Genomic DNA, 57,671 nt, shown 5'->3' with positions numbered 1-57,671 from the left:
TGAGCACGCTGAACAGCGCGGCCCTGGAACTCACCACCAACGTGCTCACGCGCGGCAGCGTGTGGCAGGGTCTGGTGAAAGGGATGATGCCGCTCAATGTGCGAGAGGCCAGCGTGGGCGGCATGTTCAAGGGCTGGATCGACACCAACACCGACCTGATCGAGTCGGCGTGCATCGAATACCTGAACCCGACGCAGACCACCTTCATCGACTGGGCCTTCATCGAGAACTTCGGCGAGAACCGCTGGATCATGCAGATCCCCAACGACACCATGCGCTATCGCAAGCCCCTGCCCTACGACTTCAAGGCCAAGGCGATGAGCACCACGACGGGCATCGGCGACCCGACGCCGCCCGACGCCGAGCTGCGCGGCAACGTGTCGAACAAGACGCTGGGCGAATCCAGCGTGCTGCACCTTCGCGTGCACTACGGCTACCGCCTCGGGATTCCGGTGGCCAACAAGATCATCCTCACCGCGCTCAAGGGCTACCAGTTCGTGGGCGAGGCGTGGTTCAAGCTCATGTCCACCGACGGCGCCACCGCGCCGGGCACCGATTTCCGCCTCAACCAGCTCGATGCGTACTACATCGCCAACGGCAAGATCCCGTTGTCGGCCGAAGGCGTGGCGGGCATGGAGTCGCCGATGTTCTGGCACCCGTTCTATTCGTTCGGCCCCAAAAGCGACCGCAGCATCGACCTGCAGTGGGACCCGGCGTGGAGCAACAATGCGGGCATCAATGTGCTCGAGAAGCCGCAGGACGCCATGACCAACATCTTCGCTTTCGTGCGCAACAACAGCACCGAGTGGGCTTCGCAACTCCTGGCCCGCGGCGTCGACGCGCTGGCCGACAAGGTGGGCGACGGCAACTCCTTCTGCCCGGCCATCTGGGACGCCTCGGTCAAGGGCCAGCTCGACAAGGTGCCGAACCCGGGCAAAGCGCCCTGATGCGCGAGGCCGTGCACGCCGGGCATGGCGCGAGCGCCGCACAGGGCGCGCACGCTGCGCGTGGCGCTGGCGCGCTGGCGCTCTCTGCATCGACGATCTTCGTCTCGGCCTTCCTGCTGTTCCTGGTGCAGCCGCTGATCGCGCGGCAGATCCTGCCGTGGTTCGGCGGCTCGGCCGCGGTGTGGACGCTGTGCCTGGTGTTCTTCCAGGTGGTGCTGCTCGTCGGCTACTTCTATGCCGACTGGCTCTCGCGCCGGCCGCTGCGTACGCAGGCCATCGTGCATGCGCTCCTCCTGCTCGCGGCCTGCGCGATGCTGCCGGTGATTCCCGATGCGGCGTGGAAGCCGACCGGGCAGGGCGACCCGTCGGCGGGCGTGCTCGCGGTGCTGGCCGTCACCATCGGGCTGCCGTACCTCGCGGTGTGCACCACCGGGCCGCTGGTGCAGAGCTGGGTCGCGCGGCTGCATGCGGGCGATGCGCCGCGGCAGGCGAAGGTCTACCGGCTGTTCGCGCTGTCGAACCTCGCGGCGCTGGCGGCCCTCGTGGTGTATCCCTTCGTGCTGGAGCCGGTGTTCGCGCTGCGTGCGCAGGCCGTCGCATGGTCGGTGGGCTTCGGGCTGTTCGCGGTGCTGGCGATCGTGTCGGTGGTGGCCGTGGGGAAGGCGCGACCGGCGCGTACTGGCGACGAAACGGCTGCAACCACTGCGCCGGCAACGCCGCTGTCGTGGTCCGACCAGCTGCTGTGGCTGGTGCTGGCCGCGCTCGGCACGGTCGCGCTGCTGGCGGTGTCGGCCTTCATCACGCAGGACATCGCCTCGGTGCCGATGCTGTGGATCGTGCCGCTCGCGCTGTACCTGCTGAGCTTCGTGCTGTGCTTCGACAGCGACTTCTGGTACCGGCGCTGGCTCTTCTGGCCCGCGGTGCTGGTGCTCACGCCGGTGATGGGCTGGTACCTGAACACGCCGCAGCGTTCGCTGCCGATCGCCGCGGCCATCGGGCTCTACTGCGCCGGGCTCTTCGCGATCTGCATGTTCGCCAACGGCGAGCTCGCACGCGCGCGGCCCGGGCCCGAGCGCCTCACGCGCTTCTACCTGCTGCTGGCATTGGGCGGTGCGGTGGGTGGCATCTTCGCGGGCGTGGTCGCGCCGCATTTCTTCAACGGCTACTGGGAACTGCCGGCGAGCCTGGCGGTGCCGGGGCTGATCGTGCTGTGGCTCACGCGTGCACGGCAGAAATGGGTGTGGGCGGTGTTCGCGTTCGCCATCGTGGTGGGATTCGCGGCATTTCTGCGGATGGACGCGGTGGCCGTGTCGCTCAATGTGCTGTATGCGGCGGTGAGCGCGCTGGCGCTCTTCGCGGTGGGCTACACCGCGTGGCGGGCGCGCTCATGGGCAGCGGCCGCGGGGCTCGCCGGCGCGCTGGCCTCGGTGGCAGTGGCCTGGCTCTCGGTGTACAGCGTGCTCGAAGCCGACAACCGCACGATGCTGCGCGTGCGCAACTTCTACGGTGCGCTGCGCGTGGAGCAGTTCGGCATTCCGGGCGCGCTGACCGCATCGCGCCGCTTGATGCACGGCGTGATCTCGCACGGCGAGCAACTGCAGGGCGCGGTGCAGCGCCGCCTGCCCAGCACCTACTACGGGCCGAAGTCGGGCGCCGGCCTGGCGCTGCTCACGAACCGCGGCGAGACGCAGCGCGTGGGCGTGATCGGCCTGGGCGTGGGCACGCTGGCGGCCTACGGACGCGCGGGCGACACGGTGCGCTTCTACGAGATCAACCCGCGCGTGACGGCGGCGGCGCGCTCGCATTTCACCTACCTTGCCGATTCGCCCGCGACGGTCGAAGTCGCGCAAGGCGATGCGCGCCTCCTGATGCAGCAGGAGCTTGATGCACAGGGTTCGCAGCGCTTCGACGTGATCGTGGTCGACGCCTTCTCGGGTGATGCCATTCCGATGCACCTGATGACGCGCGAGGCGCTGGCGCTCTACGACAAGCACCTGCTGCCCACAGGCGTGATCGCCTTCCACATCAGCAACCGGCACCTGCTGCTCGCGCCGGTGGTCAAGCGCCTGGCCGAGGATGCGGGCATGCAGGCGCTGCGTGTGCATTTCGAGCCCGTGCCCAACAACCTCACGCTCGAACATTCGTCGGAATACGTGCTGCTCACGCGCGACCCGCGCTTCCTGCAGGACCCGGTGATCCGCGAGCGTGGCGAGGCCATCGATGCCGCGGGCGTGACGACGTGGACCGATGACCACAGCAACCTGCTGGCCGCGCTGCGGTGGACGGTCAAGCCCTGAGCTGAGGAAAAGGGGTCAGACGCCCGCGTCGTGCCAGCGCCCGAGCAGCCGCGCCACCGCACGCACGCGCTGCGTGTCGCGCCCCCAGCGGCGGCTGGCGGGCAGCTTGCGCGCCCACCTCATGCGCCGCGCCGCATTCGCGATGCGCTCGCGCACCTCTTCGTTCACCGTGGCGAGCGCCGCATGCCAGTGCTGGCCGGCCGCCTGCGGCGCGGCGGCCTCGAGCATCATGGCCGTCGAATGCAGGTAGCTGAGCCAGTCGCGCGCCTGGCACTCGGTCAGCGTCATGACCTCGGCGGGGTCGTCCTCGAAATCGATGTAGCCGATCACGCCGTCGGGGCACTGTACGAGGTTGCGGTCGAAGGCCTGGCTCAGGTGCTGGCCGCGCACATGCACGGCCGCGATGGCGGCAAGGCCTTCGCGCCACACGGCGAGCAGCGCGGCGGGGCCGGCGGCTGCGGCCTGGTCCAGGCGCTCCTGCAGCACGACGGTGGCGCGGCCGCTTTCGCCGAGGTCGGAAATCAGCAGGCCATCGGATTGCTGCGCGAGCACCGTGGGCACGCGCAGGCCCGCGGCCGCGAGTTGCTTCAGGCGCCGCGCCTCGGTGGCGATGGCGGCTTCGCCGCCCGGATTGGGCACCGGCTTGATGATGTCCAGCCGCGCCATCCGCGCGACCGCCGCCATCACGCGGTAGCCCCACTTGCCGTGGCGCGGTCCGGCCTTCTTGAGCCACACACGTTCGCTGCCCAAGCGATGGCTGGCCACGTTCTTTTCCTGCTTCGGGAGCGTGATGCGAAGGAACTCGGCGTAGTCGCCGGGCGATGGGGGCTCGGGCAGCGCGTCGAGCGGCGCCGGCGCCGGCGCCGAAGCCGCGCCTTTCGCGCTGTGCAGGCGCGTCGAAGCGCCTCGTCTCAGTAGATTCATGCGGCCATTGCGAAGCCCGGCACCAAGCCCTGGGGGCCCTGCGTCACGGGCTGGAAACTCTCTGCACTGGCCAGCGGCCAGTAGGTACGGAAGACATTGTGCTGCGCGTCGAGCGGCCCGAGCAGCGCGCCCGGCTGCACCTGCATCACCAGGTTGCTCAACAGGCGCACTTCGGTGTCGGAGATGCGGCGCACGATGTGGTGCGCGGTGATCTGCTGCGGATGATCGAGGCCCGCGGCCTGCACCAGCTCCTGCAGCGCATGCAGCGTGCTGCGGTGGAAGTTGCGCACCCGGTCGGCCTTGGTCGGCACCACCAGCGCCTGCTGGCGCAGCGGGTCCTGCGTGGTCACGCCGGTGGGGCAGTGGCCGGTGTGGCAGCTCTGCGCCTGGATGCAGCCCAGCGCCATCATGAAACCGCGCGCCGCGTTGCACCAGTCGGCGCCCAGCGCCATCATGCGCGCCACGTCGAAGGCGGTGATCACCTTGGCTGCGCAGCCGATCTTGATGCGATGGCGCAGGTTCACGCCGATCAACGTGTTGTGCACCAGCAGCAGGCCCTCCTGCAGCGGCGCGCCCACGTGGTCGCTGAACTCGACCGGCGCCGCGCCCGTGCCGCCCTCGGCGCCGTCGACCACGATGAAGTCGGGCGTGATGCCCGTCGCCTGCATCGCCTTGACGATGCCGAACCATTCCCACGGATGGCCCAGGCAGAACTTGAAGCCGGTGGGCTTGCCGCCCGAAAGCTCGCGCAGCTTCGCGACGAAATGCATCATCTCGGTCGGCGTGGAGAACGCGCTGTGCGACGAGGGCGAGATGCAGTCCACGCCCACCGGCACGCCGCGCGCGGCCGCGATCTCGGGCGTGACCTTGGGGGCGGGAAGCACGCCGCCGTGCCCGGGCTTGGCGCCCTGGCTCAGCTTGATCTCGATCATCTTCACCTGCGGGTCGCGCGCGTTGGCGGCGAAGCGCTCGGCGTTGAAGGTGCCGTCGTCGTTGCGGCAACCGAAGTAGCCCGAGCCGATTTCCCAGATCAGGTCGCCGCCATGCACCCGGTGGTGCTGCGAGATCGAGCCCTCGCCGGTGTCGTGCGCGAAGCCGCCCATCTTGGCGCCCTGGTTGAGCGCGAGGATGGCGTTGGCGGACAGTGCGCCGAAGCTCATCGCGGAGATGTTGAACACGCTCGCGCTATATGGCTGTGTGCAGACCTGCGCGGAGTTCGCGTCAGCGGGCTGCGCCGTGCCGCCGATCACGATGCGGAAATCGTGGTTCGCGAGCTTGGTCGGTTGCATCGAATGGTTGATCCACTCGTAGCCCGCGATGGTCACGTTGAGCTGCGTGCCGAACGGCCGGTTGTCCGGCTCGCCCTTGGCGCGCTGGTAGACCAGCGAGCGCTGCGCACGCGAGAAGGGCGCCGCTTCGGAATCGCTCTCGATGAAGTACTGCCGCATCTCGGGCCGGATGAACTCCAGCAGAAAGCGCAGGTGGCCGATGACCGGGTAGTTGCGCAGGATCGCGTGCCGCGGCTGCCGCAGATCGTGGATGCCGGTACCTGAAAGTACCGCGAACACCGCCACGCCGATCCACGCGAGCCACAGATGCGGCGACACCAGCACGAAGGCCAGGCAGGCGACCAGCCCGACCACGCACAAGGCAAAGGCGCTGTAGCGCGCCGGAAACGGAATAATCGTGGGCATAGAAATAGATGACTCCGGGAGCCTGCTGCATCATAGAGGGCTGCCCCGAACCTGCCATGACGACTTCCCCCGACACCCCACAGACCCCCACCACGCCCGCCCAGGAACCCTTGGGCCCCGACGATTTCGACGCCCTGGACACCGCGCTGGACGCCATGCGCGAGCACGACGAGGAAATCCCCCAGTGGGAGTTCTGCGAGGGCTTCATGGCCGCGCTGATCTGCACCCGCCGGCCCATCGAGCCCACCGAATACTGGCCCGTGCTGCTGGGCGACAGCTTCGTTCCGGCCCAGCACATGGAGTTCGTCTGGAACTGGAAGCGCCGCTGGCGCGAGATCGAAGAGGGCCTGGACGCCCCCGTCGAAACGCTCGACGACGAACGCAGCTGGCAGCCCGAGGTGCTCGACACCCGCGGCGCCATCGCCTCGCTCCCCGAGGAAGAGCGCGCCGAAGTGGCCGGCGAGGCGATCCCTTCGTTCGCGCAGGTCTGGGCGCTCGGTTTCATGTACGCGGTCGAGAACTGGCCCGAGGACTGGGCCACCCCGCGCGACAAGGACGCCGCGCAGATGCTCGACGACGCGCTCGACAACATCGTCGCGTTGACCGAAGACGACACCGCCAAGCCCACGCTCTCGATGTACAGCGACGATGCGCCGCCCAGCGTGAGCCAGCAGCGGCTGGACGACTTCGGCGCCGCCATCTGGGCGGTGTACGACCTGCGCCAGCTCTGGAAGAGCCTGGGGCCGAAGGTCGAGACGATTCGCAAGGAAGCCACGCCGGGGCGCAACGATCCGTGCCCTTGCGGCAGCGGAAAAAAGTACAAGAAGTGCCACGGTGCCGCCTAGCACCGGTCCGGAGAGCGTCGTCGCACCCCTGACGCCGCGCGCGGCCTGGGTGATGGTCCTCGCGCTCTGCGCCGGGGTCGCACTCAGCCAGGCCTTCCGCACGGTCGGCGCCATCATGGCGAGCCCGCTGCAGACGGATTTCAAGCTCTCCGCCCAGGCCCTCGGAATTTTCTCGGGGGCTTTTCATTTCGCCTTCGGTGCGATGCAGCTCTTCATGGGCATCGGCATCGATCTGCACGGCGTGCGCCGCACGGTGCTCGTGGCCTTTCCCATCGCGATCGCGGGCGCATTGCTCTCGGCGGTGGCGTCCAGCTATCTCGTGCTGGTCGCGGGACAGGCGCTGATCGGCGTGGGCTGCGCGCCGGCCTTTCTGGTGTGCACCGTCTTCATCGCGCGGCACTTTCCGGCGGCGCGCTTCGCCACCGTGTCGGGCATGGTGCTCGCCATCGGCGGCATCGGCATGCTGGCCACCGGCACGCCGCTCGCCTGGCTGGTGCAGGCGTATTCGTGGCGCGCGGGTTTCCTCGTGCTGGCGGTTGCCGCAGCGCTGGCGTGGCTCGCGATCTGGTACTGGGTGCATGAGCCCGCATCGGCCGTGCCGCAGGTGAAAGAGTCGATTCCCGAGGCGATCCGCCAGTTCGGCGCGCTGTTCGCGATGCCGCACACGCTGGGCATCATGGTGCTCGGCGCGGTCACGTATGCCGCCTTCATCTCGCTGCGCGGCCTCTGGCTCGGGCCGCTGATGATGGAGCGCCACGGCTACTCGCTGGTGCAGAGCGGCAACGTCGCGCTCGCCGTGTCGGTGATCTCGCTCGTCGGCGCGCCGCTGTTCGGACGGCTGGACCGCGACGGCGCCGCGCGCCGCCGCTGGATCGTGATCTGCGGACTGGTCTACGCCGCGCTCTTCGCGCTCATCGCGGTGCTGCACTCGGCATGGCTCGACATCTTCGGCATGGTGCTGATCGGCATGCTCTCGGGCTTCATCGTGTGGCAGTACGCGGACGTGCGGGTGGCCTATCCGCTCACGCTCACCGGGCGCGCGATGGCCGTCTTCACGATGGCGATGTTCCTCGGCGTTGCGCTGATGCAGTGGGGCACGGGTGTCGCGGCCTCTATTGCCGCGGCGCATGGCGGCGATCCGCTCACGGCCGTGCTGGCCACCATTGCCATATTGCTGGTGCTGGGCATCGCGGCCTTCGCGTGGCTGCCCGCGCCGAAGGCCGTGTCCGTCAGATCTTGAAGGCGCGTTGAATGTCCGGCCGCACGAGGTCGGCGTACTCACGGTGCTTGCGGATGTAGCCCGCAATGAACTGGCACACCGGAATCACATGCAGCCCCTTCGTGCGCGCCTCGCCGAGCACGTGCTTCGCAATGCCCGAGCCCACACCCTTGCCTTCGAAGGCCGGCAGCACCTCGGTGTGCGTAAACATGATCGCGTCGGTCAAGAGGTTGTATTCGGCGTAGCCCGCGAGCTGGCCGTCGATGGAAGCTTCGTAACGGTGGGCTGCTTCGTTGGAGGTGAAAACGATGTCGTTGCTCATGAGGGTTGGCTCGAAAGAAATTTGGAAAGATTGCCGGCAGCAGTGGCGCGCACCTTGTTGCGCAGCATCGGCGTCCAGCCCAGCAGCAGGCCCGGCGTGCCGAGCGCCTGGCGCGACCAGGTCCAGAACGGGAAGGTGTCGCGGTGCGTGGCGATCAGGCCCTCGGGCGTGAAGGTGAAGCGTGCGTCGATGCTGTTGTCCACCAGCCGGCCCGTGGCGCTGAAGCGGTAGTGCGCGTCCCAGTGGGCGCTGCCCGTGGTGTCGTCGGCCTGCACGTCGCGAAAGGTCAGGCGCCACACGTCCGCGCCCTTGGCCTTCGTGGCGGTGGCCAGCATGCGCCACATGCCGCCCACCTCGCGCCGCCCGCGCAGGGAAAAGGCCTCGTCGTCGAACACCGCATCGGGCGCATAGCAGGCCTCCATGGTGGCGGCGTCGAGCTTTGCGAACGCGCTGTAGAAGCGCTCGATGGTCTGGGCATTGGTGGCTGCTGTCATGAGGCCTCTTGGAGTTTTGGGGACTTAGATCGACGCCGGGATGTTGCGCGCGAGGAAATCATAGACGGCGCGTATGCGCCGGTCGGTGCGGATCTCGCGGTGCACCGCGAGCCACACCGGCAGCGACGGGATCTTGAGTTGCGGCAGCACGCGCTGCACCTGGCTGTCGGTGCGCGCGAGCGATTCGCTCACGAAACCGATGCCCATGCCCTGGCGCAGCGCTTCCCAGTAGGCGCCCATGTCGTCGGTGCGAAAGCAGAAGTCATTGCGCTGCAGCGGCGTGCCCAACTGCGCGGACATGCGGATGATGGTGTCGATGCGGTCGTAGCCCAGCACATCGTGCCGCAGCAGTTCGGCCGTCTGGCGCGGCGTGCCGCGGCGGCGCAGGTAGTCGACGTGCGCGAAGGCGCCGAGCGCGAACCGCCCGATGCGCCGCGCCACCACCGTGGCCGTGGTGGGCTGCGTCATGCGGATCGCGATGTCGGCCTCGCGCCGCAGGAGGTTGCTGATCTCGTTGGTCGAGACCAGCTCGACCTGGATCTCCGGCAGCTCCTGCCGCATGCGCACCAGGAGCGCAGGCAGCATCTGGCGCGCCGTGGCCTGGCTGGCCGAGATGCGCACCGTGCCCGCGGTGGTGGCATTGGCGCCCGACACGCTGCGCGACAGCGAGACCGCGCCGCTCTCCATGGCCCGCGCCGATTCGGCCAGCCGCGCGGCCATGGCCGTCGGGCGCAGGCCCCGGCCGGTGCGCTCGAACAACACCACGCCCAGTTGGGTTTCGAGCTCGGCGATGTGCCGGCCCAGCGTTGGCTGGCTCGAACCCAGCGCGCGCGAGGCGGCCAGCAGGCTGCCGTGGTCGAGCGCGGCGAGGAAGGCACGCACCAGTCGCCAGTCGAAATCGAGGTTGCTGTCGAGGCCCATGTATTCAGATTTGCATATCTGTTAACAAAACATGGCGCATTGTGAATTGGAAGGCGGCTTTCGATAATGCCCGCAATGGATGAACGAAGAAATTTTGTTCGGCTGCTGGGAGGCGGTGTGGTGGTGGCGGCAGGCGCGGTGGCTCTGGCGACCTGGTGGCTGCACTCCGACATTCCGGCGGCCGCACTCGAGATATGGAACGGACCGGGCAATGAGCCCGATGCGCGCAAGCGCGCCGTGGCCTATGCGGTCACCGCGCCCACCGCCTACAACTGCCAGCCGTGGCTGGTGGACCTGCGCGAGCCCGACGCCATCGTTCTCTACTGCGACCGCGAGCGCCTGCTGCCCGAGACCGATCCGTACGGCCGCCAGGCCCTCATCGGCCATGGCGCCTTCATCGAACTGCTGGTGATGGCGCTCGCGCAGCAGGGCATCCTGGCCAGCGTGCAGCTGTGGCCGGAGGGCGAGCTGCCCAGCGAGCCGCGGCACTGGCCGCACATTCCGGTGGCGCGGCTGCGGCTGTCGAGTGGTGGCGCGCCCGATCCGCTGTTCGCGCAGGTGCTGCGGCGCCGCACGCCGAAACAGCGTTTCGACACCGGCCGGCCGGTGTCGGCCGACATGCTGCAGGGGCTCACCGCCATCGCGCCCGCGGGCGGCACGGTGCAGGCCGACGGCACGGTCGACATGCCCCGCGTGCGGGTGCTGCGCAAGCTTTGCGCGGCGGCCGCGCGCGTGGAAATCGCCACGCCCGGCACCGCGCTGGAGAACCTGCGGATGCTGCGCGTCGGGCCGCAGGAGATCCTCGCGCACCGCGACGGCTTCTCGCGCAACGACCCGGCGCTGCGCCTGGCCATCGCGCTGGGGCAGTTCGACCGCAACGTGCCCGCGCCGGAAGACAGCGAGTCGTTCAAGGAGACCCTCCAGGTGTTCGAGGACCAGGCTCACACGGCGATGGGCTTTGTCTGGCTCAGCACGCGCGGCAACAGCCGCACCGACCAGATCGCCGCGGGCCGCGCCTATGTGCGCCAGCAACTGCGCGCGACCGACCTCGGCGTGGGCCTGCACCCGATGAGCCAGCCGCTGGAAGAATTCGCGGAAATGGCGCCGCATCACGCGGCGGCGCACGACCTGCTGCTCGGCGCCGAACCCCCGCGCAATGCACGCAGCCCGACGGTGCAGATGATGTGCCGGCTCGGCTACCCGATGGCGCCGGTGCAGGCCGCACCGCGCCGTGCGCTCGGCGATTTCATGATGGCTTGAAGAAGCGGAGGCGCGGGGCTTAATCGCCCAGCAGCGTCACCAGCGTCTGCAGCGCGTAGTGCACCGTGGCCGCGCGCACCGTGGCGCGGTCGCCGTCGAAGCGGCGGCGCTCGGTGCGCAACTGCCCATCGACTGACCAGCCGAACCACACCGTGCCGACCGGCTTCTCGGGCGTGCCGCCCGTGGGGCCGGCGATGCCGGTGACCGCGATGGCCGCGCGGGAGGGGGCCGAGTGCGCGATCGCACCGACGGCCATGGCGCGCGCCACCGGCTCGCTGACCGCGCCGTGGGCATCGATCAACACCGCGTCGACGCCCAGCAGCTCGGTCTTCGCCGCGTTGGAATAGGTGATGAAGCCGCGCTCGAACCATGCGCTGGAGCCGGCCAGCTCGGTGCAGGCCGCGGCGATCAGGCCGCCGGTGCAGCTCTCGGCGGTAGAGAGCAGCCAGCCTTTTTTCAGCAGTCGTTCGGCCACGGCCGTGACGAGCGCCGGCGTGTCCTGGTCGGGGAGCGGCGACGACAAGGTCGAAGAGAAAGAGGAATCCATGGTGTTCACCAAGCGCGCCAGAGTGCAATGACCAGCAGCGTGCAGAAGGCCGCCACCAGGTCGTCGAGGATGATGCCGAAGCCCGCGCGCCACCAGCGCACCTGGGTGGTCTGGGCGGTGGTGTCGCGCTGCTTGAACAGCGCATCGGCCCAGGCGACGGGGCCGGGCTTGGCGGCATCGAAGAAGCGGAACAGGCCGAAGGCGATGGCCTGCGCGAAGAGCCCGGCCGGCGTGACCAGCCAGAGCACGATCCAGAAGGCGACGACCTCGTCCCACACGATGGCGCCGGGGTCGGCAATGTTCATGTCGCGCGCCGTCACGGTGCAGGCCCACCAGCCGATGGGAAGCGACGCCAGGATGATCCATCCGATCGTGGCCGGCGTGAACCACAGCTGCATCACCACGAAGGCGACCCAGGCCCAGAGCGTGCCCACGGTGCCGGGCGCAAAGCGCGGCAGGCCCGAGCCGAAGCCCAGCGCGATGGCGTGCGCCGGGTGCCCGAACAGGAAGCGCAGGGTGGGGCGGCGGATCGAGGGTTGCGGCATGGCGCCGGACAGGGGGACGTCGGAGGAAGAAGAAGGGGAAGCGGCTTGCATCAGGCCCGAAGTGTCGCGCATCCGGGCGCTGGGCGATCCGGGCCCTGGGTTTTATTTATCAAAGCATTAGCTTGTTTAATTGAGTGTCGGCGCCTAGTATCCGGGCTCCTTTCCAGCCTTTCGGGTTCGCCATGCCGCCTGCCGCTTCCTCCTCCTCCGCCGATCCCTCCTCGATCTCGCCGCCGGCCACGGCCGGATGGGGCGAGCTCTTCACTGGCCGCAACGGATGGCGCGCGCTGGCGCTCACCGGGGGCGTCGCGCTGCACGCGGTCAACGTCCACATCGTGACCACGGTGCTGCCCTCGGTGGTGCGCGAGATCGGTGGGCTCGACTGGTACGCATGGAGCACCACGCTGTTCGTGGTGGGCTCCATCCTCGGGGCCACGCTGTCGGTGCGGTTGCTCGCGGTGCTGGGACCGCGCGGCGCCTGCCTTGCGGCGCTGGCCGTGTTCACCGCCGGTTCGATGGGCTGCGCGCTCGCGCCGGCGATGCACTGGATGCTCGCCGGCCGCACGGTGCAGGGGCTGGGCGGCGGCATGCTCGCGGCGCTGAGCTATGCGCTGATCCAGCTGGTGTTCGCGCAGCGGCTGTGGCCGCGCGCGGTGGCGCTGGTGTCGGGCATGTGGGGCGTCGCCACGCTGTGCGGGCCGGCGGTGGGCGGGCTGTTCGCGCAATCGGGGCACTGGCGCTGGGCTTTCTGGTTCCTGCTGCCGGTGGCCGCGGCGCAGGCGCTGCTGGTGATGGTGCAGTTGCGGCCCGGTGCCGGTGTGCGCCATTCGAGGCCGGCGAACCTGCCGCGCATTCCGGCGCTGCAGATCGGCTTGCTGGCCGTCTCGGTGCTGGTGATTGCGGCGAGCGGGTTCCTGTCCGACCTGGCTTGGCAGGCGGTGGGCGTGGTGCTGGGCCTGGGCATCGGCGTCGTCGCCACGCGTGTCGACCGCCAGGCCACGGTGCGGCTCCTGCCGACCGGCGCGTACGTGCTGAGTGCGCCGCTGGGCGCCATCTACGCAAGCATCGCGCTGCTGCTGATCGGCACCACCACCGAGATCTTCGTGCCGTACTTCCTGCAGCTGCTGCACGGCCATTCGCCGCTCGCGGCGGGCTACCTCACGGCCGCGATGGCCGGCGGATGGAGCGCGGGCTCGCTGCTGTCGTCGGGGCGCAACGGTGCGGGCGCCGATCGCATGCTGCGCGTTGGCCCGGCGGCCTGCATGCTGGGGCTCGTGGCGCTCGCGCTGCTGCTGCCGTTCCCCGGCTATCTGGGCGCGGGCTTCGAGACCGTGCTGGTCGCCGTGGCGCTCGCCGTTGTGGGCCTGGGCGTGGGCATCGGCTGGCCGCACCTGGTGACGCGCGTGCTGTCGCTGGCACCGAAGGGAGAAGAAGGCCGCGCCTCCGCCTCGATCACCACGATCCAGCTCTATGGCATGGCCGTGGGCGCCGCGGTGGCGGGGCTGGTGGCCAATGCGGCGGGGCTCACGCTGCCGGGTGGCGTCGAGGGTGCGCAGTCAGCGGCTGTGTGGCTTTTCGCGAGCTTCGCGCTCGCCCCCGCGCTGGTTGTGTGGCTGGCGTACCGCGTGGTCGCGGCGCGGCCCTAGGCAACGCCCTCAGGCGGCGGCGACGACGCCTTCCCAAGCCAGCGCCCGCCTGCGCTCGCGCACCCGCTTGGCATCGCCGCGCAGGATGGCGACGAAGTCGTACACGTCGAACGGCAGGTGCGCCCCGCGCCAGGCGACATGCTGGTCCGCGCGGCACAGCACCAGTCGGTGGGCGTAGGCCTTGGGCACTTCGGCGGTCTCGATGTCGAGCACGGTGAGCGGCATGTTGAAGGTCTGCGCGGCGCGCTCCAGCGGCCGCACATCCACGCTGCGGTCGAAGCGCAGCAGCGTGTAGCCGGGGCCGAACGCGTCGTACAGCGAGCGGCCGTCGGCCAGCCAGAAGTGCGGCGCGCGGCAGCCGGGCACGGTGGAGGGCGTGAAGTCGCCCATCGAGTAGGGCGGCGCGGTGTGCTCGCCGTCCGCAATGATGATCGGCGAGCCCGTGTAGAAGTAGCCGAAGTTCAGCCCGCCGCAGCAGAACTGCTGCACGTTGAGCGCATAGGCCTCACGGCCGATGTCGGCGCGCAGCGCATCGCCATCGGGGCCGGGCGCCTCGATGTTCTGCGGCACGGCGCGGCGCGCGCGGATCATCTTCTGCGCATGGTCCATCGCGAAGTTCGACACCTGCTCGGTGATCGGCTGGCGCTCGGCCTCGTAGGCGTCCAGCATCGCCTCGTCGCCCCAGCCCTGCACGCAGGCGCCGAGCAGCCACGAGAGGTTGAGCGCATCGGCGATGCCCGCGTTCATGCCGTAGCCCGCGTACGGCACCCACAGGTGCGCCGCGTCGCCCGCGAGGAACACGCGGCCTTCGCGGAAGCGGTTGGCCACGAGGCGGCGGCCGATCCAGTCTTCCTTGCTGATGACTTCGTATTGGAAGTCGGGGCCCACGCCCAGGATGTCGCGCAGTGCCTGGTCGCGGTCAACCGAATCGAATTCGGGCTCCTCGGCGTTCAGGTGGTTGTGCACCAGCCAGGTCTCGTGCCCGTCGATGGCGAACATCGTGCCGCAGCGGCGCGGGTTCATCGCGTAGTACGACCACGCCGGCTTGCCAGGAATCATGGCGCGCAGTTGCGGCGCGCGGATGAAGGTCGACTGCACGCGCTGGATGACGGCCGTGCCTTCGAGCTTGGCGCCGATTTGCTTGCGCACCGCCGAGCTGCCGCCGTCGCAGCCGACCATGTAGCGGCAGCGGATGCTGCGGGTGACGCCGCCATCCATTTCGGTGGCGATGGCGGTCACGCCTTCCCTGTCCTGCGTGAAGCCCGCGAACTGCGTGCGGTTGAGCAACTGCACGCCCGGTAGCGCCGCCGTGTGCTTCAGCAGGATGGGTTCGAGGTAGATCTGGTTGATGCGGTGCGGCGGCTCGGCCGTGGGCCACCAGGCGTCGGGGCCTTCGGTCTCGGTGTAGCGGTCGCGCCGACACGGGATCGGAATGCGCGTGAGCTCGGCGCCCGTCACCGTGGTGCGGAACACCACGTCGTTCGGGTAGTCGGCGGGCAGGCCCGCGTCGCGCAGCTTCTGCGCCACGCCCAGGCGCCGGAATTGCTCCATGGTGCGCGAGGCCACGTGGTTGCACTTCACGTTCGGCGGCTCGGCGAAGCGGCGCGTTTCGCAGATGATCACCGAGACGCCGCGCGACGCGAGGTCCATGGCCAGCGTGAGGCCCACGGGGCCCGCGCCGATGATGAGCACGTCGGCTCTCAGTGTGGTGTCGTTCATTTGTCAGTGCATCCCTGTATCTCTGGCCCGTCAGTCGAGCTTGATGTTGGCGACCTGGATCACCTTGGCCCACTTCTTCGTTTCGCTGCGGATGTAGGCCTCGAAGGCCTCGGTCGATGTCGGTGCGGGCTCCGCGCCGAGGTTGCGCATCGAGGCCTTGATCTGCTCGTCGCCGAGCGCGGCGTTGATCTCCGCATTGAGCCGCGCCACGATGGGCGCGGGCGTGCCGGCCGGCGCCACCACGCCGAACCAGCCGGTCGAGTCGTAGCCCGGCAGGCCCGCTTCGGCCACGGTGGGCACGTCGGGCAGCATCGGCACGCGCTGCGCGCTCGTCACCCCGAAGGCGATCAGCTTGCCGGCCCGGATCTGCTGCAGCGAGGCGGGGAGGTCGACCAGCGCGAGCTGCACCTGGCCCGCCATGGCATCGAGCGCCGCCGGGCCCGAGCCGCGGTAGGGCACCTCGATCAGCTTCACATCGGCCATTTGCGCGAAGAGCGCGGTCGACAGGTGCATCGCGGTGCCGTTGCCGCCGTGGCCCATCGAGATCGTGCCCGGCTTCGCCTTGGCCAGCGCGATCAGTTCGCGCAGCGTGCGCGCACCCACCGAGGGATGCCCGACGATCACGAACGGCGTGGCGGCGACCATGCCGACCGGCTTGAAGTCCTTCACCGGGTCGAAGGGCATCTGCGGATAAAGGTTCACATTGGCGGTGAGCGCCCCGGCCGCGCCCAGCCCGAGCGTGTAGCCGTCGGCGGGCGCCTTCGCCACCAGCGAAAGGCCCACGTTGCCGCCGGCACCGGGCCGGTTGTCCACCACCATCTGCTGGCCCAGTTTCTCGTTGAGCCGCGGCACCAGCATGCGCACCACCGCGTCGGCGCTCCCGCCGGGCGGAAAAGTCACCACCATGCGGATCGGATGGGAGGGGTAATCGGGGGTGGGCGCCTGCGCCAGGGCCGTGGCGCTGCAGAGGGTGCAGGCCGTGGCCAGCAGCAAGCGCCTGCGAAGCCGTTGCGCCTTGCTGGCGATCGGTGCTGTCATTGGGAACTCTCCTTGATTGTGTTTTTACTTGGTTTGGAGCGATTGAACGATGCGGAAATTCATTCGTAAATCCAGAAATTTCGTATCAAATATCAATTCACCTTATGAATGAAAACTTCGGTCCTACGTTCAGCCCGACGATTCGCCAGCTGCGTGCGTTTCTCGCGGTGCACCACCTGCGCAAGCTCAGTGCGGCCGCGCAGAAGCTCTTCGTCACCCAGTCCGCGGTGAGCATGCTGATCCGCCAGCTCGAGGAAGGGTTGGGCACGCGCCTGTTCGACCGCACCACGCGTTCGCTCAAGCCGACTGCGGCGGCCAACGAAATGCTGCCCATGGCCGAGCGCATCCTGCGCGACATCGATTCGCTCTCGACCGGGTTTCGCGAGCTCAGCACGCTCGAGCGGGGGCGTGTCTCCCTGGCCATCACGCCCACGCTCGCCACCTTCCTCCTGCCCGCGGCGATCCGCTGCTTCAGCGAAGAGCATCCGAAAGTTCGCGTGATGGTCAATGACTGCGCGCCTGACCAGTTCATCTCGCGCATCCTCGGCGAGCACGTGGACTTCGGCATCGGCACGCCCGAGCGGCCCGGCGCCGAGGTCGAGGTGCAGCGGCTCATGCGCGACCACCTCGCGCTGGTGTGCAGGAACGACCATCCCCTGGCCAAGGCGCGCGTGGTGCGATGGATCGACCTGGCCGGCCACCCCGTCATCACCGTGCGCCCTGGCTACGGCGTGCGCCCGCTGATCGACGGCACCGCGGCGGACGCCGGCGTGGCGCTGGACGTCGTGAACGAGGTGTCCTTTCTGTCTACAGCGCTCTGGATGACGGCCAGCGGCATGGGCGCATCGATCATGCCCTCGGCCTTTGCGCGCGATGCGAACGAGCCGTCCCTTGTGATCAAGGTGCTCAGCGCGCCGCGTGTCTCGCGCGACATCTCGGTGGTCACCAAGCGCGGCCACTCGCTGTCGGTCGCGGCGCGCGCGCTGATCGATGCCATCAAGCGCTCCCTATAATTTTTCGATCCACACAAATCGGGGAGGGCCCGTCCCATGAAAGCTTTCATTCAACGCATGGGCGCCCTGTCGCTCGTCCTGGCCTTCGGCCTCGTGCTCGCGGCCTGCGGCAACAAGGAGGCCGAGCAGCGCACCGCCTTCATCGAATTCCTCCAGACCCGCGTGCTCGACAAGCCGGGCCTGCGCGTGCCGTCTCCGAGCGAAGAGCAGAAGAAGTCCTTCGGCGACTACGCCCAGCACTACGCGGTGATCACCGACTTCACCGAGGGCATGAACAAGTCCGTGAGCCAGCCGATGGGCGAGGTCATGGCCAAGGGCGCGCTGCGCTCCATCGGCGACCTGGCGACGCGCCGCGACGACCTCAAGGCCGCGAAGGAAGGCCTCGCGGGCCTGCGCACCGCACTCGACCAGCAACTGGCCAAGGCCGATGCCGCGCGCGCGCAGCTCAAGCAGCCCGACGACCTGAAGCAGGTCTACGACAAGGCCTACGAGAAGACCGTCTCGACGCCGGCCGCCACATTCAAGGAAGTGTTCCCCGCGCTCGACACCACCTTCGACGGCGCGTTGGCCGTGGGCGAGTTCCTGCAGCAGAACAAGTCGAAGATCCAGATCTCCGGCGCGTCGGTGACCGTGACCGATCCGGCCTTGCAGGCGGAGCTCAACAAGATGCTGCAGAACCTCAATGGCCAGTCCGCTGCCATCAATGCCGCGCAACGCAAGATGCAGGCGGTGGTGCGCGGAAGCTGATCAGACGAAGTGGTCGAACGAGCCGAAGCGCTGCGCCACCGGCGCACCACTTGCGTCCACGATGCGCAGGCCGGCTTCGGCATCGATGCGGCCGATGCGCGTCACGCGCGTGGCGCTGTCCTTGCCGGCCTGTTCGACGGCTGCGCGTGCCGAGGGCGGTGCGGTGAAGACCAACTCGTAGTCGTCGCCGCCTGATAGCGCGCAGGTGCGCAGCATCTCGACGCTCAGATCGGGCGTGCCTGCCGCAGCCACGGTGCCCACGGCCGCATCCACATCGAGCGTGGCGCCCACGTTGCTCGATCCGAGGATGTGGCCCAGGTCGCCGACCAAGCCATCGCTCACATCCACCGCCGACGAGGCGATGCCGCGCAAGGCCTGCCCCAGCGCCACGCGCGGCGCGGGTTGTTCCATCCGCATGCGGGCTTGCGCGAACACCTCGGCAGGCAGCGCGATCGTGCCGCGGAACACTTCGAGCGCCAGCCGCGCATCGCCGAGCGTGCCGCTGACCCAGATGTCGTCGCCAGCCCGTGCGCCCGAGCGCAGCAGCGCCGCGCCGGCGGGCACTTCGCCGAACACCGTGATGCAGATATTGAGCGGGCCGCGCGTGGTGTCGCCGCCCACAAGTTCGCAGCCGTGTTCGTCCGCGAGCGCGAAGAGACCGCGCGAGAAGCCTTCGAGCCAGTGCTCGTCCACGCCCGGCAAGGCGAGCGCGAGCGTGAAGGCCAGCGGTTTCGCGCCGCAGGCCGCGAGGTCGCTGAGGTTTACCGCCAGCGCCTTGTGGCCGAGCCTTACAGGCTCGACGGTCGAGAGAAAGTGCCGCCCCTCGACCAGCATGTCGGAGGACACGGCGAGCTGCATGCCCGGCGCGGGCGCGAGCAATGCGCAGTCGTCGCCCACGCCCAGCGGGGAGCGCTTGGCGGGGCGCTTGAAATAGCGTGTGATCAGGTCGAATTCACCCATAGGGGGTGGAGCATAAGCGCTGCGTGGGGCGGGTTTTTCTCCCTCCCCTTCCGGGGGAGGGCTGGGGTGGGGGCACGCGGCGTATCCATTGGGCGCTCTGCCTGCCCCCATCCCAACCTTCCCCCCAGAGGGGGAAGGAGCAAAACGGATTCAGGCCGCGCCGCGGAACCTGAGCGCCGCCTGCCGCACCACCTCCGCCAGCAACCGCTCCTTCCCCTGCTTCTCCCGCAACCATCGCGCGTCATTGCGGTTGGTTTCCACGCTGGTGCGCAGTTCGCCCAGCGCCTGCGTGGCGTTGAGCGCCTCGCTGTGCCATTCGAGCTGCGTCATCGTCATCAGGATGTGGTCGCGCAGCGGCATGTGCTGGCCGCTGGCCGGGTCGACATACACCGCATCGAGCCCGAAGCGGCAGGCCTGGAAGCGGTTGTAGGTGTAGACGAGGTAGTCGTCTTCCGTCGGCTCGAAGGGCTGCTCCTGCAGGAACCATGCGGCGAGCGACTGCACATAGCCCGCGAGCGCGGCGGCGCGTTCCACTGTGAGCGGCGTGTCGAACACGCGGATCTCGATGGTGCCGAACTCGGGCTTGGGGCGGATGTCCCAATAGAAGTCCTTCATGCTGCGCACGACGCCGGTGCGGGTCATGCGCTCGAAGTACGCCTCGAACTCCTTCCAGCTCAGCGTGAACGGCGCGCGGCCCGAAAGCGGGAACGCGAACACCGAGTTCAGGCGCGCCGAGTCGAACTGCGTGTCCTGCCCCTGCACGAAGGGCGACGAGGCCGACAGCGCAATGAAGTGCGGGATGTAGCGCGACATGCGGTGCAGCATCAGCAAGGCCGCATCGGCATCGGGACAGCCGATGTGCACGTGCTGGCCGAAGATGGTGAACTGCTTGCTCAGGTAGCCGTACAGCTCCGAGAGTTCGCGAAAGCGCGGCTTGTCGTAGATGCGCCGCTCGTGCCATTGCTGGAACGCATGCGTGCCGCCACCGACCACCGCGATGTTGAGCTTGTCGGCGTTCTTGATGAGCGCCTCGCGGATCGGCGAGAGCTGCTTGATCACGTCCGCCGCCGAATGGCAGATGTCGGTGGAGATCTCGATCATGCTCGAGGTCATCTCGGGCACCACGCTGCCGGGCAGCGGGGTCTGCGCCATCAGGCGCAGCATGTCCTCGGCGTAGGGCGCGAGGTCGTAGTCGTGCGTGTTGACCAACTGCAGCTCGAGCTCCACGCCGAGCGACAGCGCCTCCGACTTGTTGAAGGGCTCCAGCTTGACCGCGCGGCTCTCGGGATCGGCCGCCAGTGGCGCCGAGCGCACGTCGTCGCTGTCCGGGTCGATGGTGGTGGATGTAGTGGGAAGAGCGGTACTCATCGCTGCGTGTCCTCGGTGGTGCTGAAGGCCTGGGGCGCCCAGGGCACCGAACTCTCGCCGACCGCATGGATGGCCACGGTGGCGAGCACGGCGCCCACCAGCTCCATCAGCAGGATCGACGGCAGGGCGACCTGCGTGATCATGGTGCCGAGCAGCGGCGACGCGGTGGCGAAATTCGATGCGATCAGAAGCGCGATCGACGACAGCGGCGACATCGCGCAGCCGACCCAGAAGGCCTGCTTCCAGCTCGCGCCGCTGCCGGGGTTGGCAATGGCCACGCCGGCGATCTTGGCGACCATGCGCACGCCGATCACGGCCAGCACCACGCTGGCCACCGGCAGCGTCCAGTCGGCTTGCGCCGCCACGATGGACACCAGCACGAACATCAGCATGGTGAGCAGCGAGGCCGCGGTGCCGAGTTGCCGTTGCCAGGCCCAGGGCTTGGGGTTGAGCGTTTTCAGCAGCACGCCGCCGATCAGTGCCGCGAGCGGCGCCGAGCCGCCGACGTGCGCGGTGAGCGCCGCGCCGGCCGCGATGAGCGCGAGCAGCAGGATCGAGGTGTTCTCGCTCGTCGGGCTCATCACGCGCAGCGCGGTGCGCAGGGCCAGCGCCATGATCGCGCCGACCACGAACGAGAGGCCGAGCACCACCGCCACCGGGTAGAGCTTCTGCAGCAAGGTCTGCGGCGCGCGCTCGATGAGGCCGGCCTGCGCATAGCCGAGCGCGAGCGCATAGAAGGTGTTGAGCGTGGCCAGCGTCATCGCGCGTTCGGTGACGGGGCCCGCGGCACGGGTGTCGATGATCACGCGGCTCAGCACCGCCGGCGAGGCGACGATGGCCATCAACGCGATCGGATTGGCCACCGGCTCGGGCAGGCCCAGCAGCGTGAGCACCCAGTACACGCCGAAGTAGGTCAGCGTGGCTTCGAGCAGGCTCTGCACCAGCACCATCGGGTTGTGGCGGAACCAGCGCAGCGGCAGCCGGCCACCGGCCTCGAACAGCACCACGGCCACGCCCAGCTCCAGAAGGAACAGGCTGATGCCGCGCAGCGGCCAGATCGCGCCCTCGAAGCCGGCAAAGCCGACGACCGCGCCGACCAGCGAATAGCCGATCACCTTGGGCAGCCCCAGGTAGCGTCGCACCAGGTGGCCGGAGGCGGCGGCGGCCGCCAGCAGCAGCGACCACAGCACGGTGGGCAGGCCGGCCGAGGGGCGCACCCATTCGGACCAGAAACCCAGCAGATCGTTGATGAAGCTCGTCAAATTCATGCAGGTAGAAAGAAGCTCACAGGCCGGCTGCGCCAGCGCGCCCAGATGGCGCTGCGGATGCGGGCGCGGTCACCGAGGCTCACGCTGTGCGCGCGCAGCGCGAGGCGGAAAGCGAAATAGAAACTCACGCTCACATTGAGCGCGCCGATCACCGGGATCGCCGCCACCGCCCACCAGAGGGCGGGCTGCTGCAGCACCGACAGGCCCGTGGACGCCGCGGCCGCGGCAATTTGCCCGGCCGAGAGTGTCACGTGACGCACATCCAGCCCGAGCCCGAAGAAACCCGCGAACGCGGGCAGGAGGCCCAGCATGAGTCCCAGCGAGATGTTGGAGGCGAAGCCTGAGATGTGTGTGCGCATGAAGGTGGCCCAGCGGCGGGCCCGGGCGGCACCCAGAAAGGCGCCGATGCGTGGGTTGTAACGCATGGCGGAGTCCAGGCGATGCAGGACAAAGGCGTTTTCTGTCCATCCGGCGACGATGCTGGCCGAAAACAGCAGGATGCCGGTGATTGCCGCGAAAAGCGCGGTCGGACCGGCGAGCGAGAGCGAATGCAGCGTGGCCGCGGCATGCGCCGCGTCGAGCAGCGGCCGACCGAGTGCGTACTGCACCAGAAGCGCGAGACCGACCATCGCCGGCACCACCACCAGCACATTGCCCAGCACCGCGGCCACCTGCGAGCGCACGAGGTTGGCCACCTCGTCGACGAAATCGTCCACCGCTCCGTCCGCCTTGATGTCGCGCAGCCGCGCCGCGAGCGCCGGCGCCGTCATCGCGGGCTGCTTGGTGGCGAGCGTGAGGTGCAGCAGCTGGATCGCGACGAAGCTCGCCGCATACATCAGGCCCGAGGCGAGGCCCGCCCAGAAGGCCGACAGCGCCAGCGCATAGATGCCGAACTTGAGCAGCACCGTCACGGCGGTGAGCGCGCCACCGCCCGCGGCCTTCTTCACCATCTGCAGGTAGCTTGCGCGGTCGCGGGTGATGTAGTGCTCGCCGGTCTCGGCGCTGCGCTCGGTCACCTTGGCCGCGAGCATCGAGGAGTTCGTGGCGATGAGCGCGCGGATGCTGTTGCGCTCGCCGCCCGCCAGCACCAGCTTGCCGATCAGCCGCGCCACGCTGGGCGCGGGCGAGGGCGACATCAGGCAGTCGAGCAGTTCGCGGATGCGCAGCACACGCTCGCGCAACTGGCGCAGCCGGAACACCAGGCCCACCGAGATGCCGTTGTCCTCCAGGTGCGTGTAGACCGACGAGGCGCTGGCGCGGCAGGCGTCGAGCCGGTCGCGGAAGGCCACGAAGGCGGCCTGCAGGGCTTCTTCGCTTTCTGCGCCGGCGGGCTGCTCGAACATCTGCTCGCGCAGTTCGTCCAGGTCGGCCATCAGCGCGTGGAAGGGGCGTGCTTCGTGGTGATCCGCGCTGATGCGCAGGCGCAGCTCGGGCGAGAAACCCGCCGCCACCACCTGGCTGCCGCAGTAGGTGACCGCGTCCATGAGCGTGTGGCGCCAGCGCGGTGAGCCGTCGGCATCCACGTTGGCATCGCCCAGCAGCGCACCGATGCGGGCGAGCTGGGTTTCGTCGAGCAGCGCGATCCAGCCCGCGTCGAATACGCCGGGCAGCACCATGCGGAACAGGTCCGATGCATCGGTGGTCTCGGGCGTGCCCGGCAGGATCTTGCGGCGCAGCCGTTCGCTCAGTTCGCTCACGAAGGCGGTGCGCGGCGCGAAGCCGTAGTCGGCCAGCAGCGTGGTCAGGTCCACCGATTGCGTGAACACGCGCCACCAGGCGCGCAGGCGCTCGCGCAGTTCGGGACGCGCCTCGACGGCATCGAGCAGCAGAGACACGCGGCCCATGGCCGCCTGCGGCGATGCGCGGTCACCGCGCAGCCAGTCGAAGAGGTTGATGAGCCAGATGTGGCGCTGCGCCACATCGGCCGTGGGGTCGAGGCCGGCAAGCAGCCCCTGCAAGTCGCGCGATGCAGCAGCCATGGGGGAGCGGGGGAAAGAGGGGCGTGCCTAGTGCAACACGCGGGAAACCGGGGCGCCGCCGATGTCGGCCTCAAGCACGAACATGGGAACCGGAACGTCGAAGCGCTCGCCTTCCTCGCTCACCACGAAGAAGCTGCCATGCATCGTGCCGCTCGCGGCCTGCAGCCGGCAGCCGCTGGTGTAGCGGAACGATTCGCCGGGCGCCAGCAGCGGCTGCTGGCCGATCACGCCGAGGCCCTTGACTTCCTGCGGATGGCCCGAAGCGTCGTTGATGAGCCAGTGGCGCGCGATCAGTTGCGCGCCCACCGTGCCCACGTTGGTGATGGTGATCGTGTAGGAGAAGGTGTAGATGTTGTCCTTCGGGGAGGACTGGTCGGCCAGGTAGCGCGGCTCGACCTGGACGCTGAAGGGGCTGTGTGACATGGGGCGGATGGTAACGGAGGCCTTTCCTCGGATTTCCGCTCGCTGCGAGAATCCGGGGTTATGAGCACCCCGTTCCGCATCGCCCCCTCCATCCTTTCCGCCGACTTCGCCCACCTCGGCCAGGAACTGACCGACGTGATCGCCGCCGGCGCCGACTGGATCCACTTCGACGTGATGGACAACCACTACGTGCCGAACCTGACCTTCGGCCCGATGATCTGCCAGGCGCTCAAGCCCTACGCCAAGAAGGCGGACGGCACCCCGGTGCCGGTCGACGTGCACCTGATGATCCAGCCGGTCGACGCCCTGGCGGCCTCTTTCGCGCAAGCGGGCGCCGACTACATCAGCTTCCACCCCGACGCATCGCCCCATGTGCACCGCAGCATCCAGGCCATCAAGGCCGCGGGCTGCAAGGCGGGGCTGGTGTTCAACCCGGGGCTGGGCCTGGAGGCGCTGGACTGGGCCATCGACGACATCGACCTCATCCTCATCATGAGCGTGAACCCCGGCTTCGGCGGCCAGAGCTTCATCGACTCGGCCCTGCGCAAGATCGAACTCGCGCGCAAGCGCATCGAGCAGAGCGGGCGGGACATTCGCCTCGAAGTGGACGGCGGCATCAAGGCCGACAACATCGCGCGCGTGGCCTCGGCCGGTGCCGACACCTTCGTGGCCGGCAGCGCGATCTTCAACGCCAAGGACTATGGCGCGGTGATCGCCGAGATGCGCAAGCAACTGGCCGGCGTCAGCGCCTGACCTTGTCGTTGTAGACGCGGTCGGCCTCCGGCCCGCGGTCGGTGTCGACCACGCCGCGTTCCACGTCGTCGTGCGCCTGGCGGCCTACCTTGGGCGGCTGGCCGTCCTGGGTCTGCTGGCTGTCCGAGGACTGGTCGTGCTCGTGCGGCAGGCGGGGCGCCGATTCGCCGCCCTGCTCGACCTTGGTCTTGCCGCCGCCCGCGTCCTTCGATGGGGCTTTCGGGTCGGTGGGCGGGGTCTTGCTTTGGGTTTTGGTCATGCGATGGCTCCTTCGTGGCATTGCAGGCAAGCCTGCCCCGGCGAGGGCGCGCAGGCGGTAGGACATGCAAGGCAGGCCCTGTAGGTGGCCGCTCGGGTGCTATGAAACGGATAGCGGCTTTGCGCCCGATGAGAGGCCTCCGCAATAATCCCCCGCATGTCTTCCGATCCTTTTGCCGGCGCGGCGACCGACAGCCTGCGCATCCACACCTTCGCCTCGCTCCACCCCGGCCCCCGTTTCCTCGTGATCGGCGGCGTGCATGGCGACGAGACCTGCGGCACTGCGGGCGTCGAGCGCATCCTGGCCGAGTTCGATGCCGGCACGCTGCAACTGCAGCGCGGCGAACTGACGCTGGTGCCCGTGGCCAACCCGCTCGCGCGCCGGCGCCTGCAGCGTGAAGGCGAGCGCAACCTCAATCGCCTGTTCCGCCCGACCGACGAACCCGCCGACTACGAAGCCCGCATCACCAACCGCCTGGCGCCCGTCATCGCGCGCCACGAGGTGCTGCTCGACCTGCACTCCTTCCAGAGCGAGGGCGAGGCCTTCGCGATGATCGGCCCGCGCGACAACACCGGCACGCTGGAGCCCTTTGCCCGCTCGCACGAAGAGGGCCAGCTCGCGCTGCACATCGGCACGCCGATCGTGGTGGAAGGCTGGCTCGACATCTATGCCGCGGGCCTTGCGCAGCGCGCGGGCGGCGCGCCGGCCGACGAAGCCGCGCTCGACTTCGGCCGCGGCACCAACGAATACATCCGCAGCTGCGGCGGCTACGGCGTCACGCTCGAATGCGGCCAGCACCAGGACCCCGAGGCGCCCGAGGTGGCGTGGCGCGCCATCCGCCGCACGCTCGCGCTGCTCGGCATGGCGCCGCTGCCGGCCGGCCTGCCCGCCGCATCGGCGCAGCCCCAGCTGCTGCGCCTAGCCAGCGTGACCGATCGCCTGCATGAAGAAGACAGCTTCGTGCGCGACTGGGCCACCTTCGACGAGGTGCAGCGCGGCGAGCCGATCGGCATGCGGCACGACGGCACGCTGCTGAGCGCACCCGACGACGGCTTCATCGTGTTCCCCAACGCATTGGCACAGCCGGGCGCCGAGTGGTTCTACTTCGCGCACCCGAGCGAACGCGTGCTCGGGCCGGTGGCCGTCACGGCCTGACGCCGCGTTCCTACACCGCGCGGCCAGGGGCGCGGCACACATTCCGAATCTGAAGGAGTGTGCCCATGCCCGTCTCGAAAAAAGCCCCCGCGCCGCGCGTCCTGTGGAAGGGCGCGATCAGCTTCGGCCTCGTCCACATCCCGGTGGCGCTCTATTCGGCCACCACCGACCACGGCATCGACTTCGACTGGCTCGACAAGCGCAGCATGGACCCGGTCGGCTACAAGCGCATCAACAAGAAGACCGGCCGCGAAATCGCGCGCGAGAACATCGTCAAGGGCGTGGAGTACGAAGACGGCGAGTACGTGGTGCTCAGCGACAAGGAAATCGCGGCCGCCTACCCCAAGACCACGCAGACCATCGAGATCGAGACATTCGTGCCGGCCAACGGCATTCCGTTCGTGTACCTGGAGCGGCCGTACTACGTGGCGCCGATCAACAAGGGCGCCAAGGTCTACGCACTGCTGCGCGAGACGCTGCAGCGCAGCGAGCGCGTGGGCGTCGCCCGCGTCGTGATCCAGACCAAGCAGCATCTCGCGGTGCTGGTGCCCGTCGGCCCTGGCCTCGTGCTGAACCTGCTGCGCTGGGGCGCCGACATCCGGCCGTGGAAAGACCTGCCGCTGCCGTCCGAAGACGCGAAGAAAGCGGGCCTCACCGAGCGCGAACTCAAGATGGCCAAGCAGCTCGTCGAGGACATGAGCGGCGACTGGGAGCCGATGGAATTCAAGGACGAGTTCAAGGACGAAATCCTGCGGCTGGTCGACCGCAAGGTGAAGGCCGGCCAGACGGAAACCGTGACGCAGCCCGAGCCAGAAGAGGGCCAGTCCACCGAGGGCAAGGGCGCCAAGATCATCGATCTCACCGAACTGCTGCAGCGCAGCCTGCGCAACAAGGGCGGGAAGACGAAGGCCGCGGCCAACGACGAAGACGAGGAAGAAGATGAGCCCGCGCCCCGCGCCAAGCCGGCGGCGAAGAAGCGAAAGCCTGCCGCAAAGGCCGCCTCGAAAACGGCATCGAAGACCACCACTCGCCACCGCCGCGCGGCCTGAGGCGCCTTCGTCATCTGTGCCATGGGGACCCGCACCGCATCGACCGCGCACAAGGCGCTTTCCCGTTACCACGGCAAGCGCGATTTCTCGCGCACGCCGGAGCCCAAGGCGGGCGGCCGCGCGGGCAAGGGCGTGCTCTCCTTTGTCATCCAGAAGCACCACGCGAGCCACCTGCACTACGACTTCCGGCTCGAACTCGACGGCACGCTCAAGAGCTGGGCCGTGCCGAAGGGCCCGTGCCTCGATCCGATGGTCAAGCGCATGGCGGTGCATGTCGAGGACCATCCGATTTCGTATGCGGATTTCGAAGGCACCATTCCGCCGAAGCAATACGGCGCGGGCACTGTCATCGTGTGGGACCGAGGCGATTGGCTGCCGGATGGCGATGCACGCAAGGCGCTGGCGGCCGGCAAGCTCAAGTTCGAGCTGCGCGGCGAAAAACTCAAGGGCCAATGGACGCTGGTGCGCATGCACGGCAAGGGCGACGAAAAGCACGAACCGTGGCTGCTCATCAAGGAGCGCGACGATGCGGCGCGCGATCTCGCCGACTACGACGTGCTCGAAGAGCAGCCCGCGAGCGTGCTGACCGGCCGCGGCGTGGACGAGGTGGACAGTCCGCCGAAAAAAGCAGCGCCCGCCAAAAAGGCCGCGGCGAAGAATCCCACGAAGAAGGCGGTCAGGAAAAAGACCGCGTTGCCCGCCACCTTTCAACCGCAGCTCGCGACCCTCGCAGCGTCCCCTCCGTCATCGCCCGACGACTGGCTCTACGAGCTCAAGTTCGACGGCTACCGCCTGCTCGCCCGCATCGACAAGGGCAAGGTGCGCTGCTTCACCCGCAACGGCCACGACTGGACCGACAAGCTGCCCGCGCTCGCCAGGGCCCTCGCGAAGCTGCCGACCGATTCGGCCTGGCTCGACGGCGAGATCACCGTCGAGGGCGACAACGGCGCGCCCGACTTCCAGGCGCTGCAGAACGCCTTCGATCGCGGCACCACGTCGTCCATCGTCTACTGGCTGTTCGACGCGCCCTTTCTCGACGGGCAAGACCTGCGCGACGAGCCGGTCGAGGAACGGCGCGCGCACCTGGCCCGCCTGCTGGGCAAGCGGCCGCCGGCACCGCTGCGCCTGAGCGATGCGTTCGAGGCGTCGCCGCGCGACCTGCTGGCGTCGTCCGCGCGCATCGGCTTCGAGGGCATCGTCGGAAAGTTGAAGGGCTCGCCGTATGTATCGCGCCGCTCGGCCGACTGGATCAAGCTCAAGAACCAGCAGCGCCAGGAGTTCGTGATCGGCGGCTACACCGCGCCCAAGGGCGCGCGCGCGGGGTTCGGCGCGCTGCTGCTCGGCGTGCACGACGACAAGGGACGGCTGCGCTATTGCGGCAATGTAGGCACCGGCTTCAACGCGGATCGGCTTGCCGACATCAAGGTGCGGCTGGACAAGTTGGCCACCGACGATTGCCCCTTCAAGCCCGCGCCGGACGGTGTGAACGCGAAGGCCCAATGGGTCAAACCCATGCTCGTGGCCGAGGTCTCCTTCGGCGAATGGACGCGCGAAGACCGTGTGCGCCAGGCGGTGTTCCAGGGGCTGCGCGCCGACAAGCCCGCGCGCAGCATCGTGCGCGAACGCGCGTCGCAACCCGAGGCCTCGGCTGCGACGCCCGCGAAGAAGCAAGGAGCGAAGGCACCCATGGCATTGAAGATCTCCCACGCCGACCGCGTGATCGATGCGAAGAGCGGCATCACCAAGGGCGAACTCGCCGCCTACTACGACGCGGTGGGCACGCTCATGCTGCCGCACCTGCGCGGGCGGCCGGTGTCGCTGGTGCGCGCGCCCGACGGCGTGGGCGGCGAGCTGTTCTTCCAGAAGCACATCCAGAACCGCGAGATACCCGGCGTCAACCTGCTGGACCCCGCACTCGATCCGGGCCACGAGCCGCTGCTGCAGATCGACAGCAAGACCGGGCTCATCGGCGCCGCGCAGATGAACGTCATCGAGCTGCACACCTGGAACGCCACCTCGCGCGCCATCGACCGGCCCGACCGCATGACCTTCGACCTCGACCCCGGCGAGGGCGTGGGCTGGCCGCAGATCCAGGAGGCGACGATGCTGGTGCGCACGCTGCTCGACGAACTGGGCCTGCCTTCGTTCCTCAAGACCAGTGGCGGCAAGGGCCTGCACGTGGTGGTGCCGATCCGCCGGCAGTACGGTTGGGACGAGGTCAAGGGGTTTTCGCAGGCGGTGGTGGTGCACCTGGCGCAGACGATTCCGGACCGCTTCGTCGCCAAGAGCGGGCCGCGCAACCGCGTGGGCAAGGTGTTTGTCGACTACCTGCGCAACGGCTTCGGTGCGACGACGGTCAGCGCGTGGTCGGCGCGATCGCGCCCGGGGCTGGGCGTGTCGGTGCCGGTGGCATGGGACGAGTTGCCCGCACTCACCGGCGCCGCGCAATGGACCATCGCCAACGCGGCCGAGCGCTTCGCCACGGGCAACAAGCCGTGGGCGGCGCTGGAGCGCAGCCGCAAGGGCATAGCAGCGGCGATGAAGATGCTCGATTACAAGCCGCAGTAGTGCCCGGTTTTTCTCCCTCCCCCTCTGGGGGAGGGTTGGGGTGGGGGCACGACGGCCTTAAGAAAACGCAGCGCCTCATCGAAGGCCTGCCCCCATCCCAACCTTCCCCCAAAGGGGGAAGGAGCAAACCCGTCGCTACTGCAGCACTTCCTCCGTCGTCACATCGAAGCGCTCCAGCGTGTTCGCGCCGAACACCATCGTGATCGGCACGTCCGCCGCATCGCGCCCGCGCGCCATCACCACGCGGCCGATGCGCGGCGTGTTGTGGCGCGCATCGAAGGTGTGCCAGCGGTCGCCCAGGTACACCTCGAACCACGCGCTGAAGTCCATCGGAAAGCGCACCGGCGGAATGCCGATGTCGCCCAGGTAGCCGGTCACGTAGCGCGCCGGAATGTTCATGCAGCGGCACAGCGTGATCGCCAGGTGCGCGAAGTCGCGGCACACGCCCGTGCCCTCGCGATAGCCTTCGAGCGCGGTGCGCGTGGCGCGGGCGTTCTGGTAGTCGAAGCGCAGGTGGTTGTGCACGAAGTCGCAGATCGCCTGCACGCGGCCCCAGCCCGGCGCCACGTTCGTGAAGTTGGCCCAGGCGAACTGCAGCAGTTCGCTGTCGACTTCGCAATAGCGGCTGGGCAGCACGAAAGGCAGCGCGGCCACCGGCAGGTCGGCCGCCGCATGCTCGATGGCGCCCAGGTCGACCGGGTCGGGCGCGCCGGTGTCGTACACGGTCGCCTGGTTGCGCAACCGCACGCTGCTCACCCCCAGCGGCACATGCACGCGCGCGCACTGGTTGCCGAAGCTGTCGCTGTAATGGTCGGTGATGAGCGGCGGGCTGATGGTGATGTTCTCGCTGCCCTGGATGTCGGCGGCGCGCGAAGGGTGCACCTGCAACATGTAGATCAGCGCGGTGGGGGCGGTGACGCCCAGCTGGATGTCGTATCCGATCCTGATCTGCATTGGATTTCTTCCCTGGATGAACCAACCGGTGAGGCGACCGGTGCGCGTGAGACGCCGAGAACACGACAAGCACGATCGGTGCCGTCTTCGGCCCATGCTATGCGACAGAGGTGTCCGAAGCCGCGCGCCACATCCCGCAAACCCTCGTAGTCGCGCTCCTACCGCCGGGGCGCGCGCCCTCCCACATGCGAGGGCGGGGCGCCACTACGGGTAACAGACGGTGCAAAACATAACCTCAGGTTCTGTTCAGACTGATTCCTTGGAGGGAAATCATGGAGTTCGCAACCCTGTTCGATTCGCTCACCGGTGCGTGGGGCGACGAGATCCTCGTCTGGGCCGTCGCCGCCGTTGCGGGATGCATCTGCCTGGTCGCCGTGGCCAACGTGCTCGACATGTTCCTCGACAACAACAACGAAATGGGCTGAGTGGGGCTGACTGCCTTCTCCCATCTCTCCCTCACGACATGAAAGATTCCAGGTCCCCGATGACGCCACAGAACAAAGCCGCCGCAGGTCGCCGCGCCAATGCCACCAAGACCACCAAGTCCGGTGACGGCCGCAACGCCAAGCAGCTGCAGCTCGATGGCTTCACCACCGAGCATCCCGCGCACCTGACCACCAACCAGGGGCTGCAGATCCCGGACAACCACAACTCGCTCAAGGCGGGCGTGCGGGGACCCACGCTGCTCGAAGACTTCATCCTGCGCGAGAAGATCACGCACTTCGACCACGAGCGCATTCCCGAGCGCGCGGTGCATGCGCGCGGTTCGGCGGCGCATGGCTATTTCCAGGTCTACAAGTCGATGTCGCAGTTCACCTCGGCCGACTTTCTGCAGGACCCGGACGTGAAGACGCCCGTTTTCGTGCGCTTCTCGACCGTCGCGGGCTCGCGCGGATCCGCCGATACGGTGCGCGACGTGCGCGGCTTCGCCGTCAAGTTCTACACCCGCGAGGGCAACTACGACCTGGTGGGCAACAACATCCCGGTGTTCTTCATCCAGGACGCGATGAAGTTTCCCGACCTCATCCACGCCGTGAAGCCCGAGCCGCACCACGAGATGCCGCAGGCCGCGAGCGCGCACGACACCTTCTGGGACTTCGCCTCGCTCATGCCCGAGACCACCCACATGCTGATGTGGGCGATGAGCGACCGCGCCATTCCGCGCAGCCTTCGCATGATGGAAGGCTTCGGCGTCCATACCTTCCGCTTCGTCAACAACCGCGGCGAGAGCCACTTCGTGAAATTCCACTGGAAGCCCAAGCTCGGCATCCACGGCCTGGTGTGGGACGAGGCACAGAAGATCGCCGGCAAGGACGCCGACTTTCATCGCCGCGACCTCTGGGAAGCCATCGAGAACGGCGACTTCCCCGAATGGGAGCTCGGCGTGCAGATCGTTCCGGCCGACAAGGAGCATTCGCTCGGCTTCGACCTGCTCGACCCCACCAAGCTGATTCCCGAAGAAATGGTGCCCGTGCAGAAGATCGGCAAGCTGGTGCTCGACCGCAACCCCGACAACTTCTTCGCCGAGACCGAGCAGGTGGCCTTCCACCCCGGCCACGTGGTGCCCGGCATCGACTTCAGCAACGACCCGCTTTTGCAGGGGCGCCTGTTCTCGTACACCGACACGCAGATCTCGCGCCTGGGCGGCGCGAACTTCCACGAGCTGCCGATCAACAAGGGCGTGTGCCCGTTCCACAACTTCCAGCGCGACGGCATGCACCGCCAGACCATCGCGCGCGGCCAGGTGGCCTACGAGCCCAACACGCTGGGCAGCGGCACCGAGTTCCGCGTCGATGGCGGCAGCAACGGCTTCCAGTCGTTCCCCGAAGAGATCGATACGCCCAAGGTGCGCCGCCGCAGCCCTTCGTTCGACGACCACTTCACGCAGGCGCGCCTGTTCTTCAACAGCCAGAGCGCGCCCGAGAAGGAACACATCATCGCGGCCTTCCGCTTCGAGCTTTCCAAGCTCGAGGTGCCGGCCATCCGCCAGCGCATGGTCGACAACCTCGCACATGTGGACGAGAAGCTCGCGCGCCGCGTGGCCGAGCCGCTGGGCATCGGCGAGCCCGATGCCAAGGCGGCGGCGGGCCGCTCGGGCTTTCGCGACCATCGCATCGCGTTGCCGATCGACGAATCGCCCGCGCTCAGCATGGCCGACACGGGCGACGGTTCGATCCGCACCCGCAAGATCGCGATCCTCGTGGCCGACGGCGTCGATTCGGCGTCGCTCAAGCCGATCCGCGATGCGCTGGAACAGGCCGGCGCGCAGTGCAAGGTCGTCGGCCCGCGCCTGGGCACCGTGGCCAGTGCGTCCAAGCGGCAGATCGATGTCGACATGACGTTCGCCAACACGCCCTCGGTGATGTTCGATGCGGTGCTGGTGCCGGCCGGCACCGACAGCGCGGCCGCGATGGCGGCAACGGGCGATGCCGTGCACTTCGTGCTGGAAGCCTACAAGCACTGCAAGGCGATCTGCACGGTGGGCGAGGGCGTGCAACTGCTCTCGACGTTGGGCATCGGAGCGGACAGCGACGCGCCCGCGGGCGTCATTGTGGCGGCCACACCGGTCACCAATCTGGGCGACAGCACGGCGGCCACGCAGATCGCGCACGACTTCATCGCGGCGATCGCCAAGCATCGTCACTGGGACCGGGCGAACATCGACGCCGTGCCGGCCTAGCAGGCGGTCGAACGCCGAATCCGGCTCATCCGCCGGGCACTCTCTCATCCGATCCTCGCTTGCACTTCACGCCGTCACGCGCTGACGGGGAAGCGCCGCGCCTTGTGCGAGCTGCCTGTCCTGCCTATCGCAAGGGCGGCTGCGGCAGCCCGCGCAATTACCCATGCCAAGCCCGCGTTTCTTGGAGGTGACACACAAGAGCCATAGAAACAGCCGCTGTTCGACCGCTGTTTCTTACTTCACTCAAAAAATTCCACATGACGCATCCAGCATCGAGGCCACTCTGGCAGTTCAAGACGTTGGCACTGACCCTGGCTCTCGTGCTGACCGCCTGCGGTGGCGGCGGCAATGGGGGCGCTTCGTTCCCGCTGATCCCCCCGCCTTCGGGCAATGCGCCGCCGGTCACGACACCGCCGGAAACCCCACCGGTCACGCCGCCCACCTGCTCCGCCGCCGTGCCGGCCAATGCGCCGCTCACGGCCATATCGGCCATCCAGGGCACGGGCGATCTGAGCCCGATGGCGGCGCAGGCCGTGACCGTGCGCGGCGTGGTCGTCGGCGATTTCCAGAACACCGGCACCACCAGCGTCAAGCTCAATGGCTTCTTCGTACAGCAGCTCGTGCCCGACGCCGATCCGGCGACCTCCGAAGGCATCTTCGTGTACGCGCCGGGCGCCGCCACGCGCGTGGCCGTGGGCGACTATGTCCAGGTCTCGGGCGCCGTGACCGAGTTCGGCCAGACCGCGGGCGCCAGCGCCAAGCCCGATGCCATCACGCAGATCGCGGGCACCAGCGGCGACCCGCTGGCCATCAGCGTCTGCGGCAGCGGTGTCGTCATCGCGCCCACGCAGATCACGCTGCCGGTGGCCGATGAATCCACGCTGGAGCGCTACGAAGGCATGCTGGTCGAGATCGCGCAGCCGCTCGCCGTGACGGAACTCTTCGAGCTCGGCCGCTATGGCCAGATGGTGCTGTCGCTCAACGGGCGGCAGTTCAACTTCACCAACGGCAACGCGGCCGCCACGCATGCACAGAACCTGCTCTCGCGCATCGTGCTGGACGACGGCGCCTCGCCGCAGAACCCGAACCCCATTCCCTACCTGAGCGCGCCCGGGACCGACGGCACCCGGCGCATGGGCGACACGACGCAGAAGGTCACCGGCATCCTGAGCCACAACTTCGGCGCCTACCGCATCCAGCCGACGGTGGCACCGGTGTTCGCAGAGACCAATGCGCGCCAGCCCACCGCACCGGTGGTCAACGGCGCGCTGAAGGTCGCGAGCTTCAACGTGCTGAACTACTTCACCACGTTCCTGAACGGAGAAACCGCCTCGGGCCAGACCGGCCAGGGCTGCTCGTTCGGCACGGGTCCGGCTGCCGCCGCGAACTGCCGTGGCGCCAACAACCTCAATGAGTTCCAGCGGCAGCAGGCCAAGATCGTGGCCGCCATCGCGGGGCTCGATGCCGACGTGCTCGGGCTGATGGAAATCCAGAACACCGACGTGGCCACGGACGACCTGCTCGCAGCCCTGAACGCCAAGGTTGGCGCGGGCACCTACGCCGCCGTTCACAGCGGCGTGTTCGGCACCGATGCCATCAAGGTGGACATCCTCTATAAGCCCGCGAAGGTCCAGCGCGTGGGCAACGCCGTGCTGCCGACCGGCACGGACCTGACCGACTACACGGCAGCCAGCGGACGGCCGCCGCTGGCCCAGCGCTTCAGCGCGGTGGGCAACAACGGCGGCTTCTGGTTCGTGGTCAACCACTTCAAGAGCAAGGGCAGTTGCCCGAGCACGGGCGACATCGACCAGGGGCAGGGTTGCTTCAACCTCGCGCGCATCCAGCAGGCGAAGGCGCTCAACAGCTTCGTCGCCAAGCTCAAGCTCATGGGCGCGCCCCAGACCGAGGCCGACGTGCTGATGATGGGCGACTTCAACAGCTACCTGCTGGAAGACCCGACCAAGGAACTGGAAGCGGTCGGCAACGAGAGCCTGCTCAAGCGCATGCCCGCCAACGACCGCTATACCTACGTCTTCGGCGGCGAGACCGGTGCGCTGGACCACTCCTACGCCTCGGATTCGCTGAAGACACAGGTCAGCGGCGTGAGCGTCTGGCACATCAATTCCGACGAGCCGACCGCGCTGGACTACAACACCGACTTCACCACCGACGACCGCTATGCGCCCACGCCCTTCCGCGCGTCGGACCACGACCCCGTGCTGGTCGGCCTGACGCTCGCGGCCGATGCGGCCGTGACGCAACCCATCGTCACCGCGTCGATCCCGTCCGCCGTGAAAGTGGGCGAGACCTACAGCGTGAACATCTCGGAAGCCACGCCCGGAGGCACGGCCACGGTGACTTCCCTGTCGGTCGATTGGGGCGACGGCACCGCCGCCACGACGGCACCGGGCACGGGCGTGGTCACGCACACCTACGCGGCCGCGGGCACCTTCAACATCGTGGTCACGCTCACCAACTCGGCCGGCCAGACGGCCACGCAGTCGGGCGGCGTGACTGTCAGCACGGTGGTGGTGGTGACGCCACCCGGCGCGCCGGACCTGTTCATCAGCGAATACGTGGAAGGCTCGGCGACCAACAAGGCGCTGGAGATCTACAACCCGACCGCGTCGGCCGTGGACCTCAGCCTGTACACCCTCAACCTGTATTCCAACGGTGCGGCCGCGCCGAGCAACTCTGCGCCGTTGACCGGCTCCCTGCCGGCCGGTGGCGTGCTGGTGCTGGCGAACAACGGCGCCACCGCGGCCTTCAAACCGCCGGGCACGGTCATCAACAGCACCGTCATCAACTTCAATGGCGACGATGCGCTGACGCTGGAAAAATCCGGCGTGGTCATCGACCGTTTCGGCCAGGTCGGCACCGACCCCGGCACCGAATGGACTGGCGTCGGCGGCATCAGCACGCTGAACCAGACCCTGCGCCGCAAGCCCACCATCAAGGCCGGCGACCGCAACCCGGGCCTCGCCTTCGATCCGTCGGTGCAATGGGACAGCTTCCCCATCGACACCTCCGCGGGCCTGGGCGCACACACGGTGAATTGAGCAAGCGGCGAAACCGGCCCCCGCGCCGGTTTCGCCTTCATGACTTAGTCCTTTTGCGCTAGACCGTATTGCGAATAGGCGCGGAGGGTACCCCCTCCTAGACTTTCCCCACGAGGCCTGAACGGCGCGCACTTCCGCGGCGTCGAGCATCTGTTGCAACACCAGCAGCAGGTGCACCGGCCGCGTGCGGGGGTCCAATGGCTTGGTTTTCAAGATGGGGATGGGAGCGCCCTGCACGTCGTCGTGCGGGAATCGCAGGCGCGCTCGGTCTGGCCGGCATTCTTCTGCTGGGCTTCGGCCCCCCGGTCTCGGCGCAGCCGAACGCCGAAGCCGCGGCCGGCAAGGCCGAGCAGGCGCGGCTGGCCGACACCGACACCTTGCTGGCATTGACCAGCGAAGGCGCAGTGCTTTACGGGCAGGACGCGGTCAAGCTCTCGGGCTATCAATACTGCAGCCAGGCCGTCGCGCTGGCGGAGGCCGGCGAATTCCGCCAGAGCATCCGCGCCGCGAGCAAGGCGCTGCACCTGGCCAACGCCACGCGCGATCCGAACCTCATGGCCATGGCCAATCGCGACCTGGCCATCGTCTACAGCTATTCGGGCCAGCTCGAAAAAGCAGAAGAGTTCGCCCGCGAAGCGCTCAAGCACCCGGCGCGCGACCCCAAGCTGGTGGTCGGCCCCGCGCAGAAGGTGATCGGCGACGTGCGCACGCGCCGCGGCGATTTCGCCGGCGCCGTGCTCAGCTACGACGAGGCGCTGGCCAACAGCTCGCCGCGCTATGCGCCGCTGGTGCAGGCCTCGCTGGTCAACGCGCTCATCGAATCGGGTGACCCCGCACGGGCACGCGAAGTGCTCGGCACCATGGCACCGCCCAAGGACGCACCGCTCACCGCGCAGCTCGACCGCACCCGCGCCCGCCTGCTGCTGGCCGAGAACAAGCCGGCCGAGGCGCGCGACATGTACCGCGCGCTCACCGCGCGACAGGTCGGCGCCGACACCGAGTACTACCGCCTCTGGGCCTGGGACGGCGTGGCGCGCAGCGAAATGGCGCTGGGCCAGAAGCAGGCCGCGGCCGAGGCCGTGGGCCAGGCGCTCGGCGGCGTGGACAAGGTGCGCGCCAGGTTCCGCAGCGAAGAATTCAAGATGGGCCTGTTCTCGGACCTGCAATCGGTGTTCGAGCGCGGCGTGTCGGTCTACAGCGACGCGGGCGATGCGCGCGCCGCCTTCGAGGTCAGCGAGCACAGCCGCTCGCGCGCGCTGCTCGATGCGGTGCGCGGGCGCGCGAAGGTCAGCGAGCAAGCCACCAGCACCGTCGACCTCGCCACGCTGCAGCGCACGCTGGCCGCCGACGAGCGCGTGGTGCAGTTCCACTCGCTGCCCGACCGGCTGGTGGTGTGGGTGGTGAGCCCAAGCGCGATCCAGGAGAAGACGGTGGCCGTGAAGCGCGACGAGCTCAACGAGCTGGTCGAGACTTTCCGCAACTCCATCGTGCGCGGACGCCGCACCGCCATCACCAACGCCGACAAGCTCGGCGCCGCACTGCTCGGGCCGCTCGGCCTCGCGCCGGGGCAGCGCCTGATCATCGTGCCGCACGGTCCGCTGCATTACCTGCCGTTCCAGGCGCTGCGGCTGGATGGCCGCTATGTGATCGAGACGCACCCGGTGTCGGTCGCGCCGTCGATGAGCATCGCGGTGCAGCTGGCGCAGCGCACGCCGCGCGTGAACGCCTCGCTGGTCGCCTTCGGCAATCCACGCATCGAGGACAAGTACGACCTGCCGGGCGCCGAGACCGAGGTGAAGCAGCTCGCACAACTCTTCCCGCGCAACACCGTGTTCATGGGCGCGGCCGCCACCAAGACGCAGTTCCGCGACGTGGCCGCGCGCTCGCCGCTGATGCACGTGGCGGCGCACGCCGAGGCCGATGCGGTCGATCCGCTGTACTCGCGCATCCTGCTGGCCAACGAAGGCGGAAAGCAGAATTTTCTCGAAGCGCACGAGATCCTCGGGCTGCCGATGGAAGGCACTGCATTGGTCACGCTCTCGGCCTGCGAATCGGGGCTCGGGCGCATCGCGCAGGGCGACGAGGTGCTGGGCTTCACGCGTTCGTTCCTCTCGGCGGGAAGCTCCAGCCTGATCGCCTCGCTGTGGCCCGTGTCGGACGACGCGACCGCGGTGCTCATGAGCACGCTCTACGGCGAACTCTCCAAGGGCCGCGACCTGCAGAAAGCGATGCAGGCCGGGCAACTGGCCGTGTTGAAGGACCCCAAGATGTCTCATCCCTTCTTCTGGGCGCCGTTCAACCTGATCGGCAACTGGCGCCTGACGGTGGGGAGCTGAACCATGCGCAATGCCATGAACAGCAACCGCTCCATCGCCCTCGCTCCACGCAGTGCGCTGCGTCCCATCGCCTGGGCCACCGGCGCTTTGGTGTCGGCCGTCCTCTTCATGGCTGCGGATCGCGCGCATGCCGAAGAGCAGGCACAGGCTGAACAGCAAGCCGCCACGGTCAACGACGCCGGCGACACCGAACTGCTCCCGACCAAGGACCCGTGCGGCACCTGCGACCGCCCGCTCGCGCAGGCGACAGGCACCGTTGCGCCGCAAAGCCTGCCCGCACCGCCGCGCCCCGCCGGCACGACGTTCAAGCTCAACGACCTGCGCCTGAACGGCGTCAAGGCACTGACCAACGAAGAGCTGCAATCGATCACCACGCCCTACATCGGCCGCGACGTCACGCTGGGCGATCTCGAAGGGCTCGCGCAGGCGATCACCGCGCGCTACAAGGAACGCGGCTACTTCCTCGCGCAGGCCATCGTGCCCGTGCAGACGGTGCGCGACGGCATCGTCGAGATCAGCGTGATCGAAGGGCGCATGGGCAAGGTCGACGTGGTCGTCGCGCCCGATGCGGCGCTCAGTGAAGCGCGCGTGCGCGGTTTTCTCGCGCCGCTGCAACCGGGCGAAGCGGTCAGCGCGCAGCGCTATGAGCGCGCGATGCTGCTGCTGTCGGACCAGCCCGGCGTCAAGGTGTCGTCGGGCCTGCAGGAAGGCACGCAGCCGGGCACCACCGACCTCTCGGTCGAAGTGGCGGCCGCGCCGCGCTGGGCTTTCACGGCCGAGGCCGACAACCACGGCACCAAGGAATCGGGGCGCTATCGCGTCGGCGGCACCGCGCGCTGGTTGAGCCCCTTCGGCATCGGCGACAACCTCGACATGCGCCTGATGGTGTCCGACAGCAACGACCTGCAGTTCGGCCGCATCGCGTACGAGGCACCCATCGGCACCAGCGGCCTGCGCGCCGGGGTGGGCCTGGCGCGCGTGAACTACGAGCTCGGCGGCCAGTTCGCCGACTACGAGGCGCGCGGCCGCGCCAACGTGCTCGACTTCTCGCTCAACTACCCGCTGATCCGCCAGCGCCAGCAGAACCTGTTCCTGCGCCTGGGCGCCGACATCAAGGACCTGACCGACGAGGTCGGCATCGTGAACAGCAATTCGCGCAAGCGCATCCATGGCCTGAGCGCGGGCTGGACCTGGGAGCGCCGCGACGAGGTGTTCGGCGGCGGCTACTGGGCCAGCTCGGGCACGCTCTACCACGGCAACCTCTCGATCCGCGATCCGGAGAGCCGCCTGGCCGACCAGAGCATCGGCGGCCACCGCACCGAAGGCGGCTTCACCAAGCTGAGCTTCCAGCTCTCGCGGCTGCAGACCATCGTGCCGCGCCACTCGCTGTACCTCTCTGTCGGCGGGCAGTGGGCCAGCAAGAACCTCGACGGCTCCGAAAAACTCGCGCTCGGCGGCGCGCGCGCGGTGCGTGCGTACCCCTCGGGCGAGCTGCTGGTGGACCAGGGCGTGATCGGCACGGCCGAGTGGCGCTGGTCGCTCAACGAAGAGTTCACGCCCTTCCTGTTCTACGACGCCGCCCACGGAAAGATCGTGCGCAACCCCACGTTCGCCGATGGCGCCAACAGCCACAGCCTGCGCGGCTACGGCGTGGGCGTGAGCTGGTCGCGGCCGGGCAATTTCTCGATCAACGCCACGCTCGCCTGGCGCGCCGGCACGCCGCCGGCGCAGACCGACGGCGGTGGGCGCAATCCGCGCCTCTACGTGCAGCTCATCAAGGCGTTCTGACCATGAAGCAACGCAATCTCTCCCGCCAACGGCCCCGCCACCATCGCGGCCTGCAGCTGCGGCCCCTGGCGATCTCGCTCTTGTGCGCGGGCCTCTCGCCGGCCATCGCGCAGGTGCTGCCCATGGGCTTTTTGCCCATTGCCGGCGGCGTCACCATGACGCAGAGCGGCGCCGTGATGAGCATCAACCAGCCGCTCGCGCGCGGCATCGCGAACTGGCAGTCCTTCTCGATCGGCCCGGGCGGCGTCGTCAACATCGTGCAGCCGGGCGCGACGAGCGTGCTGCTCAACCGCGTCACCGGCAACGAACTCTCGACCATCGCGGGCACGCTCACGGCGAACGGCCGCGTCATCCTGATCAATCCCAACGGCGTGATGTTCAGCCAGGGCGCGACGGTGAACGTGGGCGGGCTGATCGCCTCCACGCTGGCGTTGACGACCTCCAACCAGAGCTTCATGGACGGCGCCACCAAACTCACCTTCGAGCGCCCCGATGCCAACTCGGCCTCGGTGCACAACCTCGGCAACATCACCGCCACCGGCGGTGGGCCCGTGGTGCTCATGGGCGCAGTGGTCGGCAACGGCAGCACCGGCAGCATCACGGCCGACAACGGCACGGTTGCGCTGGCCTCGGGCCGCAAGATCACGCTGGACCTCGTGGGCGACGGGCTCACCAACATCGTCATTGCGCCCGACGCCATGGCCACCCACGCGGCCGTGGACAACAGCGGCACGATCCAGGCCGACGGCGGGCGCGTGGCGCTCATCGGCAGCTCCGTCACCGTGGGCGAGTTGGTGGTCAACCAGACCGGCACGGTGCGCGCGCGCTCCATCGGCACGCGCAACGGCGAGATCGTCCTCGGCGGCGGGCAGGACAACCAGGTCGCGATGACCGGCGGCACGCTCGACGCCACCGGCGCCGCGGCCGGCGAGCGCGGCGGCAACATCCGCATCGCGGCGGGACAGGTGCAGTTGCAGGCCACGAGCGGAGGCAAGCAGGCGCTGGTCGATGCCAGCGGGCAGGCCGGCGGCGGCACGGTCGCGGTGAGCGGTTACGACGTGGCGCTGTCGTCGGGTTCGGTGCTGCGCGCCAGCGCGACCGGGCAGGGCGCGGGCGGCACCATCGACGTGGGCACGGCAACGGGCCAGGTCCTGGTGGACGGCCTCACCGCACCGGCGCGCGAATCGCATGCGCAGGTGTTCGGCGAACTGAGTGCGCGCGGCGCCGGCAGCGGCAAGGGCGGCACCATCACCACGAAGGCCGACGGCCTGCGCATCGGCGCTGCACGTGTCGATGCCGGCGGCGGCGCGAACGGCGGCCTCAACGGCAGCTGGCGCATCGACACGCCGACCGGCAACATCGATGTGGTCAACAGCGCCGACGTTCCGGCGTACCAGGCCGACTATCCGGGCATTGCATCGGGCGCGACCGTCGATGCGGGCAGCATCGGCAACGCATTGGGCCGCGGCACCGACGTCACGCTCGCGAGCGGCGCAATCGGCGACCAGCGCGGCGTGCGTTTCGGCGAGAACGTGCAGGTGGTCAAGCAGGAAGGCGGCACCGCCACGCTGCGGGTGGATTCCGCCGGCAGCATCTTCATGGACAGCGGCTCCGCGATCGTGTCCAAGCAGGGCGCGCTCAACGTGGACTTCAATGCCGATTCGACCGGCGCCATCGCGGCCCGCGCGGCGGACCCCGCGCAGATCTCCGTGAGCGGGGGCGATCCCAATTTCGAAACCGACTACGCGGGCGCGATCCGCCTTGTGGGCGCGAACATCGATGCGAACGGCGGCAACATCCGCTTCTTCGGCCAGGGCGATGCGCAGAACGGCCGCGCAGTGGGCGGCTCGTCATCGGACAGCGACGGCCAGTGGCTCGAAGGCATCTACCTGAGCGAAAGCACGCTGGCCACCAACGCCGGCGGCATCGTCAGCCTGCGCGGCCAGGGGCGGTCGTGGGTCGCGACGGACGACGGCGGCAACCCGCGCTTCGTGTCCAGCGAGGGCATCGCGCTCTGGTACAGCACGCTGAAAGCCGGCGGCACAGGCACGGTGAGCCTGGACGGCACCGGCGGTGTCGGCGGGAGCGGCGTCAACGTGGCGTACGGTTCCACCATCACCGCGACCGGCGGCGACGTGACGCTGACGGGCCGCGGCACCGACTGGACGGCCGACATGCCGGTGGGCAGCAACTTCGGGCAGACGGGTGTCTCCGTCAGCACCAACGCGACCATCGATGCGGGTGGCGACGTGCGCATCGATGGCGCCGGCGGGAACACCGATGCGATGCGCCAGAGCCTGGCGTTCGCCAGGGAAGGCGGCTTTGCGGGCGCATCGAGCGGCGTGTTCATTGGCGGCAGCATCACCGCCGGCAACGGCCGGCGCATCGACATCACCGGCAAGGGGGGCGGTGACGGGTTCGGTGCGGACCTCGATGCCAACGGCAACATCGTCATCACACCCGACGGCAGCCGGGGCTGGGGCGTGCAGGTGAGCAGCGAGGGCGGCGGCACCCCGGCGCTGCGCACCGCCGGCGGCACCGTGGCCATCGACGGGCAGGGCACCGATGTCTCGCTGCGGGTGAATTCTTTCTCGAACTTTCGCGCACTCGACGCAGGGCTGGCCGCCGACGAGCCTCCCACCGACGCCCTCGTCTCGGTCGCGAGCAGCACCGGCAAGGGCGGCAGCATCTCGGTGCGCGGGCGCAACGTGCTGGTCGATGGCGTCAGCTTCAGCGAAGGAGGGTCGCTCGTTGCACGCCTGGACGCGAGCGGCGCCACCGGCGGCGGCAGCATCGACATCGCGGCCACCGGCGCCATCGCGATCGGTGCGACCGCCAGCCTGGAAGCCAACGCCACGGGCACCGGCACCGGCAACGGCGGCAGCGTGAGGGTCGTCGCGGGCGACGCACTGCGCGCCTACGGAACGTTCTCGGCACGCGGCGGTGCGGCCGGCGGCAACGGCGGCTTCGTCGAGACCTCGGGCGCGCAGTTCGACATGGCCGGTGTTCGCGTCGATGCCTCGGCGCCGGTGGGCAGCGTGGGCTCGTGGCTGATCGATCCGTTCGACGTCGATATCGTGAGCGGCGTCGCCGCGGGCTCCCTGACCGGCAACCCGTTCGATCCGATCGCCACCTCGACCATCCAGGACGGCGACATCAATGCCGCGCTCAATGCGGGCACCAGCGTGACGATCGGCACCGGCACCACAGGATCTCCTTTCCTCGGCGACATCCACATGTCGAACGCGAAGGGAGCAGTCAACATCAACTACAGCACCAACAAGGGTGCAGTGACCTTCCAGCTCGATGCCAACCGCAGCGTGCGCGCCGACGCGGGCACGGTGATCCAGTCCACCGGGACCGGAGCCCTGAACGTGGTGTTCAACGCCGACGTCAACAACGGCGGCACGGCCACCGGGGGCGGGCAGATCAGCTACAGCGGCGACATCTACACCAACGGCGGCAACGTCGTGATGAACGGCAGCTGGGCCAACCCCAGCAACCAGGGCGTCAGCGTGCACCTGGACGGCAACGAGATAGACACCCGCGTGGGCCGCAGCGACGCGGGGGCGGGTGGCTCGGTCACGATCGTCGGCAAGAGCATCGGGCCGTCAGGCATCGGCGACGCCGCCGTCAGCATCGATGGCGTGCACATCGCGACCTCGACCGGCAACGTGAACATCACCGGCACAGCCGAGGCCGCATCGGGCGTGCGCCTGGGGTCGCGTTTCGTCGGGACCGGCATCGCGAACCGGCAGACCGAGATCACGAGCACCACGGGCAACATCACCGTGCTGGGCGTGGGCAACAGCGTCACCAGCGCCGGCACGTCGCCGGGCCACGGCGTGATCATCGACCAGTCGGCGCTGCGCTCGATCGACGGCGACATCACGGTGCGCGGGCTGCGCCAGGCCGGCGGCAACATCGTCGGGGACGGCGTGCGATTGACCACAGGCGCGCAGGTCGTGACCAGCGGCACCGGCGACATCGAACTGAGCGGCCAGTCCGTCGGCAACGGCGCCGGCGTGCGGGTCGGCCCGCAGGCGCCGCTGGGCGGCGCGGTCCCGCCCGTCCTTGCGGACGTCATCGTGTCCGCCGGCGGCAACACGGTGCTGCGGGCCGGCAACGACGGCAGCACCGATGCGCTGGTGATCGACGGCAAGGTCAGCGCCGTCAATGTGATCAACCTGCGGCCGGGCGGCGTCGATGCCGCGGGCAACGGCCTGGACCAGACGGCCACGCCGATCACCCTCGGCGGCACGGCGGCCACCGGCTTCGCGGTCTCCGCCGCCGAGTTCGGGCGTCTCACGGCCGCCACCATCGTGGCGGGGAGCAACGCGCATGCCGCGAACATCGATGTCGTGGGGCCGCTGACCCTGCCATCTGCCCTCACCCTGCAGAACGGTGGCGGCGGCAACATCCAGCTGGGCGGCGCTGTCACGGCGACGCGGCTCGGGCTGCTCAGCGCCGGCAACATCACGCAGGTTGCGGGTGCGCCCATCACCGCCGGCACGCTGATGGCGCGCTCCACCGGCGGCAGCGTGCTGCTCGACACGGCGCCGAACAACGTCAGCGCGGCCACGGTGGGCGGCGGCGCGGCCGGTGCCTTCCGCTACGTCGATGTCGACACCGTGCAGCTGGGGTCGGTGTCCGTCACGGGCTTCGATGCCGCGGGCAATGCGCCGCAGGTCCAGTCGGCCACCTCGATGGCGGCCGACACCGTGTTCGTGCGCACGCTGTCCGGCGACCTGCTGCTGGGCACCAACGTCAGCAGCACGAGCGGCACCGATCTGGTGGCGGCCTCGCGCTTTCAGAACCTGGGCGCCTACACGATCACCGGCGCGCCGTGGCGCGTGTGGGCCGACACCTGGGTCGGCGAGACGCGCGGCGGCCTGTTCGGCTCGGGCCCGTTGCCCAACCTGTACCACTGCGCGTACCTGGGGCTGTGCACCGTGACGGTGTCGCCGGGCGACAACCACTTCATCTATGCGCAGCAACCCGTGGCCACGGTGGTGATCGGCAACGCAACCCGTCCCGAGGGCCAGGCCAATCCGCCCTTCCCGTACAGCGTCGGTGGCCTGATCCTGGGCGACACGGATTCGAGCTTCAGCGGCGCGCCCGGCACGTCGGCGACGCCGGGCAGCCCACCGGGCGTCTATGCGATCAATGGCAGCTTCGCTTCCGCCGCGGGCTATGCCGTCAACGTGCGGCCGGGCGATCTGACGGTCACGGCTGCGCCGCCACCACCCCCACCACCACCGCCGCCCCCGGTCGTGCTCCGGTTGCCGGACTTCCCCTTGCCCGACCTGGTGCGCGAAGTGCCTTCTACCTGGCTCTACGACCGCAACATCGGCCCGCCGCCGATCTGCTTTGCGACCGGTCCGCTCGAAGGCGACCGCGCGTCCCAGGGCGGCGACGTGCTGGCGCGCGAATGGTCGCGCGTGCGGTCGCGGCCGAATCTTTCGAGCTGCGTGGACACCGAGAAGCGCAACGGCTGCGCCGATTTCTGACGGCGGCGCTCAGCTCAGGCGCCGCGCGCGGCAAGCAGTTGCAGGTAGCGCTGCTGTGCGCCGTCGCCGACCGCGTGGCGCTCTTCGAGCAGCAGCAGGCAGCGCAGTGCGAGATCGAAGGAGCCATGGCAGTGGTGTGCAACCAGGGCCAGGTGCCGCAGTTGCTCGTCGTCCATCGCCTCGGGGCGGCGGATGTCGCGCATGTAGACCAGATCGGCCTCCAGCAGTTGGTGCAGTGGCCGGCGCGGATCGCCATCCACCACGCACGGCGCGATCGGCCACTGTTTCACCGCCGCGAAGCAATGCGGCACAAAGCCCTGGCCGCGCAGCTCCTGGTCGATCTCGCCCTGGGTCGGCTGGTCCTTGTAGAGCGTGACGAAGGACACCTCGGTCTGCACCATCACGGCTTGCGCCAGCTTGGCGCGGCCTGCGCGGAACACCGCGAGCTCGCTGCCCTGTGCATCGACTTTCAGGAAATCGAGATGCACGATCTCGGCGATGTCGTCGAGCCGCCGCGTCTGCACCGGGATCCGTTCGCGAACCTCGGCCAGCGGCTGCAGGGCCTCGAAGAGCGCGAGCGATTGCGCATCGGGCGCGAGCAGGCTGGTCATGCCCGGCGCGGCGCAGACATGCAGCGTGTGCATGCCGCCGTCGCCGAGCGCCCACGGCAGGTAGCGCTCGAGGGGGCCCTGGGTCTGTGTCAATTCATGCAGCGCCGGAAGCTGCGGCTCGAAGCCCGTGACCCGGCACAACCCGGCCCGCAGCATCGCGAGATAGGGCGGGTCGCCGTCGATCGGGTTGGCCCCGACATCGACCACCTCGGTCAGCCGCCGCGGCGCGAGGATGTCCCGCAGGTCCACGGCAGTGCGTGCGGTCTGCGTCATCGTGCTCACCGGCCTTCGCGCACGGCCAGCGCACGGCCGAAGTGGCCTGTGTAGGTGCGCGAGCCCTGGTGCGACAGGTTGGAGCGGGCATCGATGAAGACCTGGCCCCCGATCGATTGCCAGCGGCGGCAGAACGCGAAGTCTTCCGCCAGGTAGGCGCCGTTGTCGGGCTCGGCGAGCACGTCGAAGAAGCGGTAGTGCGGCAGGTCGCGCGTCGCGGGATCGGCGGCGTGCTCGGGTGTGTAGCGCAGTTGCGGATAGGCCGTGGCGAGGCGCTCGAACACGCTGCGCGCGATCAGCATGAAGCCCGTGGGCGCGTCCAGCACCTCGGTGAATCCTTCTGCATCCACCGACAGGCGGGTGTCGAACGCATTGGCCGGAAAGCTGGCATGCAGCGCCTCGAAATCCTCGCGCGTGGCGCCGGCCGGCAGCGGCTCGCGAAGCCCGCCCGCGGGCCAGCCGTCGGTCTTGTGCGGGTAGATGCCCGCCACCACGTCGCGCCCCGCGCACAACAGCCGCAGGGCCGCCTCGGGTTCGAAGCCGATGTCGGCATCGATCCAGAACAGGTGCGTCCAGCGGGTGTCGGCCATGAACTCCGCGACCAGACGGTTGCGTGCGCGCGTGATGAGGCTGTCGCCATCGAGAAAGCGCGTCTGCATCGGGAACCGGTGTTCCCACGCCAGGTTGACCAGGCCCAGCAGGCTGCGCACGTAGAGGCTGGTCATCGTGCCGCCGTAGCTCGGGGTCGCGACGAAAGGGCGGATGTCTTTCAGGGCAGAGAGGTCGGGCATGGCGAGGTGTCCTCGGGGCGGTCTGCACGCATCGTGCGGGCGGCTGCGGGGGCCACCATAGCACCCGCGCCGCGTGCACGCTCTCCCGGATTGCCCTCGGCCCCGCCCGCTTCAGACGCCGCGCGCGCGGCGGTTGGACATCACCACGTTGTCCTTCGCGATGGCCTGGCCTTCCTGCATCGCGGTGATCCATGCGGCGGTCGAGGTCACGGCCGCGAAATTGCTGTGGAACACGACGCTGAAGACGCGGTGGATCTCTTCCGCCGTGACCTTGCCCGCCGCGTTTTCATACGGCAGCGCGCCGCTCGCGTCGGCGAGGAACTCCACGTTCAGGCCGCGGTGCATCGCCTCGAACACCGTCGATGCATCGCAGTTCTGCGTCATGTAGCCCGCCACGCTCAGCGTGTCGATCTCGTGGCGAGTGAGCCAGTCGGCGAAGTCGGTGCCGGTGAACACGCTCGGGAAGGTCTTGGTGATGAGGTGGTCGCGCGGCCGGTTCGCGACCTCGGGGTGCAGCTGGCCGTTGTGGGTGTCGGCCTGGAACACCGGTGCGCCCTTGGGGGCGTGGTGGCGGACCACGACGACGGGTACGCCGGCTGCCCGGGCCGCATCCATGGCCTTGGTCACATTGGGCAGCGTGTCGAGGATGGGCGGGTACTCGATCGGCAGGCCGCCGCCTTCGAAGTATTCGTTCTGTACGTCGATCACGACGAGGGCACGGCGGGGTGTGTTGGTGTTGCTCATGGTCTGGCTCCTTCTCGGTTGGTATGGGCTCGATTCTTCGCCTTTCGCCGTTTGACTGAAAGTGGCCCGATAGCCAATCATCGATAAGATCGGGCCATGGCCCGCCCCACCACCGAAACCATCGCCGTCGTTGCCTTCGACGGCATCAGCCCCTTTCATCTGTCCGTGCCCTGCATGGTGTTCGGCGAAGACCGCACCGAGACGGGGGCGCCGCGCTTTCGCATGCGCGTGTGCGCGCCGGAGCCGGGGCCGCTGCAGACCAATGCGGGCTTCGAGCTCGTGGTGCCGCATGGGCTGGAGGCGATCCGCCGGGCGCAGATCGTGGTGGTGCCCTCGTGGCGCGACGACGGCCGGCCCGCGCCGCCTGCGTTGATCCGCGCGCTGCAGGCCGCGCACCGGCGCGGCGCCACGGTGGTGGGCCTGTGCCTCGGTGCCTTCGTGCTGGCCGAGGCGGGCCTGCTCGACGGCCGGCCCGCCACCACGCACTGGAACCTCGCCGCCGCGTTCGCGAAGCAGTATCCGAAGGTGAGGCTGCAGCCCGAGGTGCTGTATGTGGACGATGGCGACGTGCTCACTTCCGCCGGCACGGCCGCGGGCATCGACTGCTGCCTGCACCTCCTGCGCGTGCGCTACGGCGCCGAGACCGCGAACCGCGCGGCGCGCCGCATGGTGGTCGCGCCGCACCGGCAGGGCGGGCAGGCGCAGTACATCCAGCAGCCCATGCCCGCGACGGCCGAGCGCGACCGGCTCGCGCCGTTGCTCGAATGGCTGGGCAAGCATCTCGATGTGCCGCACGAGCTCGACAACCTCGCGCGGCGTGCGTTGATGAGCCGCCGCACCTTCACGCGGCGCTTTCGCGAATCGACGGGCACGACGGTGGGACAGTGGATTCAGAACCAGCGCCTCGCGCTGGCGCAGCGTTTGCTGGAGACCACGGACCATCCGGTCGAGCGCGTCGCGACCGGCGCGGGCTTCGGCTCCGCGGTGTCGCTGCGCAAGCATTTCGCGTCGGCATTCAAGGTGTCGCCGACGGTGTATCGCCGGCAGTTCTCGCGGGCCGACGAGGCTGCCTGACCTGAGCCTGAGCCTGAGCCTGAGCCTGAGCCTGGGCCTCAGACGGCGTGTGCGTGCCTGCGCGTGGTCAGCAGCGCGCGCAGCTTCGCCGGCGGCACCGGCTTGGTCAGCAGCATCACGCCGCCATGCCGCAGCCGCTGCAGCACCTCGGGCCCGGTCGCGCCCGACACCAGCACCGCGAGCGCATCGGGCTGCAGGCGCTTGGCGGCGTCGATCACGTCCACGCCGTCGCCGTCGCCGGCCAGTTGCAGGTCGCACAGCACCGCATCGAAGTGGATGTCGCCGGTGCCCAGCCGCGCGATGGCTTCGGCGCCGGTGGTCACGCATTCGACCTCGCAGCCCCACTGCTCCAGCAGCGCGCGGCTGCCGTCGAGGATGGCGGGGTCGTCGTCCACCACCAGGCAGCGCAGGCCCGCGAGCGGGGCGGGCACCACGGGTGTGGGCTCGGGCAGCACGATGTCGGCGGCGCGCGCCGCGGGCAGCGTGAAGGCGAAGGTGCTGCCGGCCTGCAGCGCCGAACGCACGGTGATGCGGGTGCCCAGCAGCGTGGCGATACGCGCGCAGATCGCCAGGCCCAGGCCGAAGCCGCGGCGCCGGTCGCGCTCGGTGTTCGCCACCTGGTAGAACTCCTCGAAGATCCGGCCCTGGTGGATCGGCGCGATGCCCACGCCGTTGTCGCGCACCTCGATGCGCACCTGGTCCGAATGGCCGGCCAGGCTGCGCCGCGCGGCCACCAGCACGGTGCCGCCTTCGGGCGCATGGCGCAGGGCATTGGCCACGAGGTTGTTGACGATGCGCTGCAGCATCGCCGCATCGGTGCGCACCGCCAGGCCCCGGTCGCTCCAGCGCAGCCGCACGCGTGCCTCGATGGCGGCGGCGGCATGCTGCGCATCGAGCTGGTCGAAGAGGGCGGTCAGCGAGATGCGGGTGATGGACGGCGTGAGCACCTGCGCATCGAGCCGCGAGATTTCCAGCAGGTCGTCCAGCAGCACGCCCATGAACTCGGTGCTCTCCTGCAGCCGCAGCACGGCCGGGCGCTGCGCTGGTGTGGCGCTGGGCAGCAGGCCGTCGATGAAGAGGCCCATCGCATGCAGCGGCTGGCGCAGGTCGTGGCTCGCGGCCGCGAGAAAGCGCGCACGCGAAAGCGCCGCCTGCTCGGCCTCGGCCATGCGCTGCAGCGCGACAGCGGTGGCCTCGCGCACCCGCTCCTCGCTCACCTGGCGGTTGTGCTGCAGGCGCTCGGCGAGCCGGTCGATGTCGTGGGCGAGCACGGCCAGCTCGTGCGTGCCGCGGGTGCCGCCCTCGACCACTTCGCAGCGCATGTCGAAGTGGCCCGCTTCCAGCGCGGCGACGGTGCGCGACACGCGCCGCAGCGGCCGCGCCACCGTGCGCGCCATGTGGCGCACCGAGGCCCACGCCGCCAGCAGCGCGACCAGCGCGATGCCGATGCCCGCCATGAGCGAGCGGCTGCGCTCGCGCGCATAGGCGGTGGTGTCGCGGAAGGTCTGCACCAGGCCGATGGGCGTTTCGCCCGCCGCGGTGGAGCCTGCGGGCGCGAAGGCGCTGGCGCGCGAGGCCTCGCGCAGCGTGACCGGCGAGGTGAACATGCGCAGCTGCGCGAGCGATTCGGTCTTGGGCCCGGCCGTGACGTAGACGCCCGCGCTGTTGCTGATCTCCACCCGCATCACCTGCCCGCCGCGCAGCGCCGCGTTGGCCACGTTCTGCAGCGCCGGCACATCGCCCGCGTACAGGCTCAGGTCGGACATGGCCGCCACCTGGCGCGCCACGGCCTGGCCTTCGGCATCGAACTGGACCTCGAGCGTCTGCAGCCGGTTGTGGGTGAACCAGCCGGTGAGCGCGAGGGCTACTGCCGCGCACGGCACCACACCCAGGCGGAACAGGTCGCCCTGCAGGTTGCCGCGCACGACCAGCGCGGACGCGGAGCGAGGCTGCACCGCGTCGTCGCCGGTGGGCGCCGGACTTTGCGAGGGCGGCGCGGCGTTCATCGCGTGGCCGCGAGACGGTCGGTCAGTTCCCGTTCCTCCGGCAGACGCAGGCCGAGTCCGCGTGCCACGGTGGCGTTGACGCGCACGGTGGCGGGCGTTGCCGCTTCCACCAGCGGGCTGCTGTTGTTGTTGCTTGCGCTCGCGACTTTCTGGCCGAGCAGGCGCGCCTGCTGCGCGAGCTGCGACGGCGTCGAGACCGCCGCCGCGAGGCCACCCGAACGCACCAGCCCCTCGCTGGCGCCGAACACCGCCAGGCCCGCGCCCGCGCCTGCGCGCAGCACCGACAGCGTGGCCGCCTGGTTGTCGCCGATCAGGTCGGGCAGCACCATCAATGCATCGCTCACTGGCACCACGGTGCGCAGTGCGGCGGCGAGCGATCGGGCATCGGGCGCGTACTCGACGTGCACATCCCACGCCGGGTTGGCGCCCTGCGCGGCGCGCTGCAGTTCGCGCACCAGCGGCTCCGATTCGGGCGTGGCGACCACGCCGATGCGGTGCTTCTGCGGCAGCACCGCATGGATGAGCGCGAGCTGGTCGGCCATGGCCGGGTCGCGCAGCAGCACGCCCACACGGCGGTCGCTCCGCTTCAGGGCCGGGCTCGCGGCCTTCAGGGCCTCGTAGTCGAGCCGGCTCAGCATCGCGAGCACCAGCGGCTCCTGGCCCGGTCGTTCGACGGCGGCGCGCGCGGCCGCGACGCCCACCGCCATCGTGAGGTTCGCGTCGGCCGCCGAGGGCCGCATGCTGCGTGTGCGAACGCCCGCATTGGCGCGCGGTTCGGTATCGGCGCCGGCGGTCTCGATGGTCTGCGGCATCTCGCCGGTCGGCGAGAGGCGCACCAGCTCGAAGCGGCCGCCGGGCTCCTGGTTCGCGCGCAGTTGCTGCACGAATTCCGAATGCGCCGGGTTGTCGTCGCTCATCAGCACGGTGAGGCTGGGGGCCGCGGCCGCGCGGCTGCTCATCGACAGGCCGAGGAGGCCGATCGCCACGCCCGCGGTCAGGCCGAAAGCGAGTGCCGCGCGCACGGCGCCGCGCAGCCTGCCGAGGAAGGGATGGGGGAGGTGTTTCGCGACGACGGACATGTGACTGCTTCTGCAGCGAGGGTGCATCACCCAATGTAAGGAGGCGCCCTGTTTCGCGCGATAAGGCGGAGGGGCTATGTCAGTCCGTGGGACGCCGTTCCAGCGTGACGAAGTGCACAACGCGGCGGCCGCACGGTCTATGTCTGATGGACTAGGGCCTGTTCACCCCACGCGACCCCTTGCGTGGGGTGAGCAGGCCCTAGTCGATGTTCAGTAGTGCCGCGACGCGCTGCGCATGGATCGACTGCCGCAGCACCCGCGGCGAGACCGGCTTGTAGAGCACGGCGATGCCGGCGCTCGCCACTTCACGCAGGCGGTCGGGCTTGGTCTCGCCGGTGACCAGGAGGCGCGCCGTGCCGGGGCCGATGCCGCGCGGATGGCGCTCCAGCGCGGCGATCACGTCCAGGCCGTTGTCGCCGCCCTGCAGCAGCAGGTCGCTCACCACCACGTCGGGCGGTTGCTCCCAGGTGTCGGCCAGCGCGAGCGCCTCGGCGCGGGTCTGTGCGACCAGCACCTCGGCGCCCCAGTTGGCGAGCACCACGAAGAGCCCTTCGAGGATCGTGCGCTCGTCGTCGATCACCAGGATGCGCAGGTTCGCAAGGCTCGGTTCCCCGTCCTCCATGCCAGCGGCCGCCGGCGACGGCGCGGGCGACGGCAGCGCGGCCGGCGCCGAGCGCACCAGCACCCGCACGCAGGTGCCCTTGTGAAGCCGCGAGCTGAGCTCCACGCGCGTGTTCAGCAACTCGGCCAGCCGCTGCACCGTCGCGAGGCCCAGGCCCATGCCGCGCGCGCCGCGCGAGGACTGGCGGCCGGCCGACTCCACCTGGAAGAACTCCTCGAACACCCGCGTCTGGTGCTGCGCCGCGATGCCCACGCCGGTGTCGACCACGTCGATGCGCACGCCCTTGCCGCGGCGCCGCGCGCCGATCAGCACGCCGCCTTCGAGGGTGTGGCGCAGCGAGTTCGACACCAGGTTGTTCAGGATGCGCGAGAGCATCACGTAGTCGCAGCGCACCCAGAGCTCGGTCTTGCGCGCCACCAGCCGCAGGCCCTGCTGCTCGGCCACCGAGCGGAAGTTGCGGCTGATTTCGTCGAACAGACGGTCCAGCGGAAAGTCGGCCCACTGCGGCTGCAGCACGCCGGCATCGAGCTGCGACAGGTTGAGCAGCTCCGAGAAGAGCCGGTCGAGCGATTCGACGCATTCGCGGATGTGGCCGATGCGCTGCAACTTCACCGGATCGGTCTCGCCGTTGGCCAGCCCGTCGGAAAAGAGCGTGAGCGCATGCAGCGGCTGGCGCAGGTCGTGGCTCGCGGCTGCCAGGAGGCGCGTCTTGGCCTGGCTCGCCACCTCGAGCAGCGCGTTCTTGCGCGCCAGTTCGGCCGTGGCCTCGTTGATGCGGCTTTGCAGCAGCCGGCGGCTCTCGGCGAGCGCGCGCGCCGCCTGGTTGAAGCCCATTTGCAGGTGCTGCACTTCCAGCGTGCCCTCGATCGCCACGCTCGCGTCCTCGCCCGCGCCCAGGCGGTCGACCGCCTTGCCGAGCGCGCGGATCGGCTCGCTGATGCGCCGCGCCGCCCACCAGCCCGCCAGGCCCACGCCCAGCAGGCTGATCGCCAGCACCACCGCCACGTTGAGCCAGACCGAGCGCCGGGCGCTCTGCACCGCGGAGAGGCCGATCTCGACCATCACCTTGCCGTTGTGCCGGCCGTCGTCGGCCACGATCGGCACCACCACCTGCAGGCCCTCGCCGCGCGCGCGGTCGACGGTTTCGGAATTGGCCACGATCTCGCCGTCTTCCGTCCAGATCTGCACCTGCTGCACATGCGGCTGGTAGGTGCCCGACTGGGCCGTGCGCTGCAGGGCGCGGCGGTCCATGCGCGAGAGCGGCGCCTGCGCCACCGTGGCCACCTGCAGCGCCACCGTCTGCGCATTGGCGCGCATCAGCTCGGTGAGGTTGCCCAGGTGCTGGCGCGTCAGCACGGCAATTGCCGTGAGCGTGGCGGCGGTCGCCGGCACCAGCGCGAGCAGGATCAGCTGCTGGGCGAAGGTGAGGCGCGCAAGCCCACGGAGGACGCGAAAGTTCCAGTTCATCGAGGCTTTGAGTCCATGACCGACGAGCTTAGGAGCCCAACGCCGAACATGGAAGACAGGAAAAACATCACGAAATTAACTTGTATTTGATATTTAATGGCGTCCGCGTCGCCCATGTTAGACCCGCTGGTCCGCAGCGGCCCTACGCCTTTCGGCCCCAAAAATGCTGGCTTCCCTGCGTCGTTTCGCTGCTGTTCACACTGCTTTCCGGGCGGCGGCGCTGGCGTTTTTCGTCGGCCTGCCGCTCGTGGCCGCGGCCCAGGCCACCCCGCCGGAGAAGACCCCCGTGCGCTTCGGGATCCTGCCGCTGGGCGGCGCGTTCGAGTCGCGCAGCGACTGGGACCCGCTGCTGGCCGAACTGAGCCGCGCCATCAACCGCCCGGTGAGCGTGCTCTCGGTCAATTCGTACGAGGCGCTGGAGCAAGCCATCCAGCGCGACGAGGTCGACATGGCCTTTCTCTCCGGAAAGATGGCGCTGGACGCCGTGACCCAGCGCCGCATGAAGGTGGTGGCGCAGGTCGTGCGGCACGACGGCCTGCCCGGCTACCGCGCGCTGCTGCTGGCGCGCAAGACGCCGCCGCTGAATACATTGAAGGACCTGCTGGACCAGCCCGACCGCTGGCGCATCGCGCGCGGCGAGAAGCAGTCGGTGTCGGGCTTCATCGTGCCGCAGCTGCAGCTCTTTCTGCCGAACCACATCGTGATGGAGACCCGCTTCCTGAGCGAGGTCGTGGGCACCCACCAGACCAACGCGCTCGCCGTCGCCAACAACGAGGCCGACGTGGCCACCAACAACTCGGCCGACTTCGAGCGCTTCAAGCTGCGCTTTCCGGCCGAGGCGCAGCGGCTGCAGGTCCTGTGGGAGTCGGACCTCATTCCGCATGCGCAGATCGTGGTGCGGCGCGAGTATTCGCCGGAGCTGCGCAACCGCGTGCAGGCTTTCATGATCGGCTACGGGCGTGCCAAGGGCCCGCGCGGCGACGCCGAGCGCGTGGTGCTCAAGTCGCTGCACGACCTGGCCGGCTTCGTGGCGGCCGACAACAGTTCGCTGCAGCCCGCGGCCAAGCTCGCCTACCAGCTGGCCAAGCAGAACGCCGTGACGGCCCAGTGGGTGAACGACGCCGCGCGGCAGGCCCGGCTGCAACGCATCGAGAACGGCTATGCCGAGCAGGTGAGCGTGCTCAAGGACGTGGCGCCTTGATCGAGACGACGCCTTGCACGTGGCACCGTGAGGTGCCTCCTTGCTTTTCCGGGCGTCGTGTTGTGTGATGCACCTTGTTCGGGGCGGCGCTCACGCCGACGGTGTGCTCTGCTCCGCGAATGTCCCCCGCCTCCGGCTCCTCCTTGATTTCGCTGCGCAGAGCACACCGCCGTCGTGATCGATCAGCACGGCAGTCGATCGGCCGGCACAACGACAGCGCCTTGTGCGCGCAGGGCACCGGGTGCTCCCCGCAGTGAAATCAAGGAGGAGGGCGAAGCCCGGGGGACATTCGCGGAGGGGAGTACCCGGTGGCCTGCGCACACGCCCTGAACAGCAGCAAGCAATCCCCAACAAGCCAAGCCGCGCCATGTCCCCCGTACTCAAGCACCTGCTGACAGCCGCCTTCGCCGCAGCCACCGCGCTCCTGACGCCGTCGTCGGCCCTGGCGCAGGTCACGCACGAGAAACCCGCCCCGTCGCTCCAGGCCATCCGCTTCGGCGTGCTCCCGCTGGGCGGCACCGTCGAATCGCGCGCCCTCTGGACGCCGCTCATGGCCGACATGAGCCGCGCGCTCGGCATTCCGGTCAATGCGTACTCGGTGCCGTCGTACGAGGAGCTCGACCGCGCCATCGGCAAGGACGAGATCGACATGGCCTTTCTCTCCGCCAAGATGGCGCTGGACGCCGTGATGCAGCGCCGCATGAAGGTCGTGGCCCAGATCGCGCGCCGCCCCGGCATGCCCGAGCACCGCGCGGTGCTGCTCACCCGCAAGGCCGGCCCGCTCAACACGCTGGAAGGCGTGCTCGCCCAGCCCGAGCGCTGGCGCCTCGCGCGCGGCGACAGCCGCTCGGTCACCGGCTTCGTCGTGCCGCAGAGCCAGCTGTTCCTGCCGAACAACATCGAGATGGAAACCCGCTTTCGCAGCGAGTTCGTCGGCACCCACCAGGCCACCGCGCTCGCCGTGGCCAACGGCGATGCCGACGTGGCCACCAACAACACCACCGACTTCGAGCGCTTTCGCGAGCAGTTTCCGATCGAGGCCGAGCGGCTCCATGTGATCTGGGAGTCCACGCCGCCGCCTGGCGCGCCGATGGTGGTGCGGCGCAACTACCCGCCCGAGTTCCAGGCGAAGCTGCAGAACTTTCTCGTCACCTACGGGCAGGGCAAGGGCCCGCGCGCCGACGCCGAGCGCGAAGTGCTCAAGAGCCTGCGCGCCGCCTACGGCTACGCCGCGGCCGACGACAGCGCGCTCCTGCCCGAGGCGCGACTGGAGTACGAACTCGGCAAGCAGCGCGCCATGGCCGCTGCCTGGGTGAACGAGGCGGCGCGCGCGCAGCGGCTGCAACGCATCGAGAAGGCGTACGCCGAGCAGGTCCAGACCCTGCGCGCCGGCGGGCGCTGAAGGCTTGCCGCGATGGTGTGCCTAGTCCCTTCGCCGTAGTTCCAAACCCCTTCGTCTAGGCCATTAGGCGGATTTGCCCGCCGCCCTCCGCGCCGGAAACTTCGTGTTTCTTTC

Annotated in this window: 43 protein-coding genes (1 of these 43 only partly in view); 21 read left to right on the top strand and 22 right to left on the bottom strand. The window is 69.1% G+C overall.

Going from position 1 to position 57,671, the window contains the following annotated elements:
- Nucleotides 1-947, top strand: partial view of a TadE/TadG family type IV pilus assembly protein gene (locus NU688_RS20865; protein ID WP_257862707.1) — the 3' portion only. Its footprint begins 235 nt before the window's first position; 947 of the gene's 1,182 nt are visible here — the last part of the coding sequence; its start codon lies off the left edge, out of view; its stop codon occupies nucleotides 945-947.
- Nucleotides 947-3,244, top strand: a complete 2,298-nt coding sequence (locus NU688_RS20860) for a spermidine synthase (RefSeq protein ID WP_257862706.1) — start codon at nucleotides 947-949, stop codon at nucleotides 3,242-3,244. The genes NU688_RS20865 and NU688_RS20860 overlap by 1 nt, the downstream gene beginning before the upstream one ends.
- A 15-nt stretch (nucleotides 3,245-3,259) precedes the next feature.
- Here the strand turns inward: NU688_RS20860 and NU688_RS20855 are convergent, their stop codons facing one another.
- Together NU688_RS20855 and NU688_RS20850 are read right to left on the bottom strand one after the other, a co-directional pair.
- Nucleotides 3,260-4,168, bottom strand: a complete 909-nt coding sequence (locus NU688_RS20855) for a hypothetical protein (RefSeq protein WP_257862705.1) — start codon at nucleotides 4,166-4,168, stop codon at nucleotides 3,260-3,262.
- Nucleotides 4,165-5,862 (bottom strand): FMN-binding glutamate synthase family protein, encoded by a 1,698-nt coding sequence (locus NU688_RS20850; RefSeq protein ID WP_257862704.1) that lies wholly within the window; start codon nucleotides 5,860-5,862, stop codon nucleotides 4,165-4,167. The genes NU688_RS20855 and NU688_RS20850 overlap by 4 nt, the downstream gene beginning before the upstream one ends.
- A 56-nt stretch (nucleotides 5,863-5,918) precedes the next feature.
- On the opposite strand from NU688_RS20850, the gene NU688_RS20845 reads away from it, so the two are divergent.
- Nucleotides 5,919-6,707, top strand: coding sequence for a UPF0149 family protein (locus NU688_RS20845; protein ID WP_257862703.1), 789 nt, complete (start codon nucleotides 5,919-5,921; stop codon nucleotides 6,705-6,707).
- A 52-nt stretch (nucleotides 6,708-6,759) separates the two neighbouring features.
- A complete protein-coding gene (locus NU688_RS20840) occupies nucleotides 6,760-7,947 on the top strand; it encodes an MFS transporter (protein WP_257862836.1) in 1,188 nt (395 codons plus the stop codon).
- Here the strand turns inward: NU688_RS20840 and NU688_RS20835 are convergent.
- Genes NU688_RS20835 through NU688_RS20825 form a run of 3 tightly spaced genes read right to left on the bottom strand, consistent with a single transcriptional unit; the run spans nucleotide 7,937 to nucleotide 9,663 of the window.
- Nucleotides 7,937-8,248: a GNAT family N-acetyltransferase gene (locus tag NU688_RS20835; RefSeq protein WP_257862702.1), complete on the bottom strand. Its 312-nt coding sequence runs from the start codon at nucleotides 8,246-8,248 to the stop codon at nucleotides 7,937-7,939. The two genes, NU688_RS20840 and NU688_RS20835, sit on opposite strands and share 11 nt — an antisense overlap.
- On the bottom strand, nucleotides 8,245-8,742 hold the full coding sequence (locus tag NU688_RS20830; RefSeq protein WP_257862701.1) for a nuclear transport factor 2 family protein: 498 nt from the start codon (nucleotides 8,740-8,742) through the stop codon (nucleotides 8,245-8,247). The genes NU688_RS20835 and NU688_RS20830 overlap by 4 nt, the downstream gene beginning before the upstream one ends.
- A 24-nt stretch (nucleotides 8,743-8,766) precedes the next feature.
- Complete coding sequence (locus NU688_RS20825; RefSeq protein ID WP_257862700.1) at nucleotides 8,767-9,663, bottom strand: LysR family transcriptional regulator; 897 nt, start codon at nucleotides 9,661-9,663, stop codon at nucleotides 8,767-8,769.
- 75 nt (nucleotides 9,664-9,738) lie between these two features.
- On the opposite strand from NU688_RS20825, the gene NU688_RS20820 reads away from it, so the two are divergent.
- Nucleotides 9,739-10,923, top strand: a complete 1,185-nt coding sequence (locus tag NU688_RS20820) for a twin-arginine translocation pathway signal protein (RefSeq protein ID WP_257862699.1) — start codon at nucleotides 9,739-9,741, stop codon at nucleotides 10,921-10,923.
- A 19-nt stretch (nucleotides 10,924-10,942) separates the two neighbouring features.
- Here the strand turns inward: NU688_RS20820 and NU688_RS20815 are convergent, their stop codons facing one another.
- Together NU688_RS20815 and NU688_RS20810 are read right to left on the bottom strand one after the other, a co-directional pair.
- Nucleotides 10,943-11,470, bottom strand: coding sequence for a CinA family protein (locus tag NU688_RS20815; RefSeq protein ID WP_257862698.1), 528 nt, complete (start codon nucleotides 11,468-11,470; stop codon nucleotides 10,943-10,945).
- Nucleotides 11,471-11,475: 5 nt separating this feature from the next.
- Nucleotides 11,476-12,015, bottom strand: a complete 540-nt coding sequence (locus tag NU688_RS20810; protein WP_257862835.1) for a phosphatidylglycerophosphatase A — start codon at nucleotides 12,013-12,015, stop codon at nucleotides 11,476-11,478.
- A 182-nt stretch (nucleotides 12,016-12,197) separates the two neighbouring features.
- On the opposite strand from NU688_RS20810, the gene NU688_RS20805 reads away from it, so the two are divergent.
- Nucleotides 12,198-13,661 carry an MFS transporter gene (locus NU688_RS20805; RefSeq protein ID WP_257862697.1) on the top strand — a complete coding sequence of 488 codons (1,464 nt, stop codon included), beginning with the start codon at nucleotides 12,198-12,200 and terminating at the stop codon, nucleotides 13,659-13,661.
- A gap of 9 nt (nucleotides 13,662-13,670) precedes the next feature.
- Here NU688_RS20805 and NU688_RS20800 read toward each other — a convergent pair whose 3' ends face one another.
- Nucleotides 13,671-15,380, bottom strand: a complete 1,710-nt coding sequence (locus NU688_RS20800) for an FAD-dependent oxidoreductase (RefSeq protein WP_257862696.1) — start codon at nucleotides 15,378-15,380, stop codon at nucleotides 13,671-13,673.
- A 30-nt stretch (nucleotides 15,381-15,410) separates the two neighbouring features.
- A complete protein-coding gene (locus tag NU688_RS20795) occupies nucleotides 15,411-16,418 on the bottom strand; it encodes a tripartite tricarboxylate transporter substrate binding protein (RefSeq protein ID WP_257862695.1) in 1,008 nt (335 codons plus the stop codon).
- A gap of 104 nt (nucleotides 16,419-16,522) precedes the next feature.
- Here NU688_RS20795 and NU688_RS20790 point away from each other — a divergent pair, with 104 nt between their 5' ends.
- A complete protein-coding gene (locus tag NU688_RS20790) occupies nucleotides 16,523-17,431 on the top strand; it encodes a LysR family transcriptional regulator (RefSeq protein WP_257862694.1) in 909 nt (302 codons plus the stop codon).
- Between the two features lie 36 nt (nucleotides 17,432-17,467).
- Entirely contained in the window at nucleotides 17,468-18,178 is a 711-nt protein-coding gene (locus NU688_RS20785) for a DUF3053 domain-containing protein (protein WP_257862693.1), read from the top strand.
- On the opposite strand, the gene thiL is transcribed toward NU688_RS20785, so the two are convergent.
- The 5 genes from thiL to apaG form a co-directional block, all read right to left on the bottom strand.
- Complete coding sequence (thiL, locus tag NU688_RS20780; RefSeq protein WP_257862692.1) at nucleotides 18,179-19,138, bottom strand: thiamine-phosphate kinase; 960 nt, start codon at nucleotides 19,136-19,138, stop codon at nucleotides 18,179-18,181.
- A gap of 150 nt (nucleotides 19,139-19,288) precedes the next feature.
- Nucleotides 19,289-20,506, bottom strand: coding sequence for a YbdK family carboxylate-amine ligase (locus tag NU688_RS20775; RefSeq protein ID WP_257862691.1), 1,218 nt, complete (start codon nucleotides 20,504-20,506; stop codon nucleotides 19,289-19,291).
- A complete protein-coding gene (locus NU688_RS20770) occupies nucleotides 20,503-21,774 on the bottom strand; it encodes a cation:proton antiporter (protein ID WP_257862690.1) in 1,272 nt (423 codons plus the stop codon). Before NU688_RS20770 ends, NU688_RS20775 begins: the two co-directional genes overlap by 4 nt.
- The gene (locus NU688_RS20765) at nucleotides 21,771-23,753 is read right to left on the bottom strand and encodes a site-specific recombinase (RefSeq protein ID WP_257862689.1); all 1,983 of its coding nucleotides are present in this window, start codon (nucleotides 23,751-23,753) and stop codon (nucleotides 21,771-21,773) included. The genes NU688_RS20770 and NU688_RS20765 overlap by 4 nt, the downstream gene beginning before the upstream one ends.
- 27 nt (nucleotides 23,754-23,780) lie before the next feature.
- Complete coding sequence (gene apaG, locus NU688_RS20760) at nucleotides 23,781-24,176, bottom strand: Co2+/Mg2+ efflux protein ApaG (RefSeq protein ID WP_257862688.1); 396 nt, start codon at nucleotides 24,174-24,176, stop codon at nucleotides 23,781-23,783.
- 60 nt (nucleotides 24,177-24,236) lie between these two features.
- On the opposite strand from apaG, the gene rpe reads away from it, so the two are divergent.
- Nucleotides 24,237-24,929, top strand: a complete 693-nt coding sequence (gene rpe, locus NU688_RS20755; RefSeq protein WP_257862687.1) for a ribulose-phosphate 3-epimerase — start codon at nucleotides 24,237-24,239, stop codon at nucleotides 24,927-24,929.
- On the opposite strand, the gene NU688_RS20750 is transcribed toward rpe, so the two are convergent.
- Nucleotides 24,919-25,188, bottom strand: a complete 270-nt coding sequence (locus NU688_RS20750; RefSeq protein WP_257862686.1) for a hypothetical protein — start codon at nucleotides 25,186-25,188, stop codon at nucleotides 24,919-24,921. The genes rpe and NU688_RS20750 overlap by 11 nt on opposite strands.
- Nucleotides 25,189-25,344: 156 nt before the next feature.
- On the opposite strand from NU688_RS20750, the gene NU688_RS20745 reads away from it, so the two are divergent.
- The 3 genes from NU688_RS20745 (at nucleotide 25,345) to ligD (ending at nucleotide 29,960) form a co-directional block, all read left to right on the top strand.
- On the top strand, nucleotides 25,345-26,343 hold the full coding sequence (locus NU688_RS20745) for a succinylglutamate desuccinylase/aspartoacylase family protein (protein WP_257862685.1): 999 nt from the start codon (nucleotides 25,345-25,347) through the stop codon (nucleotides 26,341-26,343).
- A gap of 65 nt (nucleotides 26,344-26,408) precedes the next feature.
- Nucleotides 26,409-27,392, top strand: a complete 984-nt coding sequence (locus NU688_RS20740; RefSeq protein ID WP_257862684.1) for a Ku protein — start codon at nucleotides 26,409-26,411, stop codon at nucleotides 27,390-27,392.
- A 21-nt stretch (nucleotides 27,393-27,413) separates the two neighbouring features.
- Complete coding sequence (gene ligD, locus NU688_RS20735; protein ID WP_257862683.1) at nucleotides 27,414-29,960, top strand: DNA ligase D; 2,547 nt, start codon at nucleotides 27,414-27,416, stop codon at nucleotides 29,958-29,960.
- 135 nt (nucleotides 29,961-30,095) lie between these two features.
- On the opposite strand, the gene NU688_RS20730 is transcribed toward ligD, so the two are convergent.
- Nucleotides 30,096-30,914, bottom strand: coding sequence for a transglutaminase family protein (locus NU688_RS20730; RefSeq protein ID WP_257862682.1), 819 nt, complete (start codon nucleotides 30,912-30,914; stop codon nucleotides 30,096-30,098).
- Between the two features lie 272 nt (nucleotides 30,915-31,186).
- On the opposite strand from NU688_RS20730, the gene NU688_RS20725 reads away from it, so the two are divergent.
- The 6 genes from NU688_RS20725 to NU688_RS20700 all read left to right on the top strand — a co-directional run bounded on the left by NU688_RS20725 (nucleotide 31,187) and on the right by NU688_RS20700 (nucleotide 46,287).
- A complete protein-coding gene (locus NU688_RS20725) occupies nucleotides 31,187-31,339 on the top strand; it encodes a hypothetical protein (RefSeq protein ID WP_257862681.1) in 153 nt (50 codons plus the stop codon).
- 59 nt (nucleotides 31,340-31,398) lie between these two features.
- The gene (gene katE / locus NU688_RS20720; protein ID WP_374684666.1) at nucleotides 31,399-33,594 is read left to right on the top strand and encodes a catalase HPII; all 2,196 of its coding nucleotides are present in this window, start codon (nucleotides 31,399-31,401) and stop codon (nucleotides 33,592-33,594) included.
- Nucleotides 33,595-33,851: 257 nt separating this feature from the next.
- On the top strand, nucleotides 33,852-36,653 hold the full coding sequence (locus NU688_RS20715) for an ExeM/NucH family extracellular endonuclease (protein ID WP_257862679.1): 2,802 nt from the start codon (nucleotides 33,852-33,854) through the stop codon (nucleotides 36,651-36,653).
- Nucleotides 36,654-36,850: 197 nt separating this feature from the next.
- Entirely contained in the window at nucleotides 36,851-38,989 is a 2,139-nt protein-coding gene (locus NU688_RS20710) for a CHAT domain-containing protein (RefSeq protein WP_257862678.1), read from the top strand.
- A 3-nt stretch (nucleotides 38,990-38,992) separates the two neighbouring features.
- The gene (locus tag NU688_RS20705) at nucleotides 38,993-40,777 is read left to right on the top strand and encodes a ShlB/FhaC/HecB family hemolysin secretion/activation protein (protein ID WP_257862677.1); all 1,785 of its coding nucleotides are present in this window, start codon (nucleotides 38,993-38,995) and stop codon (nucleotides 40,775-40,777) included.
- Between the two features lie 2 nt (nucleotides 40,778-40,779).
- Nucleotides 40,780-46,287, top strand: a complete 5,508-nt coding sequence (locus NU688_RS20700) for a filamentous hemagglutinin N-terminal domain-containing protein (RefSeq protein WP_257862676.1) — start codon at nucleotides 40,780-40,782, stop codon at nucleotides 46,285-46,287.
- A 14-nt stretch (nucleotides 46,288-46,301) separates the two neighbouring features.
- Here NU688_RS20700 and NU688_RS20695 read toward each other — a convergent pair whose 3' ends face one another.
- The 3 genes from NU688_RS20695 to NU688_RS20685 all read right to left on the bottom strand — a co-directional run bounded on the left by NU688_RS20695 (nucleotide 46,302) and on the right by NU688_RS20685 (nucleotide 48,706).
- Entirely contained in the window at nucleotides 46,302-47,171 is an 870-nt protein-coding gene (locus NU688_RS20695; protein WP_257862675.1) for an FkbM family methyltransferase, read from the bottom strand.
- 5 nt (nucleotides 47,172-47,176) lie between these two features.
- Complete coding sequence (locus NU688_RS20690) at nucleotides 47,177-47,962, bottom strand: hypothetical protein (RefSeq protein WP_257862674.1); 786 nt, start codon at nucleotides 47,960-47,962, stop codon at nucleotides 47,177-47,179.
- A gap of 111 nt (nucleotides 47,963-48,073) precedes the next feature.
- Nucleotides 48,074-48,706, bottom strand: coding sequence for a cysteine hydrolase family protein (locus NU688_RS20685; RefSeq protein WP_257862673.1), 633 nt, complete (start codon nucleotides 48,704-48,706; stop codon nucleotides 48,074-48,076).
- 96 nt (nucleotides 48,707-48,802) lie between these two features.
- On the opposite strand from NU688_RS20685, the gene NU688_RS20680 reads away from it, so the two are divergent.
- On the top strand, nucleotides 48,803-49,780 hold the full coding sequence (locus tag NU688_RS20680) for a GlxA family transcriptional regulator (RefSeq protein WP_257862672.1): 978 nt from the start codon (nucleotides 48,803-48,805) through the stop codon (nucleotides 49,778-49,780).
- A 38-nt stretch (nucleotides 49,781-49,818) separates the two neighbouring features.
- Here NU688_RS20680 and NU688_RS20675 read toward each other — a convergent pair whose 3' ends face one another.
- From NU688_RS20675 to NU688_RS20665, 3 genes are all read right to left on the bottom strand, one after another.
- A complete protein-coding gene (locus NU688_RS20675) occupies nucleotides 49,819-51,786 on the bottom strand; it encodes an ATP-binding protein (protein ID WP_257862671.1) in 1,968 nt (655 codons plus the stop codon).
- Nucleotides 51,783-52,865 (bottom strand): ABC transporter substrate binding protein, encoded by a 1,083-nt coding sequence (locus NU688_RS20670; RefSeq protein WP_257862670.1) that lies wholly within the window; start codon nucleotides 52,863-52,865, stop codon nucleotides 51,783-51,785. Before NU688_RS20670 ends, NU688_RS20675 begins: the two co-directional genes overlap by 4 nt.
- Before the next feature lie 199 nt (nucleotides 52,866-53,064).
- Nucleotides 53,065-54,954, bottom strand: coding sequence for a hybrid sensor histidine kinase/response regulator (locus NU688_RS20665; protein WP_257862669.1), 1,890 nt, complete (start codon nucleotides 54,952-54,954; stop codon nucleotides 53,065-53,067).
- Between the two features lie 163 nt (nucleotides 54,955-55,117).
- On the opposite strand from NU688_RS20665, the gene phnD (NU688_RS20660) reads away from it, so the two are divergent.
- Together phnD (NU688_RS20660) and phnD (NU688_RS20655) are read left to right on the top strand one after the other, a co-directional pair.
- Nucleotides 55,118-56,155: a phosphate/phosphite/phosphonate ABC transporter substrate-binding protein gene (phnD, locus tag NU688_RS20660; RefSeq protein WP_257862668.1), complete on the top strand. Its 1,038-nt coding sequence runs from the start codon at nucleotides 55,118-55,120 to the stop codon at nucleotides 56,153-56,155.
- Between the two features lie 367 nt (nucleotides 56,156-56,522).
- A complete protein-coding gene (gene phnD, locus NU688_RS20655; RefSeq protein WP_257862667.1) occupies nucleotides 56,523-57,557 on the top strand; it encodes a phosphate/phosphite/phosphonate ABC transporter substrate-binding protein in 1,035 nt (344 codons plus the stop codon).
- The last annotated feature ends 114 nt before the right edge of the window (nucleotides 57,558-57,671 follow it).

This window comes from Variovorax sp. ZS18.2.2 (assembly GCF_024701975.1).
Lineage (GTDB): Bacteria > Pseudomonadota > Gammaproteobacteria > Burkholderiales > Burkholderiaceae_C > Variovorax.
Note: the sequence above shows the minus strand (reverse complement) of the source record. Positions and strands in the feature narration are given on the sequence as shown.

Excerpts from the sequence above, each read along its gene's own strand:
- NU688_RS20860 (WP_257862706.1), top strand. The coding sequence starts at position 947 with ATGCGCGAGGCCGTGCACGCCGGGCATGGCGCGAGCGCCGCACAGGGC.
- NU688_RS20855 (WP_257862705.1), bottom strand. The coding sequence starts at position 4,168 with ATGAATCTACTGAGACGAGGCGCTTCGACGCGCCTGCACAGCGCGAAA.
- NU688_RS20850 (WP_257862704.1), bottom strand. The coding sequence starts at position 5,862 with ATGCCCACGATTATTCCGTTTCCGGCGCGCTACAGCGCCTTTGCCTTG.
- NU688_RS20845 (WP_257862703.1), top strand. The coding sequence starts at position 5,919 with ATGACGACTTCCCCCGACACCCCACAGACCCCCACCACGCCCGCCCAG.
- NU688_RS20840 (WP_257862836.1), top strand. The coding sequence starts at position 6,760 with ATGGTCCTCGCGCTCTGCGCCGGGGTCGCACTCAGCCAGGCCTTCCGC.
- NU688_RS20835 (WP_257862702.1), bottom strand. The coding sequence starts at position 8,248 with ATGAGCAACGACATCGTTTTCACCTCCAACGAAGCAGCCCACCGTTAC.
- NU688_RS20830 (WP_257862701.1), bottom strand. The coding sequence starts at position 8,742 with ATGACAGCAGCCACCAATGCCCAGACCATCGAGCGCTTCTACAGCGCG.
- NU688_RS20825 (WP_257862700.1), bottom strand. The coding sequence starts at position 9,663 with ATGGGCCTCGACAGCAACCTCGATTTCGACTGGCGACTGGTGCGTGCC.
- NU688_RS20820 (WP_257862699.1), top strand. The coding sequence starts at position 9,739 with ATGGATGAACGAAGAAATTTTGTTCGGCTGCTGGGAGGCGGTGTGGTG.
- NU688_RS20815 (WP_257862698.1), bottom strand. The coding sequence starts at position 11,470 with ATGGATTCCTCTTTCTCTTCGACCTTGTCGTCGCCGCTCCCCGACCAG.
- NU688_RS20810 (WP_257862835.1), bottom strand. The coding sequence starts at position 12,015 with ATGCCGCAACCCTCGATCCGCCGCCCCACCCTGCGCTTCCTGTTCGGG.
- NU688_RS20805 (WP_257862697.1), top strand. The coding sequence starts at position 12,198 with ATGCCGCCTGCCGCTTCCTCCTCCTCCGCCGATCCCTCCTCGATCTCG.
- NU688_RS20800 (WP_257862696.1), bottom strand. The coding sequence starts at position 15,380 with ATGAACGACACCACACTGAGAGCCGACGTGCTCATCATCGGCGCGGGC.
- NU688_RS20795 (WP_257862695.1), bottom strand. The coding sequence starts at position 16,418 with ATGACAGCACCGATCGCCAGCAAGGCGCAACGGCTTCGCAGGCGCTTG.
- NU688_RS20790 (WP_257862694.1), top strand. The coding sequence starts at position 16,523 with ATGAATGAAAACTTCGGTCCTACGTTCAGCCCGACGATTCGCCAGCTG.
- NU688_RS20785 (WP_257862693.1), top strand. The coding sequence starts at position 17,468 with ATGAAAGCTTTCATTCAACGCATGGGCGCCCTGTCGCTCGTCCTGGCC.
- thiL (WP_257862692.1), bottom strand. The coding sequence starts at position 19,138 with ATGGGTGAATTCGACCTGATCACACGCTATTTCAAGCGCCCCGCCAAG.
- NU688_RS20775 (WP_257862691.1), bottom strand. The coding sequence starts at position 20,506 with ATGAGTACCGCTCTTCCCACTACATCCACCACCATCGACCCGGACAGC.
- NU688_RS20770 (WP_257862690.1), bottom strand. The coding sequence starts at position 21,774 with ATGAATTTGACGAGCTTCATCAACGATCTGCTGGGTTTCTGGTCCGAA.
- NU688_RS20765 (WP_257862689.1), bottom strand. The coding sequence starts at position 23,753 with ATGGCTGCTGCATCGCGCGACTTGCAGGGGCTGCTTGCCGGCCTCGAC.
- apaG (WP_257862688.1), bottom strand. The coding sequence starts at position 24,176 with ATGTCACACAGCCCCTTCAGCGTCCAGGTCGAGCCGCGCTACCTGGCC.
- rpe (WP_257862687.1), top strand. The coding sequence starts at position 24,237 with ATGAGCACCCCGTTCCGCATCGCCCCCTCCATCCTTTCCGCCGACTTC.
- NU688_RS20750 (WP_257862686.1), bottom strand. The coding sequence starts at position 25,188 with ATGACCAAAACCCAAAGCAAGACCCCGCCCACCGACCCGAAAGCCCCA.
- NU688_RS20745 (WP_257862685.1), top strand. The coding sequence starts at position 25,345 with ATGTCTTCCGATCCTTTTGCCGGCGCGGCGACCGACAGCCTGCGCATC.
- NU688_RS20740 (WP_257862684.1), top strand. The coding sequence starts at position 26,409 with ATGCCCGTCTCGAAAAAAGCCCCCGCGCCGCGCGTCCTGTGGAAGGGC.
- ligD (WP_257862683.1), top strand. The coding sequence starts at position 27,414 with ATGGGGACCCGCACCGCATCGACCGCGCACAAGGCGCTTTCCCGTTAC.
- NU688_RS20730 (WP_257862682.1), bottom strand. The coding sequence starts at position 30,914 with ATGCAGATCAGGATCGGATACGACATCCAGCTGGGCGTCACCGCCCCC.
- NU688_RS20725 (WP_257862681.1), top strand. The coding sequence starts at position 31,187 with ATGGAGTTCGCAACCCTGTTCGATTCGCTCACCGGTGCGTGGGGCGAC.
- katE (WP_374684666.1), top strand. The coding sequence starts at position 31,399 with ATGACGCCACAGAACAAAGCCGCCGCAGGTCGCCGCGCCAATGCCACC.
- NU688_RS20715 (WP_257862679.1), top strand. The coding sequence starts at position 33,852 with ATGACGCATCCAGCATCGAGGCCACTCTGGCAGTTCAAGACGTTGGCA.
- NU688_RS20710 (WP_257862678.1), top strand. The coding sequence starts at position 36,851 with ATGGCTTGGTTTTCAAGATGGGGATGGGAGCGCCCTGCACGTCGTCGT.
- NU688_RS20705 (WP_257862677.1), top strand. The coding sequence starts at position 38,993 with ATGCGCAATGCCATGAACAGCAACCGCTCCATCGCCCTCGCTCCACGC.
- NU688_RS20700 (WP_257862676.1), top strand. The coding sequence starts at position 40,780 with ATGAAGCAACGCAATCTCTCCCGCCAACGGCCCCGCCACCATCGCGGC.
- NU688_RS20695 (WP_257862675.1), bottom strand. The coding sequence starts at position 47,171 with ATGACGCAGACCGCACGCACTGCCGTGGACCTGCGGGACATCCTCGCG.
- NU688_RS20690 (WP_257862674.1), bottom strand. The coding sequence starts at position 47,962 with ATGCCCGACCTCTCTGCCCTGAAAGACATCCGCCCTTTCGTCGCGACC.
- NU688_RS20685 (WP_257862673.1), bottom strand. The coding sequence starts at position 48,706 with ATGAGCAACACCAACACACCCCGCCGTGCCCTCGTCGTGATCGACGTA.
- NU688_RS20680 (WP_257862672.1), top strand. The coding sequence starts at position 48,803 with ATGGCCCGCCCCACCACCGAAACCATCGCCGTCGTTGCCTTCGACGGC.
- NU688_RS20675 (WP_257862671.1), bottom strand. The coding sequence starts at position 51,786 with ATGAACGCCGCGCCGCCCTCGCAAAGTCCGGCGCCCACCGGCGACGAC.
- NU688_RS20670 (WP_257862670.1), bottom strand. The coding sequence starts at position 52,865 with ATGTCCGTCGTCGCGAAACACCTCCCCCATCCCTTCCTCGGCAGGCTG.
- NU688_RS20665 (WP_257862669.1), bottom strand. The coding sequence starts at position 54,954 with ATGAACTGGAACTTTCGCGTCCTCCGTGGGCTTGCGCGCCTCACCTTC.
- phnD (WP_257862668.1), top strand. The coding sequence starts at position 55,118 with ATGCTGGCTTCCCTGCGTCGTTTCGCTGCTGTTCACACTGCTTTCCGG.
- phnD (WP_257862667.1), top strand. The coding sequence starts at position 56,523 with ATGTCCCCCGTACTCAAGCACCTGCTGACAGCCGCCTTCGCCGCAGCC.